Below are 45,734 nucleotides of genomic sequence, written 5' to 3'. Positions count from 1 at the left end.
ATCCTGTTAGATGGAGCGGAGCTTTGTCAGGAAGGGCGTAGCCAATCCTGTTAGATGGAGCGGAGCTTTGTCAGGAAAGGCGTAGTAAGTCTCATCCGCCTGTGAAGTGTGACGTTATACGAAGTAAGACGTTGTTTTCAATTTTTTCAAAACCGCTATCAAACTTGTCTAAATAAAATTAAAACCTATATTTGCAGAGATTTCAAAAACAAATGAAAACAACTAGAGTACATATAATTGCTTTAAACGGTGCTATCAGAACTGTGTTTTTTGGTAGGATAAATTCTGCATTCTAAAAATTAAATCTTCTATATATAGTAAGGCTTTCTTTTTAGAAAGCCTTTTTTTATTCTACCTATTCTAGAATCCAAAACAGATAATAACAAACCTTAAACATGTTGACATTAAAATTCATAGTATCATTAAATGTATTCCGAAATTTTCGGGAGAGGTAACCTATTGTCTAAAAAAACGTAGAGCTTCTCAGAAATGAGAGGCTTTTTTTATTTAAACAATTAAATTTATAATAATGAAAAAGCATAGAAGATTAAGAAATATAGGAATTATAGCACACGTAGATGCAGGAAAAACAACGACCACAGAGCGTATTTTATATTACACAGGGAACATCCATACATTAGGAAATATTGATGATGGAAATACAGTTACAGATAGCGATCATCAAGAAGCTAGTCGTGGTATTACAATTTCGTCGTCATCAGTTTCTGCTAATTGGAATTATAATGAAAAGACCTATCAAATTAATATTATTGATACGCCTGGACACATTGATTTCTCAATTGAAGTTGAGCGCTCATTACGTGTTTTAGATGGAGCAGTTGCATTATTTTGCGCGTCTTCAGGAGTAGAACCTCAATCTGAAACGGTTTGGAGCCAGTCTGATAAATATAACATTCCTAAGATTTGTTTTATTAATAAAATGGATCGTATTGGAGCCGATTATTTTAAGGTAGTGAGTGACATTGAAGTCGAATTTAATGTGTCAACTTTACCTTTGCAGATACCTATTGGTGAAGGGGATGATTTTGAAGGTGTTATTGATTTATTAAAAGAAAAAGCCCTGTATTGGAATTCAGATAATCATGGAAATACTTGGGAAACTAAAGATATACCTGATCATTTGAAACCTTTAGCAGACAAATGGCGAACCATTTTAATTGAAACGATTTCCAATTTTGATGAAACTATAATGCTTAAATATTTAAGTAACGACATCATAAGTACTGATATTCTTAATGAGGCTATTCGAGAGATTACGTCACAGCAGAAAGCAGTTCCTATATTATGTGGTTCGGCTTATAAGAATATTGGTGTACAACCCGTATTGGATGCTGTTATTAATTATTTGCCTTCACCTGAAGATATCGCATATATTGAAGGAATAAATAGATTATCTAATGAAAAAGTGCGCATACGTTGTACAAGAGAAGCACAGCTTACAGCTTTTGTATTTAAGGTAATAACAGATAAGTATTTTGGGAAATTAGCTATGGTACGGTTGTATTCTGGTCATGTTAATGTTGGATCAACAATCTTAAATTCTAGGACAAATCTAAAAAATAGAGTGAGTCGGATTTTAAAGATTCATGCCGATAAGCATACTGAATTAAATGAAGCACAATCAGGAGATATCGTAGCTCTCATAGGATTGAAAGATGTAAAAACAGGAGATGCCTTATCTCAGGTTAATATGCCTTTTTCATTAGAGAATATAGAGGTTTTAGATCCTGTGATTAGTTTGGCTATAGAACCAAAATCTAAAAATGATGAAAAACATTTTGGAGAAGCTTTAGCCAAAATTTTGGCAGAAGACCCTTCTTTACAAGTGGCTTTTGATAAGCAAACAGGCCAGACCTTACTTCAAGGGATGGGAGAATTGCATTTAGAAGTTCGCCTAGAGCGTTTGCGTTCAGATTTTGGAATTCAACTCAATAAAGGCAACCCTAAAGTGTCTTATCGAGAACTTTTAACACAAGATGTAGAACATACAGAAGTGTTTAAAAAGCAAACTGGAGGCACTGGGCACTTTGCTCAGATTTCATTTATTCTTGGCCCTAGACGAGATCAAGAAAAAGGATTGGAGTTTGTTAGTGAAATTAAGGGAGGTGTTATTCCAAAGGAATTTATTCCTAATGTGAAAAAAGGATTTTTGGAAGCGATGTCCTCTGGTGTTTTGGCAGGTTATCCTTTAGAAAGTATGCGAGTCATTCTTATAGATGGAAAAATTCATGATGAGGATTCTAGCGCTTTGGATTTTGAAACTGTGGCTCGAAACGGATTTAAAAAAGCCGCCGTTTTGGCAAAACCAGAATTGTTAGAACCTGTTATGAATGCCGAAATTAGCTGCCCGGAGGATTATTTAGGTAATGTAACTTCAGATGTAAGCAAACGTCGAGGTGTGATTACAGCAATTAAGGAAAACGGTATAAAACGAATTGTTAGTGCTGAAGTTCCTTTAATAGAGACTTTCGGATATATTTCCGCTTTAAGAACTTTAACTAGTGGTCGTGGTTCTGTTACTTTACAGCTATTAAAATATAGGAAAGTACCTGAACGTATATTAGACCAGATAGGGTGTTAATAACGAAGCGTCACAATGTTGTGGCGCTTTTTTATGTTCTTACCCCAAAGCTCGCTTGGTCACGTAAACTCGCCATCCAATAATGGCTAACTGGAGTTTTGTTGCTTTGCTGAGGTCTAACTGTTGTTTGGAATAACTTGGTAAGAGTAATCTATTAAGTTTGGCAAGTCCCTTAAAGAAATTCTGCTTCATATACGTTGGGTTTAAAGATTAAACCTAACCGTAAATTTAAGAGATTTGAAATGGATGCCAAAGAACTTCTTTTTAATTTTTAAATGTTGTAAAACTTATTCTAGACTAAGTTTTACAATCTTGTGGTTGATTTAGCTAATCGAAAAAAGAATATCGATTATTAGTTTTGCAAGTGTCATCATAATGTTTTGGTTTTAAGGTTAATAATTATCTCATTTTCTTGATTGAGTTTTCAATATATAATTTTGGCAATCCATTTTCCAAACATTTATAGCTAAATCTATGAAATTGCATATAGAATTATAACTAAAAAGACGGTATTTGTTTCGGTATTTATGTGACTCTCTTGTATGATATTTCATTTTGTAATATTAAATAATAGTTTTTGTTTTAATTTGTAATAATTCAAGGGGGTTTTTGAGCTTGTTTTTTTTTACCAAGGGGCATTTCGTCATAAAAACACGAAAAAATAAAGATTTCGTCTTTTTCGTTTTTCAATTTTTTGAAAAATGAGTTACAATCAATACTTAGGAAAAAGTAATCTTTTGTTAAATTTTATCATTTATTGAATGGATAATTCAAAATAGCCTTAGGAGATGATTACATTTGTAAAAAACATACAATGAAAACACCGCTATTATTTTTCATATCCATATGTTTTATGCAGCTTTCATTTTCACAAGTGGTTATTAACGAACTCGATTGTGATACACCTGGAGTTGATAATATGGAATTCCTAGAACTTTTAAGTGACACCCCAAACTTTCCTTTAGATGGTTATGTTGTCGTATTTTTTAATGGGTCCACTTCGGGAATGAACTCTAGCTATTTTACAGTAGATTTAGACGGTTACGTTACCGATATAAATGGATTGTTGCTTATTGGTAGTAATTCGGTGAGCCCTGTACCTCAAGTACTAATTTCAGAAAATGTATTTCAAAATGGAGCAGATGCCGTTGCTATTTATCAGGCAAATGCTACAGATTTCCCAGAAGAAACTGTTGCCACTATTGATAATTTAGTCGATGTTTTAATTTATGGAACAGCCGATGCTGACGATGTCGATATGATAAATATTTTTAATCAAGATCCTAGATTTGCTGATATTCAACAAATTAATGAAGGTCCTGGGAACAATACCAATTCCATTCAGAGATTTGTTGATATGGATGATAATGTAACTTATACCGCTACAGATCCTACACCAAGGCAGCTTAATGATGGTAGTGGGGTTGTACTTAACGGAATTAGTATGAGTGTTGCCCAAACACAATATAATGAAGACGAAGCGTTTGATATTACCTTTACTTCGGAAACACCTGTGACCGAAACTTTAAATTTTAATATTCTACTTGATAATTTTGGATTTGATTCATCAGATTTTACTGGAAATACAGCGATTACAATTCCTATGAATCAGAGTACAGCTTCAACAACAATTACCTTAATTGATGATTCTGATGATGAAGGCGACGAGGTTACTCGAATTCGATTTGAGAGTTTACCAGTTGCTTACCTCGCCCTTAATAATAATCTACAAATTAGAATTGTAGACAATGATTTTACAGTGGCTAATTTTGGAACACCGTTAAATCCTACCTTCGGAAATGTAACTAGTGCACAACCTGCAGGTTATTACAACACACTCGATGGGCTTGCTGATGACGATTTACGTCAGGCGTTACAAAATATTATTGCAGATCCAAGTGTCGTAAGAGCTCAAACTTATGCTGATGTTTTAGACATTCTTATGGATGCCGATCAAAACCCTTTAAATAGTAACCAAGTCTGGTTGTTATATACTGAACAAGGAAGAGCTAAATTAGATTTACAAACAGGTTCTGATAATAATGGGAAATGGAATAGGGAACATACGTATCCGAGGTCGAGAGGCGGTTTTAATGATATTGAGGCAGATGAAATTGCAGATGGGGTAGATGTGTTTTGGACGACAAAAGCAGATTCTTTACGTCACGGAAATTCTGATGCTCATGCGCTTCGCGCTGCAGACGGACCGCAAAATAGCACAAGAGGTAGTCAACATTATGGACAATATACTGGGCCTGTAGCAACACAAGGTAGTTTCTATGGTGATGTTGCGAGAAGCGTTTTGTATATGGAAATTAGATATAATGGCTTACAAGTCGTTAATGGCTTTCCTGAAAACGGACCAGGAGAGTTAGGAGATTTAGCAACTTTACTAGATTGGCATAGAAATGATCCTCCTGATGATTTCGAAATGAATAGGAATAATATCGTTTATACTTGGCAGTTTAATCGAAACCCTTTTATCGATCAGCCAGATTTGGTAGAATATATTTGGGGAACTAATGTTGGAGATACTTGGGATCAAGAACTCAATGTAACCGAGTTTGATGTTAATACGGTTAAAGTGTATCCTAACCCTTCTAACGGTAGGATTTCTATCCAAGGTTTAAACACCGATGCAGTGGTTAATGTATTGTCTGTAGAGGGCAGACAGATTAAGGCCATAAAAGGGAGTGCCAATAATGTGATAGATTTTAACTTGGCAAGCGGAATGTATGTACTTCATATAATTTCAGAAGAAAAAACAGTTGTCAAAAAGTTATTAGTTAGATAACTTCGTATTGAATCCATAAAAAAAGCGTCTCAAAAATATTGAAACGCTTTTTTTATAGACGATTGTAATTAATGACCTATTGCTCGAATGAATAGATTGTTGCCTTTAGATTTTCCCATGATGATATCTGGAATCGCCTGATCTTTTTCTTTCCAACTCGATGTTGATTTGTTTCCGTTTTTATCATTTAAGGTAATTTTTATTCCCGTAATCTCTCCTGCCTTATTGCGACGTACTTTTGTGAATTTTGCATCAATGCCAAGTTTTTTTAATTGGCTTTTTTGTCTTTTTAAGTTGTCATCACTAGCGTCTTTAGTTATTATAAATTCCGCTAAGCTATGATCGTCACTTACAAAAGCATAAGATGCGTTAGTTGTAAATACATTAGGGCTGCCTTCTACAACTTCTACTACTGTTGGACTATATTGACTACCAGTAACAACTGTTCCTGTTCTATAACCCCTCACAACTTTAGGGGACTTCGTTCTAACAACGACTGCGCCATTTTTCGCTTTTTCTCCATATACCTTAACGGCTGTTTTATCTTTTATTATATCTATAGTGTTTATACTATTTGGGTCTATATCACTTACTTTTCCGTTAGCAATAACTTTTCCATCAACAATATAAAGTGGTTGTTTACCGTCGGTTTCAATAAATTCGTATAAGACTCCTGTTTTGTACTTTTCGTCAGATTTAACAAAGATGTTTTTTGATCCTTTTTTGGTCATTATGATAACACCATTTTTTCCTTTTTCGCCATAAAGCTCATAGGCAGAGGTGCCTTTTAAAACATTAATAGTGCTTATTTTTTCAGAATCAATATTTTCAAAAACAGATTTGTCTACCTGTTTCCCGTCAATTATAAATAAGGGATTATCAGATTCCGAAATAAAAATATTGGTCTTATTTCCATTTTGAGAGGCGTTAATATTTGTCTTTGTGCCATCATCACTAATCCAGAAATTTCGCCCTGTAGCTTGGACATGGATTTCAGATTCATCGCCATTAGAGGTGTGAACCTTAATTTTAGTGGCTTTGGCTTTTTTGTCACCATCATCTTTTTTCCAGGAGTTATATACTTTTACTTTCTTATCATCGTCACTTTCCCAAACTGTAAATGCTTTATCTATAGTTCCAATATTGAATGACTTCTCAGTGCTTTTAAAGCGAAATGCAGCAATACCGTCTTCATCATTTATACTGTAGTTTGATGAACGTTCGGCACTTTTAAAATCTGTTTTAATACTTGTGATTTCTCCTTTTGCATTTCGTTTAAGGTCTGTATAAGTAAAAGTTATTCCTTTTTCTTTGAGGCGCTCCTGAAGTTTCTCAAGTTGTTTGTCGGTAGTATCTTTGGAAATAACTACTTCAATATCTCCAGTTTGAAGAGCAGGAGAACTAGATGTTGAAATGTCTTCTGAAGGCGCTTCAATATATATAGTTTCTGTGTTGAAACTCATCATAAATAAGGCTATTACCGGAAGTACTAGTCCAAATTTAAGTTGGTTAATTTTGTGTGATTTTGATTTGTGTAACATAACAATTCGTTTTTTAATTAATGATGTATAAAAATTATTAGTAAATATCAGCCTATGATTTTTCACGCTCGCTTTTAATAAAACCGTTTGATAACTTTTATCGCATTCTGAAATGTACTGAGCTTTTTGATCCGCAATAAATTCTAAATTTTGTTGTAACGCTTTTTTGTACAACCAGATAATCGGGTTAAACCAGAATAGAATACATGACAACTGGGCAAGGATGGTATCTACAGAGTGTAATTCTGAGGTGTGAACTTTTTCATGATTAATAACGTGTGCTAGTTCATCATCTTTGAACTGATTTGGATTGTAAACAATACGATTAAAAAATGAAAAAGGAGGAACCTCTGCTTTAGTTTCAAGGAGTTTATGTGAATGGGACGCTACCACTTGACTTGTCTTTAAAATTTTCCTTAGAGACAAGAACTCTATGGCTAATTTTCCTAAGAAAAATAGGAGTCCAGCTAAATAAGCCCACAGTATCAATTGAGAGTAATTAAAAGGTGTCTCTTGTTCAATCCCTTGATTATTAACATATATAGAAGTATCTGTGGCAAAGGTGAAACCTGTAGTTTGAGTTGGCGTATATTCAATATAAGTGGGAATAACAATCAATGGAATACAGCAGGCGAATACCAGACCCGACAGTAAAAACCACCTATTTGCTTGAAAGAAAGTTTCTCGTTGCAAAAACAACTGATAACATAGATAGAATATTAAAAGTATGGCAGAAGCCTTAAGTAAATAGTCCATAATTATTTCTTTTTTTCAATTAAAGCAATGATTTCTTTAAGTTCGTCAACACTAATTTTTTCTTCTTTAGCAAAGAAAGACACCACGTTTTTATACGAACTATTAAAATAATTTTCGATAGCAGTATTCATAAAACGTTTTTTGTAGGCCTCTTTACTCACAATAGGGAAGTATTGATGTGTCTTACCATATGCGTTGTAACTTACATATCCTTTTTCTTCCAAATTTCTTATGATGGTTGATAAGGTGTTATAGTGAGGTTTGTCTTCGGTGATTTCTGCAAGTACATCTTTAACAAAACCTTTTTCAAGGTTCCATAAGATGTGCATAATTTCTTCTTCTTTATTAGTTAACTTTTGCACGATTGATAGGTTTTGATTGTGTGACAAATCTATAACTATTTTTATAGTTATACAACTATTTATTTAGTTATTTAACTAAAATTTAAGTTTTTGCAATTATGAAATAGGGGGATTTTAACTATTTGTCACTATGCAAATTATGCTATCTTCGCAAAAATTTAGAATACATGAGTTTAGTCTGGATAATCTTAGGATTAATGTTGTTGGTTGTTGGTGGTGAGTTTTTAGTGCGTTCATCGGTTGCGCTATCATTTAAATTGAGCATTTCTAAGATGGTCATAGGTATGACCGTTGTTAGTTTTGCAACATCGGCTCCAGAGCTATTAGTGAGTTTAAATGCCGCATTAAATGAGTCTCCTGCGATTGCTATAAACAATGTTATTGGTTCAAACATTGCTAATATTGGGCTGGTCTTAGGTATTACGGCATTGGTAAGTTCTATTGCGGTAGACAAGTCGTTTTACAGGCTTAACTGGCCAGTCATGATGTTATTTTCAATGGCGCTTTATTATTTCCTGTCTAATGACAATCAACTAACCTCTGTGGAAGGTCTTATTTTATTTTCAGGTCTAATTGTTTTTTTAGTCGTCCTTATACGATCTGCAAAAAAAGATGAGACAACCGAAGTTGTTGATGATAATCTTGCGATAGTATCTAATTTTAAAATTGGGATTTGGTTACTTATTGGTGCGGCAGCACTGTATTATGGATCAGAATGGTTAGTAGAAGGAGCAAAAGATTTGGCAACAGATGTTGGTGTAAGTGAAGCCGTAATTGCGGCAACAGTAATCGCCATTGGTACTAGCGTACCAGAATTAGCGGCTTCTGTTATTGCGGCTGTTAAGAAAGAAAAAGCATTGTCTTTGGGGAATTTAATAGGCTCAAATATTTTTAATATTGGTTCTGTACTTGGTTTAACATCTATCGTAAAGACGATTCCTGTAACAAATGCTTCTATTTTGGATCATGATATTTTTTGGATGTTAGGATTTGCTGGAGTGTTGATTCTATTGATTCTTATACCTAAAAGGTTTCAGATTTCGCGATACAAAGGCCTCCTGTTGGTTGCGGCCTATGGCGCCTTTATATTTTTAGCATTTAAATCTCAATCATAAAAAACGCCTTCTTAGAAGAAGGCGCCTTTATGAACAATATATCAATGGTATCTAACCAATATTGGCAGATTTTACTGTTTTTATAATACGACCGGCAATTTTGTATGGATCACCATTTGACGCAGGGCGCCTATCTTCTAACCAGCCTTTCCATCCTTTTTCTACTGTAATAATAGGAATACGAATAGAGGCTCCTCTATCTGAGACACCATAACTAAAATCATCAATAGAAGCTGTTTCATGCAAACCAGTAAGGCGTTGGTCATTAAACTCTCCGTAGACCGCAATATGTTCTTTTGTTACTGGTCTAAAGGCTTCACAAATTTTTTCATAAACCTCTTTACTTCCGCAAGTTCTTAATGTAGTATTTGAAAAATTGGCGTGCATTCCAGAACCATTCCAATCACCTTTTACTGGTTTTGGGTGGTACTCAATATAATAACCATATTTTTCTGTTAAACGATCTAAAAGATAACGCGCAATCCAAATTTCGTCACCAGCTATTTTTGCTCCTTTTGCAAACAACTGAAATTCCCACTGCCCAGATGCTACTTCTTGGTTAATACCTTCGAAGTTTAATCCTGCCGCAATGCATAAGTCTGCATGCTCTTCAACAAAATCACGTCCATGTGTGTTTCTTCCACCTACAGAGCAATAATACATACCTTGTGGTCCAGGATATCCTCCAATAGGGAAACCTAGTGGTAATTGCGTATGTGTATCCATGATAAAGTATTCTTGCTCAAACCCAAACCAAAAGTCATTATCTTCATCTTCTATTGTAGCTCTGGCATTAGATTCGTGTGCTGTTCCGTCTGCGTTTAAAACTTCTGTCATTACCAAGTAACCATTTTCTCTAGCTGGGTCTGGATAAATAGCAACAGGCTTTAATAAACAATCTGAAGATCCTCCTTCAGCTTGTCGGGTAGAACTGCCATCAAAAGACCAGATTGGACAGTCTTCTAGTTTTCCGCTAAAGTTATCTTCAACCTTAGTTTTGCTTCTCATGTTTTGAGTTGGCTTATAGCCATCTAACCAAATGTATTCTAACTTAGATTTGCTCATGCTTATTAATTTTTTTAAAAATTGAAAGCACAAATATTGTAATTTTTATGTTTTGGTCAAAAAAAAGAGGGTTATTTTAGATAAAATGTTATTAACAACTGTTGATACCCTATTTTTTTTAGGGGTATATTGTATATGTTTTCAAATATTAGTTATTTTTGCCCTAATAAAATTAATAAACAGTAATAATATGTCTACTTTAAGATTTCATGCATTAAAGGAAGTATTTAATCATCGACCAATTCAAATTAAGGAACAGGCAAGACGATCTGAAATTTTTGGGTCTAATGTGTTTAACGAGTCTACGATGCGTCAATATTTAACTAGAGAAGCATTTGAAAGTGTTATGGATGCTGTTAGTAACGGTTCTAAAATCGATAGAAGAATTGCCGATCATATTTCAACAGGTATGAAAGAATGGGCGATTTCCAAAGGTGCTACACATTATACACATTGGTTTCAGCCCTTAACTGGTGCCACTGCAGAAAAGCATGATGCATTTTTTGAAACAATTGGTAATGGCCTTTCAATCGAGAAATTTGAGGGCGGGCAACTTGTACAGCAAGAACCAGATGCTTCGAGTTTTCCTAATGGAGGTATTAGGAATACATTCGAAGCTCGAGGTTATACGGCTTGGGATCCTACGTCTCCGGCATTTATTTATGGAACGACATTATGTATACCAACCGTTTTTGTGTCCTATACAGGAGAGGCTCTGGATTATAAAACACCATTATTAAGAGCATTGCAGGCAGTAGATTCGGCTGCGGTTGCTGTTTGTAAATATTTTGATAAAAATGTAAAAAAAGTAAATGCTTCTTTAGGATGGGAACAGGAGTATTTCTTGATAGATAGTGGTTTAGCTATGTCTCGACCTGATATTGTGCTCACTGGTAGAACCTTATTAGGACACTCTCCAGCTAAGGGACAGCAACTAGATGATCACTACTTTGGTACAATACCAAATAGAGCGATGGCCTATATGCGTGATTTAGAAACCGAATGTATGTTACTTGGTATTCCTGTAAAGACAAGGCATAACGAAGTGGCTCCTAACCAGTTTGAATTAGCACCAATTTACGATGAAGCTAACTTGGCTGTTGATCATAATTCTTTATTAATGGATGTTATGGAGAAGATTGCTGAACGACATAATTTTAAAGTGCTTTTTCATGAAAAACCATTTGCTGGAGTTAATGGCTCTGGTAAACATAATAATTGGAGTTTAGGAACAAATACAGGTGTGAACTTGCTAAGTCCAGGAAAGACCCCAATGAGTAATCTTCAATTTTTGACATTTTTTATTAATACAATTAAAGCGGTTCACGACAATGAAGAATTATTAAGAGCGGCAATTGCTTCGGCAAGTAACGATCATCGTTTAGGGGCTAATGAGGCACCGCCAGCGATTATGTCTGTATTTATTGGAGCACAGTTAACAAAGGTGCTTGACGAGTTAGAAAATGTAACCAATGGGAAACTTTCTCCTGAAGAAAAGACCGATTTAAAATTAAATGTTGTTGGAAAGATTCCAGATGTGTTGCTAGACAATACAGATAGGAACCGAACCTCTCCTTTTGCATTTACTGGTAATAAATTCGAATTTAGAGCTGTAGGTTCTACAGCTAACTGTGCTAATCCGATGACCGTTTTAAATACTATTGTTGCCAGACAGTTAATTAATTTTAAAGATGAGGTCGATGCACTTATTTCTAAGAAGGACATGAAGAAAGATGACGCTATTTTTAATGTGCTGAGAGAGTATATTAAAACATCGAAACCAATTCTATTTGAAGGCAATGGCTATGGTGAGGCATGGGAGAAAGAGGCTAAAAAACGAGGACTTAGCAATAACAAAACGACTCCAGAAGCTTTAAAGGCGAAAGTATCGCAAAAGGCCATTCGCCTTTTTGAAGAATTAGGCGTAATGAATAGTGTAGAGACGGAAGCACGCTATGAAATTGAAATGGAAGAATATGTGCTTCGAATTCAAATTGAAGGAAGGATATTGGGCGATATTGCCAGAAATCATGTGGTGCCAACAGCCGTTCGTTACCAAAACATTTTGATTGATAATGTAAAAGGACTTAAGGAGATTTATGGTGCGTCTTTTAAAAAGTTGGCAAAAGAACAACTGAATTTAATTGAAGATATATCTAGTCATATAGAAGGTATTAACTCTAAAGTCACAAAAATGACAGAGGAAAGGAGGAAAGCCAATGCTATCGAAAACTTAGAAAATAAGGCTCATGCTTATTGCAATAAAGTGAAACCTCTTTTTGATGATATTAGATATCATTGCGATAAGTTAGAATTGCTTGTTGATGACGAACTTTGGCCGTTGACGAAGTATAGAGAGTTGTTATTTACAAAATAAAAGTGTTTCTAAAAGCCCTGTTTATTGAGGTTTTTAGCGCTAAATGGATGAAATTTAGGCTTATCTGTACGTAGTCTTACGTATATACAATCCCTAATTAATGTATTTCACCCCATAATTTTATCAACTAGTCGAAAATATAGTTAAAGCTATATAAACACTAACATAATTGGTTAAGTTTGTAATGCTATTAATCAATTTTTTGTAAAAATGAAAAAGTTACTACTAAGCGTAGCTGCACTCATGTTTGCTACCTTGTTGTTTTCTCAGGACGACTCTAACGACGTTAAAGATGACCTAACTCAGGACAGCGTTGTAAAGACCGAAGCGAGATTTCAAGCAGAATCGTAAATGATTTCTGATGCTTACAAAAATTAGTTGGCATAGTTTTCATTGCCAGTTAAAAAGACAAATGAATTTTATAAATCCATTTGTCTTTTTTTATATAGGACAGTTAATTTTCTTAAAAATGTAAGTCATTGATAATTAATTTTTTATATTGCCAGCCGCCTTACCAAATCTTTTGAACCTAAAATCACTTTGTTATTGGTTTAGTTTAACCAAAACAAAATTTGATGATAGCACAACAAATTCGTTTCAATTTACTAATCTTAGTAGTTTGTTTAATTGGATGTCAGTCGGTAGCTCAGGAGTTATCCGAAACACCAAAGGAACCCAAAACCAAATTTTACGAAATAAGAGGAACTAATGCCTTCGATGTGGCTTTAGGAACTTCTGTAATCAATGGAGATTTCATTGATCCTATGTTCGAGATTTATAGTCATTTTGGTTACAAGCGACATCTAACCCCACATTTAGCAATAGATTTTGGGTATCATAAGTTTAATTTGGCATATATCGATCTTTTTAATGAAGGTTTTATGTCTTTTGATCTTAATCTAGAACTATTGTTAATACCACATGAGCGATTTTCACCATTTATTTTCGCAGGTGCAGGTTATAATGCGTCCAATCATTTTAAGCAAACAGCTCCAAAAGTTCAAGGAGGAATAGGCTTGGAGTGCATTGTATCTAATCAATTTGCACTTAAATTATACACAGATTATAATTATGTGTCTAGCGATACACTCGATGGTTTAGAAGCTGGAGCATCTGATGATACGTACTTTAGAATTGCCTTTGGTATGAACTTCTATTTTGGTGGTGCGGAAAAGAAAGCTAAAATCTTGGAAGATTATTCAACCGAAATTGAATCAAATTCAATAACTGATGATAAAAATAGACCCAAATTGTAATTAACAATTCTTATTTTTGTGGCTCAAAATAATTAGATGAGCCAAGATATTAGTAAACGTTACGCGCAAAGAGGTGTTTCTGCCTCTAAAGAGGATGTGCATAATGCAATCAAGAATATAGATAAAGGATTGTTTCCTAAGGCATTTTGCAAAATTGTACCAGATTATTTGACGAATGACAATGACTATTGTCTAATCATGCATGCAGATGGAGCAGGAACTAAAAGTTCTTTAGCTTATATGTACTGGAAAGAAACAGGAGATTTATCGGTTTGGAAAGGTATTGCTCAAGATGCACTTATTATGAACATAGATGATTTGTTATGTGTTGGAGCTACAGATAATATAATGCTCTCTTCTACCATTGGTCGTAATAAAAACCGTATCCCTGGAGATGTTATTTCGGCAATTATTAATGGCACAGAAGAGCTTATTAAAGATTTAAAGACCTTTGGTGTAACTATACATTCTACGGGAGGTGAGACTGCCGATGTTGGTGATCTCGTAAGAACTATTATCGTCGACTCGACTGTTACGGCCCGAATGAAACGAAGCGAGGTTATCGACAATGCAAACATAAAGGAAGGTGATGTTATTGTTGGTTTAGAAAGTTTCGGTCAAGCTACTTATGAAAGTGAATATAATGGAGGTATGGGAAGTAATGGATTAACTTCTGCGCGACATGATGTGTTTCATAAGTATTTGGCAGAAAAATACCCCGAAAGTTTTGATGCGTCTGTTCCTGAAGATCTAGTGTATTCGGGACAAACAAAGCTAACTGATTCTGTTGAAAATTCGCCATTAGATGCAGGTAAGTTAGTGCTGTCACCAACACGTACATATGCTCCAATTATAAAAGCTATACTTTCAAAGTTTTCTTCGGAAACGTTACATGGTATGGTGCACTGCTCTGGAGGAGCGCAAACTAAGATTCTCCATTTTGTTGAGAATTTGCATATCATTAAGGATAATATGTTCGAGATACCTCCATTGTTTAAACTTATTCAAGAACAATCCAAAACAGATTGGAAGGAGATGTATCAAGTGTTTAATTGTGGTCATCGCATGGAGTTATACGTTACACCGGAAATAGCAGAAGATATAATTGCTATTTCAAAATCGTTTAATGTTAATGCTCAAATTATCGGTCACGTGGAATCTTCTGCAGAAAAGAAACTTACAATAAAAAGCTCTTATGGTGTTTTTGAATACTAAATAAAGCCCTTTATTAAAAGTAGAAAAGAAACCGTTAAGAAGCCGTCAAACAAAAAGATAACAGTAAAAAATTTCATATTAGAAACACCACGTATTCTATAAAAACGTAAACGTTGTCTTACCTTTCTATCGCTAATTAGAAACCATAGCACGAAAACCAAAAATAGTTTTGTTGATAGCGCTAAGATAAGCTCAGGGTTAATTATAGTAATTCCAAGCGTTACGATAAATGACCATAATGCCATTGATTTGTAATAGTTTAATATAGATTTGACTTGCTTTTGCATGTTGATATAACGTCAAAACATATGAGATTATTTTTCATTTGAGTAACAAGTTTTTCACTATGATGAATTCATAAATTATCGTATTTTTGAAACACAATTTTAGAAGATAAATGTTAGAGAAATTACAAATAGTAAAACAGCGTTTTGATGAGGTGAGTGATTTAATCATTCAGCCCGATATAATTACAGATCAAAAGCGTTATGTTCAGCTTAATAAGGAGTATAAAGATTTGCGCGTTCTTATGGATAAGCGCGAGTTGTATATAGAATTGACCAATAATTTAAACGAAGCAGAAGAAATTATTGCGGATGGTAGTGATGCCGAAATGGTTGAAATGGCTAAAATGCAATACGATGAAGCTAAGGAAGGTATTCCTAAGCTCGAAGAAGATATTCGATTTTTGCTTATACCAAAAGATCCAGATGACATGAAAAATGTTGTTGTTGAGGTAAGGGCAGGAACTGGAGGAGATGAGGCGAGTATCTTTGCAGGAGATTTATTTAGAATGTATACCAAGTACTGTGAAGGTAAGGGGTGGAATGTTAGTGTTGTAGACTTAAATGAAGGTACTGCTGGAGGTTATAAAGAAATTATTTTTGAAGTTTCTGGTGAAGATGTTTATGGAACTTTGAAATTTGAAGCTGGTGTACATCGTGTGCAGCGGGTTCCGCAAACTGAAACGCAAGGGCGTGTGCATACTAGTGCTGCCACTGTAATGGTGTTGCCTGAGGCTGAAGAATTCGATGTAGAACTCGATATGACTGAAGTTAGAATTGAACGTACAACTTCAACTGGACCAGGAGGTCAATCTGTAAATACAACATATTCGGCAATTAAGTTGCACCATGAACCTACAGGAATGATTGTAAGTTGTCAAGATCAAAAGTCATCTCACAAAAACTTGGAAAAGGCTTTAAAAGTACTACGTTCACGCTTATATGAGAAAGAATTGGCTAAGAAACAAGCAGCCGATTCTGAAAAACGTAAAAGTATGGTAAGCTCTGGTGATAGAAGTGCAAAGATTAGAACATACAATTACCCGCAAGGACGAGTTACCGATCACAGAATTGGATTAACGCTATATGACCTACAGAATATAATTAATGGCGATATTCAGAAATTAATTGATGAATTAATGCTGGCGGATAATACAGAAAAGTTAAAAGCTAGTGATGAACATATATAAACTTTAAGCCTCTATTTTGGAGGCTTTTTTAATGAGTAAATGAACATATTAATTATTATGGGGCCTCCTTATTCGGGAAAAGGGACCCAGTGTGAATTTTTAAAAGACATTTTAAATTACAAGCATATTTCTACTGGAGATGTTTGTAGAAAAGAAACATCAAATAAAACCGAAATAGGTCTCTTGTTGTCTAAGTACGAAGAAAATGGCGATTTAGTTCCGGATAGTACAATGAAAACATTATTTGGTATGACGCTTGATGAAAATTTGAATGAAAAAGGTATTATTTTGGATGGATATCCAAGAACAATTCCTCAAGTAGATGACCTTTTAGAGCTAATAAAAGAAAGAAATCTAAATGTTGAAAAGGTGCTTCATATTGAAGTTCCTAAGGAAGAGTTGCTTGTTAGAGCAAAAAAAAGGGCAGCTACTTCTAATCGTAAAGATGACAAAGATGAGCATACACATGTGAAGCGAATTGAAGTTTTTGAAAACGAAACCAAACCTGCAATAAACTATCTGGCCACTTTAATGAGTGTTGATACATTTGATGGTTTAGGGACAATAGCGTCTATTACGAATAATATAAAGTCTAGTTTAATAAATTAATAAAAATTGACAACAGAACAACTTACAAACCAAATCAAAAAAAAGAACTCTTTTCTATGTATTGGATTAGATGTAGACTTAGATAAAATTCCGAAACATTTGTTGGCAGAAGATGACCCTATTTTTGCATTTAATAAAGCCATTATAGATGCAACACATCACTTGTGTGTAGCCTACAAACCAAATACTGCGTTTTATGAGGCTTACGGACTTAAAGGATGGAGGGCTCTTGAAAAAACAATAGAATATCTCAATGAGAATTATTCTGAAATTTTCACAATAGCCGATGCTAAACGAGGCGATATAGGGAATACTAGTACAATGTACGCTAAAGCATTTTTTGAGGATTTAGCGTTCGATAGTGTTACTGTGGCACCTTATATGGGAAAGGATTCTGTAGAACCTTTTTTGGCATTTGATAATAAGCACACCATTCTTTTAGCATTAACCTCTAATAAAGGAGCATTTGATTTTCAAACGAAAACCATTGAAGGGAAAGAACTCTATAAAGAGGTTCTGGAGACATCTAAAACTTGGAGTAATTCGGAAAATCTAATGTATGTTGTTGGTGCTACTAAGGCAGAGTTTTTGGCAGATATTCGACAGATTATCCCTAATAACTTCTTGTTGGTTCCAGGTGTTGGGGCTCAAGGCGGAAATTTGCAAGAGGTATGTAAATACGGGATGAATGACTCTGTAGGTTTACTGATCAATTCGTCACGCGGTATTATATATGCATCACAAAGTGATGATTTTGCTCAAGCTGCTGCTCAAAAAGCGAAAGCGTTACAGCTGCAAATGGAGGTCATAATTAACCATTAATCATCTCTCGTAGTAAGTATTGAAGTTGTTATTGTAATATGAAATACCTCGACCAACTACAACGTACTATAGAGCTTAAAAAGACGCCTAAGCGTATAGTCTCTTTAGTGCCTTCTCAAACCGAATTATTGGTAGATTTAGGTTTGGAATCTTTTATTGTGGGTGTAACTAAATTTTGTGTACATCCTTCCGATCTGAGACAAAAAACAAATGTCGTTGGAGGTACAAAAAAAGTGAATTACGATAAAATCATAGCATTACATCCCGATATCATTCTTTGTAATAAAGAAGAAAATACGAAAGATATGATATCAGAACTCAAAAGTATTGCACCAGTTCATATTAGCGATATATATAATATAGAAGATGCATTAGAACTTATTAATATGTATGGCAAATTGTTCTCAGTAGAGGAGAAATCGGCGATTATAACTCAAAACATTGTAAGCGCTAAAAATGATTTTTCAAAATATACTGAAAACAGACCTAAGTTAAAAGTAGCCTATTTTATTTGGAAAGATCCGTGGATGGTTGCGGCGCAAGAGACCTTTATTGATGAGATGATTTCTCTAAATGGTTTCGAAAATTATTTTGAAAATTTAAAACGTTATCCTGAGATCGATATAGAAGCTCTTGATGATAGCTTAGACGCCGTTTTATTGTCTAGTGAGCCTTTTCCTTTCAATGAAAGTCATGTGGCATCATTGGCTCAAAAGCTTAAGAATACCAAAATTATAGTAGTTGATGGAGAATATTTTTCTTGGTATGGTTCAAGGTTGCAAAATGCATTTGACTATTTTAAAAAGCTACATCAAGATCTTTAGTGTTTGCTTTTTTCAAATTGAGAATGCGTTGTTTTAATTTATGTGCTTCGTATAATAAGATATCACTTAGGCTCATATCAGTATATTCTAAGTTGTAGGCTTCTTCCATAAAACGAACATATTTCTCCTCTAATTCTTTTAAGCTAAATACCTTATTTATCTCTGGTCTTATTTTTCCAACTTTGCAAAATTGTGAATTCATGATAACGTGTTTTTAATCTATATACGAGTAAAAAACTGCATTTAGATGAAAGTTGAGCGTTAAGAAAATGTGAAATTAATTTTGAAGCGCTAATGATAAATCTCTATTCAAATACTTGAGTTTGTTTATCTTGTGTAGGAGTTTGATTGCTTTAAATTCTGAAATATCACTCAAGGCAGAATCTGTTTGACGAAAATTATAGGCTTGCTCAATAAGCGACTTGTAACGAGCTAGCAGCAAGTTATGGTTGTCTATAATTTTTTGCGTGTACTCCATCACGAGGGAATTTGTAATTAAATTTAGATAAAATATTGTAATTCAACACTATAATTTTTGAAAATGTTAATAAAAAAAATCGACCTGAAGTTTAATGGTCGATTTTTAACTAATATTCTAATTCGTAATGAATAAGGAAATGTAATCTTACTAACTGATACAAATATGGTCCATATTTTTTATTTTTATGTTATGTTAATATTAGCTTTATATTAAAACTGATTTAATAGATTTATAATAAACACATCATAATGAGACATATTCTACTTTCGTTTGCGTTGCTTTTTTCTTCTTTAGTTTTTGCTCAAAAAGACACCTGTAATTGTTGTACTGAAAATCATGAGGCTTTCGACTTTTGGATAGGAGAGTGGACGGTTACTAATCCAGATGGTAGTCCTGCCGGCGAAAATTCTATTCAGAAAATTCAAGACAATTGTATTTTGTTAGAACGATGGACTAGCGCCAAAGGAGGCTATACAGGAACAAGCCAGAATTTTTACAACCTTAAAACCAAACAATGGGAACAGTTGTGGATAGATAATCAGGGCGGTCACCTAAAACTGAAAGGTAACAGAAAAGGAAATCAAATGATCATGCGTACAGATGACCAGATCAATAAAGAAGGTAAATCCTTCTACCATCAGATTACCTGGACAAAAAATGATGATGGATCCGTTCGACAACTATGGGAAACATACACCGAAGGTAAAACTGTTACTATTGCCTTTGACGGGCTCTATAAAATGAAAAGTAAAAAGTAATGTATCGCTTAATCTTGAAGTGCAAATACTTTTTTCAATAGGTCTGTAGTTCGAGAGGATACCTTGTTTCTAATCTCTTTTTCCTCTACAGCAATCATAGTATATACACCTTTTAAAGCTTCTCCTGTTACATAATCTGTAAGGTCGGGGTTAACGTTATTTGTAAACGGTATAGCGTTGTATTTGTTGATGAGGTTCTCCCAAATTTGATCTGCTCCAACCTTAGAAAATGAGTTGTTGATAACAGGTTTGAATTTGTTGTAAAGTGCTGTTTGAGTTTTTGAAGTTAAATATTGTGTTGCAGCATCATCGTTTCCTAGCAAAATATTTTTCGCATCATTAAATGTAATGCCTTTTACAGCATCTATAAATATTGGTGTAGCTTCACTTACCGCATCTTCTGCTGCTCTGTTGAGAACTTTTAAGCCCTCGTCGGCTAAATTTCCTAAGCCAATATCGCGTAAACCTTTGTCGACTTTTTGCAATTCTTCAGGTAATAAAATCTTTACTAATTCATTTCTAAAGAAACCATCCTTTTGAGTTAGTTTGCTCACTTGCTTGTCAATACCTAAGTCAAGTGCTTGCCGTAATCCTGAAGCAATATCAGCATTACTTAACACACCTCCACCTTGAGGAAGACTATTAACAACATCTTGAAGTTCAGCACAAGCTGTAAGATTAAACACTAAAACAAAAGCTAAAAATTTACGAATCATGGGTTTGGGATTTTATATATTTAACAAATATAGATATTTTACTTATGAGAAGCTTTCAAATTTTATGCCTAATAACAACGTTTTTGTTTTTTAATTGTAAAAAGAAAGAGGTTGAAACTATAGGCGCCAGAGATTTTAAGCAATATATTACGGTTTTGGGAATTGCGCAAGATGCAGGTTTTCCACAAATTGATTGTGAAAAGGCGTGTTGCATGTCCTTTTATGAGGAGAAAGAATCTAAGAAAATGGTGTCTTGCTTGGGTCTAGTTGATTTAGAAGCTAAAAAGAAGTGGTTATTCGATGCCACTCCAGATATGCCAGAGCAAATTCAAATTTTAAAAACAAAACACCTTGATAATAATAATGTTATTGATGGTGTTTTTTTAACACATGCTCATATAGGACATTATACAGGGTTAATGCATTTTGGTTTTGAGGCTTTAGGTGGAGATGATATTCCTATTTATGCTATGCCTAGGATGAAAACATTTTTAGAAACAAATGGCCCTTGGAGTCAATTAGTTAGTTTTAATAATATCAAATTGAATGGGCTTCAAAAAGACTCTACAGTTAATATTAGTAGTTCGTTAAAGATTACACCATTGCAAGTGCCACATCGTGATGAATTTTCTGAAACAGTTGGATACAAGGTTAAAGGACCTCATAAATCGGCATTGTTTATTCCAGATATTGATAAATGGCATCTTTGGGAAAGAGATATTATTGAAGAGGTTAAGCGCGTCGATTATGCTTTTATTGATGCCTCTTTCTTTCGAGATGGAGAGTTGAAACGAGATATGAGTAAAATTCCACATCCGTTTACGACAGAAACTACCACCTTGTTTCAGAACGAATCTTTAGAAACCAAGCGAAAAATCTATTTTATTCATTTTAATCACACAAATCCTACGCTAAAAGATACGCATCCACTAAAAGACAGTATTCAAAATTTAGGATTTAATTTTGCTAAAGAGGGAGCGGAATTCGAATTGTAATTAGAAAAGTTCGAATAATTCGTATAAAATACTATTTTAGCACAATAGTTGTTAATATAAAGGGAGTTATAAAAGCAAATGAATGAATTTTAATAAATTTCTTTTACTATTATTTTGTGTCGGATTGTCGTTTTCTGGTTATAGTCAAATTCGTTTTTCTGAAACAATACAAGTATCTAAATCTGCAACAGATACAAAGGCATCACTTTTTTTTATAGACTTTTGGGCAACATGGTGTGGTCCCTGTGTCTATGCGTCTGAATATTTGGGAGTATTGCAGAAACAGTATCCGGATCGCTTTTATGTCATCTCACTAAGCGAAGAAAACCCAGAGGTTGTTAAGCGATTTTTAAAAAGAAAGCCAACAGATCTGGCTATATCAATAGATTATAAAGGAGAAACTTTTAGAGATAATAACATTAGAATATTGCCATATGGGCTTCTTATTGATGCTAATGGAAAAATCTTGTGGAAAGGAAGTCCTACCGATTTTAAAAAATCCGATTTAGAACGTTTTTTAAGACAAAATGTAAAGCAAAAATCAATAGATAAGGTTTTTAAAGTACAAGAAATAAAAGAGCAGACAGCAAAAGCAGATTATATCCCAACATCTGATTTTGAAATTAAATCACTTAAAAACGAAACCTACGAAACTCTGGTTAGACGTGTTAAAGGGGAGTACGTTCATTACAAAGGAGATTTGAAAAGCATCATAGCTAGAGAATATAAAATCTTAAATAGCCAGATTAACTTGACTCCAGAATTGAATAGAACCTATGAGGTTTATATTAAAAAAGGAACAAATGCTACATTCCAAATTTTGGAAGAATTGAAATTAGATTTATTTCATACGGAGGCTACAGGAGATGTACTAATGCTAGATTTGTCTAATATTAAATATTGGGATGTTCATCAAATTGATTGGGGGAAACATACAGCGAAGTACTTAATAGACGATACGCAAATCCAGGCCGATAATGTAACGTTTAATGATGTGATGTTTCAGTTGGCTTCAGTGCTCGATCTGCCTATTGTAACCAAAGGAGCAAATGCAGACGAGTTGAACCATGATTGGCAAATACATCATAGGTTTTATAATCTTATGCAGAGTGATATGGAAGATACCTATGGTATTAAAGTCAATAAAGAGAAAGGTAATTATAAAGTTTATACCATAAGAAAAAAGACACCTTAAAGGTGTCTTTTTTTTATATTATCCAATATTATAAAATAACGATTAGTTATTTAGAACTCTAAATTCTGTACGTCTGTTTCTCTGGTGTTCAGAATCAGAACAATCAACATCATTAGAACAACGGTTTGTTAATCTAGATTCACCATATCCCTTTGCAGATAAACGGCTTCTAGAGATGCCTTTAGATACTAAATAGTTTACAACAGAGTTAGCACGTTGTTGCGATAAAGACATATTGTAATCATCATTACCTCTAGCATCTGTATGAGCCATAATTTCAATACTTACTGGCTTATCATTTAAGATAGGTAATAAAGTTTCATCAATAGTTCTTTTAGATGCAGGTGTTAAACGAGCACTCGCTGTTTCATAAAAAATAGGAATAACAGTTGGGTTTAATAATTCACATTCAACTTCTTCCCATGTAGTAATTCCTCCTTTTTGATCAAGAATAGTTCTTGTTACAGTTTCTGTTCTTGCAGGAATAGTGTTACTTCTAGTGCTAGCAGGAACATCAACAACTTGACGTGTAATAGTTTTGTACTCAGCAGGAATTTCTATTTTGTCCATTCTTGCTGGCGTTTTGATAACACGTTTTTTGTAAGACGTCATTTGCTCAGATACTGGTACAGCATTAGTGCTTGCATCTGTTGCCAATGTTGTGAATGGAACATCTCTGTTAGTTGCAGGATACTCTACAAAACATGCAGCCACACAGTCATCTTTGTTTACTGAAGGACAATCTTCAAGAATTTTGTACTCCCATCCTGAAGTTGCAGGATAAGTTTCAAAAGTTCTAGAATCTCTACCAAATGAAGCAGGTACAACTTTTAAATCTGTACGTCCTTCTTTTCTTACGTAAGAAACATCTACGGTTTCATATGTTGCCGGAGTGTAAACATATTTTTCTGTAGCTTCTTTAACTAATACTGTTTCTTCTACAGTTTTATATGTTGCAGGAACAACTTCTAAAGTTGTGTATGCAGGATAAACTTGTAAAGTTTCAGTAACTTCTTTGAATGTATCTTTAGTAATACATTTAACATAACATTTACCAGGTTCTGGATTTGACGGAAGCCCTTGAGCTTGCACATAACCTACACTTGCAATCAAGCATAGGAATAAAAATAATTTTTGTTTCATAAAATTAAAATTAGTTAATGGTTATAGATAATATTTTGAATCAATACAGTTTGTTTGACCATTTGTTAGACACCTAATTTTTCGATAGGTCACTTTGTAGTAGTTTTTAGTGAACATGAGGTTTTCTTAAAATTTTGCGAATACATATTGATTTTAAGATAGTTAATTGTAAAATTAATAAAAATTTAACATTATATTAAAAAATATCATAATTTTTTAATATAAAAAATCTTACAAATATTTTTAATAGTGATACTAAGGAGTTGCTTTTTTTTCTATTAAAGAATTCTAATTAATAAGGCGCTTCTTTTGAAAATTCCGTAAATTTGTGTCTTTAAAACATCATAATTTTACGAATGAAGCAAGTCGCACCATATAATCCAAAGTATAAAGTAAGAATTGTAACTGCAGCCTCTCTTTTTGATGGTCATGATGCATCTATTAATATCATGCGTCGAATTATCCAGTCAACAGGTGTTGAGGTTATTCACTTAGGACATGACCGAAGCGTTGAAGAGGTTGTAAATACGGCAATACAAGAAGATGTTAATGCTATATGCTTAACGTCATATCAAGGTGGTCATAATGAGTACTTCAAATACATGTATGACCTATTAAAGGAAAAAGGTGCTGGTCATATTAAAATCTTCGGCGGCGGTGGCGGCGTTATTTTGCCTTCTGAAATTAAAGATCTTATGGACTATGGTATTGCGAGAATTTATTCTCCTGATGATGGCCGTGAGATGGGCTTACAAGGAATGATTAACGACTTAGTAGAGCAATCTGATTTTGCCATTGGAGATGCGCTTAATGGGGAATTGGAAAGCCTTCCAAACAAAAACCCTAAAGCTATTGCTCGCGTTATTTCGTCGGCAGAGAATTTCCCAGACGTTGCCAAAACGACTTTGGATGAAATTCATACAAAAAATAAAAATTCAAAAACACCTGTACTAGGTATTACAGGAACAGGAGGTGCAGGAAAATCAAGTTTGGTTGATGAACTTGTAAGACGTTTTCTAATAGATTTTCCTAAAAAAACGATTGGTATCGTTTCTGTAGATCCTTCAAAACGTAAGACAGGAGGTGCACTTTTAGGTGATAGAATTCGAATGAATGCCATTAACTCTCCTAGAGTATATATGCGTAGTTTAGCGACACGCCAATCTAATTTGGCACTATCCAAATATGTTAATGAGGCTGTTGAAGTATTAAAGGCAGCAGAATTTGACTTAATTATTTTAGAAACATCTGGTATTGGACAATCTGATACCGAAATTATCGAACATAGTGACGTTTCTTTATATGTGATGACACCCGAATTTGGAGCGGCTACACAGCTAGAGAAAATTGATATGCTAGATTTTGCCGATTTGGTTGCTATCAATAAATTTGACAAGCGAGGCTCTTTGGATGCTTTGCGAGATGTTAAAAAACAATACATGCGTAATAACAATCTTTGGGATACGCCGCAAGATGAATTGCCTGTGTTTGGAACTATTGCATCACAATTTAACGATCCAGGAATGAATACGCTTTACAAAGCGATAATGGATAAAATTGTAGAAAAAACAGATACCGACTTAAAATCAACTTTTCATATTTCAAACGAAATGAGTGAAAAGATTTTTGTGATCCCTCCGTCTCGAACACGCTACTTGTCTGAAATAGCCGAAAATAATCGTGCTTATGATAAAACAGCTAACGAACAGGTGGAAGTGGCTCAAAAGCTCTATGGAATCTATAAAACCTTAGAGTCGGTTATTGGAGAGAAACCAGAATTAGACAAGGCAGGTATTGATTCAGCGTCTTTAACGTCTAACGAGAATAAAGATTTTATAAAGTTGCTTGTTGGAGAATTTGATAGAGTAAAACTTAATTTAGATCCTTATAATTGGGAAGTAATTACAGGTTGGGATGAGAAAGTTAATAAGTACAAAAACCCAATATATTCATTTAAAGTTCGTGATAAGGAAATAAAAATTGAAACGCATACAGAGTCTTTGTCGCATACGCAAATTCCTAAAGTGGCTTTGCCTAAATATCAGGCTTGGGGCGATATTTTGCGATGGACATTGCAAGAAAATGTTCCTGGTGAGTTTCCATATACATCTGGATTATATCCTTTTAAAAGAACTGGCGAAGACCCTGCACGTATGTTTGCAGGAGAAGGTGGACCAGAACGAACAAACCGTCGTTTTCATTACGTAAGTATGGGATTACCTGCTAAACGTTTATCTACCGCCTTTGATAGTGTAACATTATATGGAAATGACCCAGATCACAGACCAGATATCTATGGGAAAATAGGGAATGCAGGTGTGTCTATTTGCTGTTTGGATGATGCTAAGAAATTATATTCTGGTTTTAATCTAGCTGATGTTATGACATCGGTTAGTATGACAATTAATGGGCCAGCGCCTATGTTGCTTGGATTCTTTATGAACGCAGCTATCGATCAACAGTGCGAAATTTATATTAAAGAAAATGGTTTAGAAAAAGAAGTTCAAGGGAAAATAGCTAAACTTTATAAAGACAAAGAACGCCCAAAGTACAATGGTGAGTTGCCAGAAGGGAATGATGGTCTTGGATTAATGCTTCTTGGCGTTACAGGAGATCAGGTGTTGCCAGTTGATATTTATCAGGATATCAAGACAAAAACTATTGCCCAAGTAAGAGGGACTGTTCAAGCCGATATTTTAAAAGAAGATCAAGCACAAAATACTTGTATTTTTTCTACTGAATTTGCCTTGCGTTTAATGGGTGATGTTCAAGAGTATTTTATTGAGAACAATGTGCGTAATTTCTATTCGGTGTCTATTTCAGGATATCATATTGCTGAAGCTGGTGCTAATCCAATATCGCAATTGGCATTTACATTGGCTAACGGATTTACCTATGTTGAGTATTATTTATCGAGAGGAATGGATATCAATAAATTCGGACCCAATTTGTCCTTTTTCTTCTCAAACGGTATTGATCCAGAATATGCCGTTATTGGTCGCGTGGCTAGAAAAATATGGTCTAAAGCCATGAAACATAAGTATGGCGCTAACGCAAGAGCGCAAATGCTGAAATATCATATTCAAACATCTGGACGAAGTTTGCATGCTCAAGAAATTGATTTTAACGATATTCGTACAACGCTTCAAGCCTTATATGCCATTTATGATAATTGTAATTCATTACATACCAATGCTTATGATGAGGCGATTACAACACCTACAGAAGAATCGGTTAGACGAGCGATGGCAATTCAATTGATTATAAATAAGGAGTTAGGTTTGGCTAAAAATGAAAATCCAATTCAAGGGTCATTTATTATTGAAGAGTTGACAGATCTTGTTGAAGAAGCAGTGCTTCTTGAATTTGATCGTATTACAGAACGAGGAGGCGTGCTTGGTGCCATGGAAACAATGTATCAACGAAGCAAAATTCAAGAAGAGAGTTTGTATTATGAAACATTGAAACACAATGGACAGTTCCCAATTATTGGTGTTAATACTTTCTTGAGTTCTAAAGGTTCTCCAACGGTTATTCCTGCTGAGGTAATTAGGGCAACTGAGGAAGAAAAGCAATTTCAAATTAATACATTAGAACATCTTCATAGTGCTAACGATACCAAGACGTTGTTAAAAGACTTACAGCATAAAGCTATTAATAACGAAAATATTTTTGAAGCTTTAATGGACGTGTGTAAGGTGTGTTCATTAGGGGAAATTACTGCTTCTTTGTTTGAAGTAGGAGGACAATATAGAAGAAATATGTAATTAGAAATCTATCAAATATTAAAAAAGTCTCGAAGTTATTTCGGGATTTTTTTATATAAATAATTGATTTTAAATAGTGAAATCAGAGCTATATTTTCGTGTTGAACCTCATGTCGTTCTAAAATCTTTACTGCAAAATTCTAGAAGTTGATATCATAACATTCAAGAGTTTCAAAAATTTAAGGCAAAGAGAAAGTTCATTAAATTATTAAAGGCCGATTAAGTTTTAATATATTTAGTATTCCAAATAAAGATTAATGCTTTCAATAATAGAATATACTGTAACATCGATTGTTTGTATTATTACGGCAATAATTATTCAGAGAATATTTATAAAAGAACAGAAACGAGGCACCAGCAAAGAAGCTATTAATGGTATTAAGTGGTTTGGACTAGCGATTTTTGTATGGGGTTTAGGCGCAGTATTTAATAGCGTCTTTACTAGTGTTTTAGGTTGGTCTGCTAGTCATAAATTAATTATTTATTTTGGAGTTGTTATCTCGTTAGCTAATTCACTGTTTATCTTACTGTCTTTACCATCTATTGAACACAATGCTAAAAGAGGGATTATTGTGAGATTGATTGAGCGTTTTTCAACTAAAGAATTCATCTTACTTTATTCTGGTGTTCTAGGTATGATTACCTTTGTCTTTGTTGCGACATCTTATAATAATGAAACCATAAGTAATAATTTTATTTGGCTCATAGATATACCGATTTCAATTTTTGTAGCATTGTCATTGCTCTATGAATTGAATAAAGCGTTTAAGAGTAGGCAGATGAAGTTTATGTATTTACCAACATTCGCATTGTTTCTTCTTATTATAGTTGCAGTATCACATCGTATTATCCCTCAAGATCAAGTTGTACAAGTAATCGATCAACAGTTTTGGAGCGTTGTTGGGAGTATTACAGCCATTTCGTTTAAATTTCTCTTTATTTTATTGTTTTCAATTTTACTTTATAGTTGGAAATTTCTTTCTGAAAAAGAACAGCAGCAATCGATAGTTAACGAATTAACAGAACACAATAAGTCGTTACAACTTGACATAGAAAAGATCACATTAGCAAATGAAAGCCATTTAGATACCATTAAAAGCATGAAAAAAGAGTTGATTGGTCTGAGGGAATTGCATAAAATTGAGCTTTCTGATAGACAAAAGGAGGTCTTAGCTAATTTGGCTCTTGTAGGTCATCATAAATCTTATACAGAGATTGCTGAAGAGATGCATATTAGTGCAGATGGGTTTCAAACGCACATTCATCAAATAAAAAAGATGCTCAATATAAAGGGCAGTGAGGGTAAAGAGCAATTAATAGCTTATGCAAAAGAGCATAATTTTCTTCAGTTTGCTACCATAAAGTTTAATGAGTAAGTACATGGTTAACTAGTGCTAGACTAAAATTTCAGCACTACGTAACCATTCACTTTTTGAAGTTTCAATGCAATTTGCCAAAAACTTCATTCATGATACTTCTAGTTCAAAATCAATCATTAGACGAACAGATTAATACTCAATTTAGCAACGGAACACAATGGTTCGTTGATGCTATTCTTGCCGAAATACCAATTACTGAAACCGTTGGTATTCCGTGGGTGCTCATCATACTCATTTTAGGAGCAGGCTATTTTACATTGTACTATAGGTTTATAAATTTTAGAGCCTTCTTTACGGCCATTAAAGTTGTAAGAGGTAATTATGATGATTTAGAGGAGTCTGGGATCATTTCGGTTTCAGACTCAGTACGAACAGCAGATGGCGATCAACCAGATACAATTAGGGTTGAAGGGCATGGAGAAGGAGAAGTAAGTCATTTTCAGGCTTTAACTGCCGCAGTATCTGCAACTGTAGGTTTAGGGAATATCGCAGGAGTAGCCATTGCATTATCAATTGGTGGAGCTGGAGCGACGTTATGGATGGTTTTAGCAGGCTTGTTGGGCATGTCGTCTAAATTTGTAGAGTGCACACTTGGTGTCAAATACAGAGAAGTCGATAGCAACGGAACTGTTTATGGCGGCCCTATGTATTATCTTAAAAAAGGACTATCTGAAAAAGGACTTGCGAAATTGGGTAAATTCCTTGCGGTTGTTTTTGCCATTATGTGTATTGGTGGTTCCTTCGGCGGAGGAAATATGTTTCAAGTGAATCAGGCTTTTAAATTATTTGAATATGTAACAGGAGGAGAAACCAGTTTTTTATCTGGGAATGGTTGGGTTTTCGGACTCGTAATGGCCATATTTGTTGGTATAGTTATTATTGGAGGTATTAAAAAAATTGCGAAGGTTACAGATAAGGTTGTACCAGTAATGGTTGTGGTTTATATACTAGCCGTTTTAGTAATTCTAGGTATAAATTTTTCTAAGATCCCAGACGCATTTGTCGCAATTTGGGATGGAGCATTTAGTCCACAAGGTATTGGAGGCGGCTTTGTAGGTGTACTTATTCAAGGGTTTAAACGTGCAGCGTTTAGTAATGAAGCTGGTATTGGTAGTAGCTCTATTGCTCATAGTGCTGTAAAGACTAAACATCCGGCTAGCGAAGGATTAGTGGCTTTACTAGAACCTTTTATTGATACGGTTTTGGTATGCACAATGACCGCTCTTGTTTTGATAATTACAGGACAGGTCGATACCAGTGCAGAAATAAGTTTTGAGCAAGGTGTTATTTTAACAGCAACTGCTTTAGAAAGTGGTATTTCTTGGTTTCCCTACGTGCTAACTGTTGCAGTTATTTTATTTGCTTTTTCGTCTATGATATCTTGGTCTTATTATGGGTATCAATCGTGGAGCTTTCTCTTTGGAAGAGGAAAAAAAACAGAATATACATATAAGTTGTTGTTTTGCGTATTTACCGTAATTGGTGCAGCAGCAACATTAACCGCTGTCATAGATTTTAGCGATGCAATGGTATTTGCCATGCTAGTGCCAAATATGATAGGTCTATTTTTACTTCGCAAAAAGGTTGCAGCAGAATTATCAAAATATAAATCACTAATACAAGACAAATTAAAGAAAAGCGCTTAAAGTGTCATCATCCAACTGCGCTGCAAACGTTTAAACTTTTTAAGTTCACTTTGAAGTATTGGTAAATAGTCCCTACCATTACTATTACAGTGCTGTAGACGATTACAGTTGAGATGTAAACGGTGTGTTAGCCGCTCTATAGAAGCTAGATGCTTATGTTTTTTATCTGAGAAGCGCTCTGCTTGTGCCTTTTCTATTTCAGGAGCTAAAGATTCAGACTGCTGAATGATGTCTCCTGAGAAATAGATATCGGTATCTTCTGAACCATCTGGTCTCAAATATGATAAATCTTGATTAATGTACGTGGAAATGTTTCTTGATAATACAAGAATATCCATAGCCTTTTGATATATAGGCAGTTCTGATAAGTTCGATGGTAGGTTATAATTCATTTTTTCAATAGCAATGGTAACAAAATTAGTAACAAGTCATGACAATTCACTTTAATATTTAAAGTAAAATCGTATATTTGATTTAATTATTAACGTATATTTTTTAATTACTTTAAATGTATATAGACTCCTTAAATTGGAAGATTTTAAAATGCCTTCAACAAAATGCGAGGCAATCGAACACTCAAATTGGGAGGCAAGTTGGGATTAGCTCTCCTGCAGTGTCCGAGCGTATAAAAAAAATGGAAGATGCCGGGATTATTGAAAATTACAACGCCTTAGTTTCTCCTTTTGAAGTAGGTTATCAACTTAAGGCTTTGATTACATTACGAGCATTTATGGGTATGCTAAAGCCGTTTTTAGAGAAGGTTAAAACATATCAAGAAGTGATTAATTGTTATCGCATAACTGGTAATGAAAATATCGTAATGGAAGTTGTTTTAAAAAACCAAAAGCATCTCGAATCCTTTATTGATCAACTCATCGTTTATGGTGAAACCAAAACTCAAATTGTACTGTCTCATGTGGTAAAACACAATGAGGTAAAACCATTAAAATAAAAATATATATTTGTAATCATCTTAAAAAAAAAGCCCTTTTATGAAATTAATATGCAGCACATTATTTTGTTTGTTTTTATTTACTTTTTCTATTAATGCTCAAGTTACTATAGAACCACCTACTGAAGGAAAGAGCGTCATTTATTTCATGAGGACAAGCGGTGTTGGAGGACTATTAAATTTTAGATTTTTTGATAATACGACGTATTTAGGAAAGTTTAAAGGCGTAAATTATATGCGTTATGAGTGTGAGCCAGGAGAACATATGTTTTGGGTGAAAGCAGAAAACACAGATTATCTAGAAGCAAATCTTGAAGCTGGAAAAATTTACTTTGTTGAAGCAAATGGAGTTCCTGGATTAATGACTGTTGGTGTTAAGTATAAATTGGTAGATTACAGTCATAAAAGACAGTTTAAACGTATCCAAAAATTAATGGCAAAAAAAGAGCCTAAAGTGTTTACAGAAGAAGAATTGAAAACAGATCAAGAGAAGTTTAAATTAATCATTAAAGATGGTTTAGCCACTCTTGAAAGAAAACGAAACCGAGGTAAAAAACTAAAGCGCCTTGAAAAAGATAATAATTATAAAAACTAAATTCAGTTTTTAATTATCAAGTGCGGAACTTTATCAAGTTCCCAATCAATTACAAGACCTCCTGCTAGACTTTTAGCAATGTCTTTTCCATAGAGGTGTTCGCATAAATATAGTGCAGCTTCGAAAGATTTCGCACCTCCTGCCGATGTGATGTATTTGCCATCATGAACAAATAGTACATCTTTTCTTATATCTAATTCAGGAAAACGTTCGCGCATTGTATCTATATCGCTAGGGAATGTTGTTGATACAGCATTATCTAATAGTCCGGCCTGAGCCAAAACAAAAGCACCATCGCAATGCGACGTGATAAACTGTGCATCTTTGTCAATACGTTTCACAAAATCAATCATTACAGTATCCTCTAAATCACTATCTAAATGATGCTCAGCGCTTGGCACTACAAGAATATCTATTTTTGGTAAATCATCCTTGGTATAGTTGAAATCGGGTAAAATACGCATGCCTTCAAAAGTTACAATAGGCGCATTTGTATTTGCTACTGTGAATACATTCATAGGTTTAATACGATCTCTAAAAATAGTGTGTTGAAAAATATCAAAAGGCGCGGTTAATTCGGTATTATAAACACCATCCATTATTAAAAAAGCAACATTGTATCGGTTGGGTTCTAGCACAGGAACGTACTTTTCCGAATCTAAATCTTTGACTTTTGTTTGCTCATTTTTTACGTTTTTCTTGTCTTCGGAAATATTACAACTCACAAAAAAGAGCAATATCAAAATATAAATAGTGTGTTTCATAATTTAGAATTTGTACTTGTCAAAATATAACTAGTTAATACGCCACGGCGGATTTTTTCTATTGTCGCCTGCCTTGAATAGAATAATATGATTTCCATCTAAATCGTACAAATGGGCTTCACGCCATAGCCAATCTTTATCTTCAGGTTCAGAGGTAAATATAATTCCTTTTTGTTGAAGATGACTTGCTATGTCATCGAGATTGTCTTCTTCAAAGTAAATGCTAATACGATTTCCAGATGGTAATACATCTACCTTATGAATTGAGAAGGTTGCATTTCCGTCAGGGCATTCAAATCGTACATAGTGAGGCAAAGCATCAACGATGAGGTTTAGCCCCAGAATTTTATAAAACTCTGAGGCTTTTTCTACATCTAAAGACGGTATTGTGATTTGGTTTAAATTCATGTCAGCTCTTTTTTAGTTGAAAGAATTTTTCTTAAGTATAATAGAAGTAAAACACCCAAAATTCCAAGACCTACCATGACATACCAAGTGTTATCGTACCCTAAGCTATCAACCAATCTAAGGCCAAGAGTATGACCAAAAACATGAGCAATTGAAAACGCCATAATATACATGGATAAATACTGACCCTGCTTTCCTTTTTTTGCTCTATTCATTGCAAAAGCATTTGAGAAAGGGAATGCAATCATTTCTCCAACTGTCATAAATAACATGCCTATAACAAGTATGCCAATCCAACTCGTTAAATTCAGAACATAAAAACTTAGTGCAGTAAGCAATAAGCCAAATAACATTAAGCCTACTTTTGTATAGCGGCTATCTTCTAACCATTTAATGAGCGGCATTTCTAATACGAAAATAAAGAATCCGTTAAGCCCTAAAAGCAAACCAATTTCAGGTTCTGTTAAACGGTGAATGTCTTTGTAATATAAGGGCATGGTAGAGAAATACTGTAAAAATATAATTCCGAAAATAAGCATAGCAACAAAAAATATCCAAAACGGTCCGTCTTTAAAAACTGAAACTGGGTTTTCTGTAATTTTATCATCAATAGGTTTTGCAACTCTCGGGTTGAGTACTCTTATTAGTAATAAAGTTGCTAGAATACAAGTAATACCGTCTACCCAAAATAATCCACTATAACCTATGGTCGCAATAATTAGACCTCCAAGAACTGGTCCTGCAGAAAAGCCTAAATTAATAGCAAGACGAATCAATGTAACTGATCGTGTTTTGTTTTCAGGTTTGCTATAAACACTCATGGCTACAAACATAGCTGGTCTAAAGGTGTCTGCGACTACCATGACTAAAAAGATTCCAAGGCAAACTTGAGAAAATGTAGTAAGAAACTGAAGTGCTATAAATAGAATTCCAGTACTTAATAAGCTTCGGACCATAACTTTATAATAGCCTATTTGATCAGTGAGTTTACCACCAATCCATGTTCCAACTACAGAGCCTAGACCAAAACAACTCATAACCCAGCTCACATCTGTAAGAGAAAACTCTAAATCGACGGTGAGATATATAGATAGAAACGGAATTACCATTGTTCCAGATCTATTGATAAATGTCATGAGTGCTAGCCACCAGACTTCTTTAGAGAGTCCTCTAAAAGTATTTATATAATTGTTAAAAAGCGTTTTCATTTTGGTTGTTGTATAAATGTAAAAAGTCCGACGATATCGTCGGACTTTTTATGATTGATTAGTTATATAATTATATTATCATAGCATATAGGAGGCCCGACTCTTTATAAAAGAGGTCTTTTGTCTCTGAGAATATGTTACGATATAGTTTCGCATTTTTATTAATTATTGTGCACCAAAGCTATGAAAAAATTGTTTAAGTTGTATTTTTGATATGAAAAATATAATTATGAAACATAATTTACTACTCTTAGTGATGTTTGTATCAACATTAGGTTGCTCACAGGATAAGAGACCCATTAAAGGTGAAACCGAATTTCAGAAAGAAATAAACGCAGAGTACAAAGATGCTACAACGTCGCCTCTAAAGGAAAAGGATAGAAAGAACTTTAAGGGCTTAGATTTTTTTAAGTTCGACTCTACGTTTGTGGTCAAAGCTAATTTTAAAAGAACGCCTAATGAAAACGTGTTTAAAATGAAAACGACAACAAGTCGTTTACCAGAATATGTAAAATATGGTGTGGTTTCTTTTGAGCTTCATGATAAAAGCTATCAGCTGAACATTTACCAGAACCAAGATTTAATTAAAGAAGAAGGTTACGAGGATTACTTGTTTCTACCGTTTTTAGATAATACCAATGGAGGTGAAAGCTATGGAGGTGGACGTTATATAGATTTGAAGATTCCAGATGGCAATAGCATACTTATAGACTTCAATAAGGCTTATAACCCATATTGTGCTTATAACGAACGCTATTCTTGCCCTATAGTGCCAAGAGAAAATTATTTAGATTTAGAAATAAAGGCAGGTGTTAAGACCTTCGACAAACATTAAGATTTAACTAAAAACATTCCAAAGAATACGGCTAGAAAACCTATAGCAAAACTTGCAATAGTATAGATAGCAAAGGAAGTGAAATCTCCAGATTTTAACATAAGGTGATTTTCATAAGCGAATGTAGAAAAAGTTGTAAAACCACCACAGAAACCTGTAGCTAAAAATAAAGTTTGATTTGAACTTAGGGCATCATTTTTTGCAGCCAATCCTAGTATGATTCCAATAAGTAGACTCCCTAGAATGTTGGCAGCAAATGTTCCATAAGGGATACCGTTTTCAGAATCATTGAGAAATTTTCCAATAAGATATCGAAGAACACTCCCAAATCCACCACCAATAAATACCAATAGAAGTTGCTTCATAGGTTATTCAACTTCTAAATAAATTTCGGTTGTCCATTCAGCTGGATTAGGCGTAGATATTGGGTCTGTTGTGTAGGTTTCAATAGCCATCCCATTTTCAGGTTGAACTAAGTTGTTTTCGGCAATATAAGCCATCGCTTTTTCCCAAGCCTCTTTCAGATTATCATAATCTCCATGTAGTACCGTTTTAACAGCTTTAAAAGGCTCTATTTGACCTGTGAGTATGTCTGGATCGTTAGTTACAATTTTTGAGGTTGTTGGTACACAACAAGAAAACATTACTGCATTATTTTCTACATCCCATTTATGATAAATAACAAATGGTTTTCCTGCCATTGTAATATTATTGGCTATAGCATAACCTCCAACTTTTGGTAACATGTCTTGCATTTTTTGTTTAAAATCTTCCATTTTACAAGAGGTCGTATTATACAGATAAAAACCACCACCATGTTGGGTGATTCCTTCTACATTAACACTGTATTTTGACATATCTGCAACTAAAACACTATCTAGTTTTTCAAGACTTCTTTCATAATGTGGTCCTATTTGTTTTTCCATTCCACCCATAAATGCTGAAAACGCTTTAAAACCAAATGGTAAATCTTTACCTGAAATAGACCATGTCACATCCGTAGTACCATTGGTATTGTCTTTTAAATTCCATGTGATAGCAGATTTTGGGAAGTCGGCAAATTGCATTTCTTGAACAATTACTTCATTGGCCTTTGTGTCTATGGTTTTCATCGTTCCGATGCCATCAGCATCTTCCCATTTATAAGACCCATCAATTCCTCTAGTTTTTTCAGGAAGTGTAAGTACCATGTCTGGATCTGCTTCGACCCAAGAGGACCAAGATTCCCAATTTTTAAAGTCTATAATGTTATTGTAAACCACACTGCTTGGCGCGTTAATCGTTTTTGTACGTGTGACCTCAAATGAATTTGGCTGAACGGCTACATAAATTGACAAGCCAATAAAAAGGATGAGCAATAAAAAGAGAATATACTTAAGTGCTTTCATTTTTTGATTTTTGATGTGACATTAATTAGGTACTCAAAGATAATCAATTTTAGGAGATGTTAATAAATGTTTACATTTGCGAGACAACAATTAAATATTTAACAATGAAATTAAAATTTATACTAGTGTGTGCTGTTATGGCTGGTATTATGTTCTCATGTGGAGAAGATAAAAAAGGCGAAAACACAGACACGACTGATGTAGAAAAAACAAAAGAATTTAGCTTTAATGTTGAGCAATTTGCGGATATTAAAATCTTACGTTACCAAATCCCTGGTTGGGAAAACCTGACCTTAAAAGAGCAGAAATTAGTATATTATTTAACGCAAGCTGGTTTAGCAGGTCGGGATATTATGTGGGATCAAAACTACAGACATAACTTGAAAATAAGACATGCTCTAGAAAATGTATACGCTAATTACGGAGGTGATAAAACATCTAATGATTGGAAAGCCTTTGAGACTTATTTGAAGCGCTTGTGGTTTTCAAATGGGATACATCATCATTATTCTAATGATAAAATAAAACCAGAATTTTCTTCTGATTATCTGCAAAGTCTATTAGCAGATACGAACACCACACTTGAAGGTGAGGCTTTTGATGTCATTTTTAATGATAAAGACTCTAAAAAAGTAAATCAGGCAAAAGATGTTGACAATGTATTACTATCAGCGGTTAATTTTTATGGTCCAGATGTAACCAACGCCGATGTAGAGAGTTTTTATAAAAATAAAGTGTCTCCAAACTCAGAAAGACCTTTGTCTTATGGTTTAAATTCTCAATTGGTAAAAGAAGACGGTGTTCTGAAAGAGCGTGTATATAAATCGGGAGGCTTATATGGAGCAGCAATTGATGAAATTGTGAAATGGTTAGAATTTGCTCAAGGAGTTGCCGAAAATAAAGCTCAAGGTGATGCCATAGGATTACTAATTGAATATTACAAAACAGGTGATTTACAAACATGGGATGACTATAATGTTGCTTGGACAGCAGCTACTGCTGGTAATGTAGATTATATTAACAGTTTTATTGAAGTTTATAATGACCCATTAGGATATAGAGGTTCTTATGAGAATATCGTTCAAATTAATGACTTTGATATGTCTAAGAAGATGGCTGTACTTTCTGACAATGCACAATGGTTTGAGGATAACTCTCCATTGATGGACGAACATAAAAAGGATAGCGTGGTTGGAGTAACGTATAAAGTTGTAACAGTGGCTGGTGAAGCTGGAGATGCATCTCCAAGCACACCTATTGGTGTGAATTTACCTAATGCCAACTGGATAAGAAAGGAAGTTGGAAGTAAATCTGTATCATTGGGTAATATTATCCATGCTTACAATAATGCTGGTAGTACCGGAAGATTAAAGGAATTTGTTCATGACGAAGAAGAGTATGAACTTGAGAAAGCATACGGACAATTGGCAGATAAATTACACACTGCATTACATGAAGTAATTGGACATGCATCTGGACAATTAAACAAGGGTGTTGGTGAGACTAAAGAAACATTAAAAAACTATGCCTCTACATTAGAAGAAGGGCGTGCCGATTTAGTTGGACTATACTATTTATACAATCCAAAACTTCAAGAGCTAGGTTTAGTTGAAGATTGGAAGGCCGTAGGTAAAGCTGCATACGATGGCTACATAAGAAACGGACTTATGACTCAGTTAATTAGATTGAATCTTGGAGATGACGTAGAAGAAGCGCATATGCGAAATAGACAATGGGTATCTGCATGGGTATTTGAGAAAGGTCTTGAGGATAATGTTATAGAAAAAGTGACACGAGATGGTAAAACCTATTTCAATATTAACGATTATGAAAAACTACATGAGTTATTTGGTCAGCTTTTAAGAGAAACACAACGTATTAAATCTGAAGGTGATTTTGAAGCAGTTGAGGCTTTGGTAGAAGGCTATGGTGTAAAAGTAGATCAAGATATTCATGCTGAAGTTTTAGAGCGTAATAAGCAATTTACATCTGCACCTTATAGTGGTTTTGTAAACCCTGTTCTAGTTGCTGAAAAGAATGACGATGGAGACATTACATCAATTAAAGTGACACAACCGGATACATTTGAAGGACAGATGTTAGAGTATAGTAAAACATACGGTTTCCTTCCTGAAGAAAACTAAATACTATATTTTGAAAAATTTAAAGGATGCCTAATTAATGGCATCCTTTTTTTATTTCAAGGTGTATTGAACAGGGTCAACCTAAAACTTATATTTTTTTTCTAAAGCATAACGCATAAGTTCACCTTTACCTTGTAAACCTAGAATACGTACCATGTTTTTGCGATGCGTATCAACAGTATGGACACCAATAAAAAGCTCATCCGCAATTTCCCGAGACGTTTTACCTAAGGCAATTAATTCTAGAATTTCTATTTGCCGTTTGGTTAGTAAGCCCTTAGTTTTTGTTTTGTTTTCTGAAGACAGAATATTAGTGTTAATATTTGCATCGAAATATGTTTCGCCTTTAGCAACTGTGCGAATAGCATTTAAGACCTCATTAAGCGACGAGTTTTTTAAAATATAACCAGTTGCTCCAGCATCTAACATTTGTTGTATGGCATCAGTTTGATCAAACATTGAAAACGATAACACCTTTATCTCTGGGTTCGTTTTTTTAATACGTTTAGTGGCTTCAATACCATCTAATTTGGGCATTCTTATGTCTGTTAATACAACATTAGGCCGTTTCTTTTCGACGATTTTCAAAAGCGCTTCACCATCATTGGCAGTGCCAACAATAGAAATGTCATCCTCATATTCAAGAAGTAATTGTATGCCATCAATAAGCGATTGATGATCTTCGGCTATGGCTAATCGTATCATAATGGAATATCAATAATTATAGTAGTACCTTGTTTTTTTTCAGATTCTATAGTCATCGAGCCTTCTAAATGCTCTATGCGTTTATCAATACTACTAATCCCCATGCCTTTATTGGTTTTTGTGACCTGACTAGGGTTAAAACCAATACCATTATCTTCGACCATGATGTTTAAACTGTCCTCATGATTCGTAATATGTATGGTGGCTTCAGTAGCACTGGCATGTTTGATAATATTGGTGATGAGTTCTTGTATAATCCTAAAAATAGTCAATTCGAGACTATTCTCTAGACGGTTTTCCAATCCATGATCAATTACATCTATTTTTATTTTATTTGATGCAGAAATGTTCTCAGCCATATCATTTATGGCTTTTAATAGTCCTTGTTTGGCTATAACACCAGAGTTTTTCGCATGAGCCACAGTTCTTACCTTGTCATACGCTTCATCAATAAGCTGGTTCGTTTTATCGTAAAGTTCTGGCGTTTGTTTGTCTTTAAGTGCATTAAAATGGAGTTTAACTGTGGCCATGAGTCCACCTAAATCGTCATGCAAGTCATTAGCAATGCGTTGACGTTCTTTTTCTTGACCTTCAATCATGGCATCAATAGATTTTAACTCTTGCTCTTTTAAAACCGTAGTTAATTTTTGGGTTTCTAATTCTTTGTCTTGCTCGGCAAGTTTTTGTTTGCGTTTGGTGTTTTTAAAGAGGAGGAAGGCGATGATGCTACCTAGGGCTAGTATGCCCAATAGACCATAAACGAGGTTCTGTTTTTTCTTTGCATTGGCTTCGCTTTCTAAATTATTGGCTCTTAACTTTTCGTTATTTAATTGCTCTATGGCAACATTCTGATCAAATTCGTTAATGCTATCTTTCAGTTTAATCAACTTATCAAAATATAAGGAGGCATTTTTGTAATCATTGCACTCCAGATATAAACTCGACATGTTTTCATAAAAGATAATTTTACTTTTTGCAATATTATCTTTAAAAGAAATGGAGTCTGCTTTTAGGAAATACTTGCTGGCCAAATCGCAATCGTTCAATTGCTTGTGTATATCTGCTAGGTTGTTGTAGTTGTAAGCTAAACTTTGATGATCGTTAAAGTGCTCCAAAATAGATTTTGCTTTTTCATTGTAATATAGGGCAGAGTCTAGGTTATTGTTAATAGTATTGTGTACTATAGCAATATTGGCATAGGCATGTCCTTCTCTTACCGAATCTTTTAAACTTAAAGCTAGAGGGATGGTTTTTCTAAAATAAGAAATAGCCTCCTCCGCTCTGTCTATATCCATAAAACTAATAGCAATGTTTGTAAATGTTGCTCTTATGGCATTCGTGTCTTTCTTTTGTAATGCTAAATCTTCCAGTTTTTTAATTGTTTCTCGGGGATCATATTTTAGGTTATTTTGATGACTCAGAATCGCAAGTTCTAGTATGTAACAATCAATAAGATCATCAAACTCTTTTAATGTATTGAATATACTATTGGATTTCATTATTGCTTCGTAAGCTAAATGATGATTGTCTCTGGAAAATTCAAAATCAGCATAATGATAAAGCCATGTTGCTTTATCATAAGGTTTGATTAAACTGGTATCAATAGATTGTAGCTCTTGTTGAATTTTATCGCTATTGCCATTTTCAATGGCCATATATAAATCATCAAAAAGAGTGTCTTGAGAATAGCAAATGCCAGTAAGAAACGTACTTACTGACATGCAAAAAATAAAAATATATTTTCTAAAATGTTCTTTCATTTATGGATTGCCTACAATTATATTTCCTTTTTTGTGCTTTGGATTGATGTCATAATCAAATATGTTTATTTTAGAACATAAATCAATCTCATCGCTCTGACTGTCATATTCGTATGAATCTACAAAAATAATATCACCTTTAACCATTTTTATACTACTTGGATATCCTTGATCACCTGGTTTTAAGGTTATATTTCTTTTATGAGTCCCTCGTTCCATATTCACAAGTAAATAATAAAAAGTATTATTTCCATCAATGGTGTTTTGGCAAATCAAGGCACTCTTTATTTCATGTTTATGCCTATTCAAATCGTCCATGCTTATGGTCAAACTCGTTATGTTTTTATTCGAGTCTAAATCAAAACTACAATTTAAATCATAGGGGTTAGAATTAAAAATACGTAAGTTTTGAGTTCCTGTTTTTGTTGTGTCTAGTTTAATAAATTCCATAAAATTTGTTTTTGTTAGTAAAATGAATCAAAATGTATTGTTGGATGGTTTCTACCTTCATTGTCGACATAGCCTTTTATTTCGCCATTAAATAGATCATAAAGATTATTTGAGATGTCTAGTTCATAATCTCCTGCGAAGTGTAATCCAACGACATCTTTCGTGCGCTCTCCCGTACTTGTTATTAGGGTGCCAGATTCGCCTGGAACTAGGTGTAAATCCTTAATTAAGATCTGGTTTTTATACACTTTGTTTTTTACTTTAATAATAGCTTTAGAAGAATAGATTATACCACTCCCAGGGCCTTCTGGTCCATATTTTGAAACAGAATCATTTATTTTCACTTCTTTGATTTCTCCGAAAAAAAAGTCGGGAGCACCACTTTTAAAATTAGAATGGTGTAATTTTGCAATAGCTATATCATAACTTTCATTATATAGTCCCCAATATGTTTGAGCTATACAGGTGTCATTTGAATAAACACATTCATTTAAAGGTTGCTTCCCTTTAATTATCACATGGTAATTGGTTAATAAGTATAGATTGTTATTTTTTTTTATTTTCAACAAAGCCCCAAGTGCACCAGGTTTTTCTCCCTTAATATTAATTCTTGAACCTACCACATGGTTTCGAATATTTACATCTTCAGAATTGACTGTTGTATTTTTATGATGATATTCGAATCTTGAGGCGGACTTCTCTATTTTTATAGGTAATGTATCAATGACTTTTTCAAACCTTTTAAAGTCCATTATTTTTGGAGTTACAAATATGCTTAATTGATTTAGTAAATTAGCTTTAATAAACGCAACCATTTGAGCTATGTTTTCTTTACAATTTGGTTCGTCATCATAATAAGATAATTCTAACCCAAAAAGATCATTTGGTTTTTTTATTACAGCGAGATATTTAAAACAACTTACATTTCCAAAAGTTTCTATGAAAGCATCTTGGATTGAAATCAACAAACTATTCGCAATAATCTCTTCGTTACTGGCTGGATTACCATTAATGAAGTTTAGTAAAATTTCGCCTTCTTGTTTAGTCATAACTTTATACTAACGAGTTAAAGAAAAATGCTGTTACATTAATGTGTGCTCGTATTGAAGAATAATCATGTTTAATTTGAGAGTAGGGTGGCAAAAAACAAGAGGGAATAGTCTTCATAATAGTTGGATTAATTAGTTAACACCACAAATATGCAACGCAGTAGCATATTAAAACATACCTGATGATGGGTATTTTAATCCATTAAGTTACAAAAAAAACAAGATTTAGGAAGAAATTTCCGACGCTAGCATCAAATCGAGAACGTTATGCCTTAAACAAACACAAATTTAATGGCTGCAATTAATAGGATAAACGCAATAAAGGCAATCAACACCCAAACACTTCCTTTGTAGTATTTTCTATGGAGTTTTACATCTTTTCGATAAGCAGCAAAAATGATGATAGCAAAAACTACTGCGAATAAAATTCCAAAAATCAATTGACCATTAGTAAACATATAGCTATTTTTATGGCAAAATTAAGACAATTAAAATGAAAGATAAAATAGAAGCTGTTAAAGCATTTCATACCGCATTTAAAATAGGTCATAGAGAAACACCAAAAGCAAATTTAGGTGCCGATAAGAATAAGTTACGCTATAAATTAATGCGTGAAGAAAATGAAGAATACCTAGAAGCGGCTGATGCTAATGATTTGGTTGAAGTGGCTGATGCGCTTGGGGATATGTTGTATATTCTTTGTGGTACAATTATAGAACACGGGCTCCAATATAAAATTGAAGAAGTGTTTAACGAAATCCAACGTAGTAATATGAGTAAGCTCGGCGAAGATGGAGAGCCTATTTATAGAGACGACGGAAAAGTGTTAAAGGGACCAAACTATTTTAAACCTCATATAAAAGAAATTTTAGAAGCATAAAAAAAGAGCCGTTAGGCTCTTTTTTTTTATTTTATTTGATATCTCCAGTTATGTTTGTCCTCAGACAGATTATGCTGGATATGTAACATTTGCTTTTTAAGTTTAGCAGCAAAACCCTGATCACCCAAATCTTCAATTTCATGAACTTTTTCTCGGAATTCAAATGCAGAAATTTCACTTATAACTGCAGCAGTTCCAGCACCAAAAATTTCTTTTAATGAGCCATTTTCAGAAGCCTCAACAATTTCATGCACCTTAATTGGTCGTACTTCAACATCAATGCCACTATCCTTAGCCAACTGAATGACACTTTTTCTTGTGACACCATCTAGGATACGGTCACTTGTAGGTGCTGTGATAAGCGTATCATTAATTCTAAAGAATACATTCATTGTACCAGCCTCTTCTAATAATGTATGCGTATTAGAGTCTGTCCATATAACTTGCTGATAACCTTTGTCTTGTGCTAATTTTGTTGGGTAAAACTGTGCGGCATAATTTCCGGCTGCTTTAGCATAACCAACACCACCATCTGCAGATCTACTAAAATGTTCTGCTATTAAAACTCTAACTTTCCCTTTGTAATAAGGAGAAACAGGTGAGCAGATAACCATAAAACGATAACTTTGAGAAGGTGCTGCCGCAATAACAGGTTCTATGGCAATGGCAAAAGGTCTAATATATAATGAGTTACCAACGCCTGTCTGAATCCAATCTTTATCTAAATTGATAAGTGTTTCTAGTCCTTCAAAGAAAAACTCTCTAGGGAATTCTGGCATTGCCAAACGAGAACAAGACTTGTTAATACGTTCAAAATTTTCTTCAGGCCTAAATAAAAAGACATCACCATTATCATCTTTATATGCCTTCATACCTTCAAAAACAGCCTGTCCATAATGAAATACACGAGCAGAAGGTTCCATAGGCATTGGACCATAAGGAACTATCTTTGGTTGTTGCCACTCTCCATCAATGAAATCACACATAAACATATGATCTGTGAAGGTCTTTCCAAAGGCTAAATTTTCAAAATTAACATCTTTAAGCTTTGAAGAAATTGCTTTTTCTACGTGTAAATTACTAGTATATATATTTGACATTTTTGGTTGTTTTGTGTTTTGCAAAAATAGTCATTTTTGATGGGTTATAAAACATAATATTTTCACAAAAAAAGCGTAACTTTGGTGCTTATAAATTTTAAGTAAATACAATAAAAATGAAACATATTTTTTCAATAGTATTAGTGGTTTTAGTTCTTGTGTCTTGTAAAGAAGAGGCTAAACAAGCTGAGAATGTGGCTCATGCAGAAGAAAAAGCAGAGCTTCAAGATATTGCCTATACTTCTTTTGGCAAAGAAATTACAGCGTCAGATGCTCTTCCAGCAAAACGTATGGCGGTACATTATGAAAATATGACTGTAGGTGATTCGATTGATGCAAAGATGATTGCTAAGGTGGATGAGGTTTGTCAGGCAAAAGGGTGTTGGATGAAATTAGATTTACCTAATGGAGAACAAGTTATGGTTAAGTTTAAGGACTATGGCTTTTTTATGCCTAAGGATATTTCAGGTAAAGAAGTGGTTATTAATGGAAAAGCCTTTGTAAATGAAGTTCCTGTTGATGAACAACGTCATTATGCTGAGGATGGAGGTGCTACCCCAGAAGAGATAGCAAAAATTACCGAACCAAAAAAAACGTATTCATT

At 34.1% G+C, this 45,734-nt stretch carries 43 protein-coding genes (1 of these 43 running past the window's edge); 23 read left to right on the top strand and 20 right to left on the bottom strand.

Annotated features, from left to right (window positions below; genetic code table 11):
* The first annotated feature begins 529 nt into the window (after positions 1 to 529).
* Positions 530 to 2,602 (top strand): elongation factor G, encoded by a 2,073-nt coding sequence (gene fusA, locus Q0893_RS16275; RefSeq protein WP_299277631.1) that lies wholly within the window; start codon positions 530 to 532, stop codon positions 2,600 to 2,602.
* A 39-nt stretch (positions 2,603 to 2,641) separates the two neighbouring features.
* Here fusA and Q0893_RS16270 read toward each other — a convergent pair whose 3' ends face one another.
* On the bottom strand, positions 2,642 to 2,794 hold the full coding sequence (locus Q0893_RS16270; protein ID WP_298903760.1) for an SsrA-binding protein: 153 nt from the start codon (positions 2,792 to 2,794) through the stop codon (positions 2,642 to 2,644).
* 622 nt (positions 2,795 to 3,416) lie between these two features.
* On the opposite strand from Q0893_RS16270, the gene Q0893_RS16265 reads away from it, so the two are divergent.
* Positions 3,417 to 5,396 (top strand): endonuclease, encoded by a 1,980-nt coding sequence (locus Q0893_RS16265; RefSeq protein WP_299277627.1) that lies wholly within the window; start codon positions 3,417 to 3,419, stop codon positions 5,394 to 5,396.
* Positions 5,397 to 5,464: 68 nt separating this feature from the next.
* On the opposite strand, the gene Q0893_RS16260 is transcribed toward Q0893_RS16265, so the two are convergent.
* Both Q0893_RS16260 and Q0893_RS16255 read right to left on the bottom strand, forming a co-directional pair.
* Positions 5,465 to 7,693 carry a M56 family metallopeptidase gene (locus Q0893_RS16260; RefSeq protein ID WP_299277624.1) on the bottom strand — a complete coding sequence of 743 codons (2,229 nt, stop codon included), beginning with the start codon at positions 7,691 to 7,693 and terminating at the stop codon, positions 5,465 to 5,467.
* 2 nt (positions 7,694 to 7,695) lie between these two features.
* Positions 7,696 to 8,055: a BlaI/MecI/CopY family transcriptional regulator gene (locus Q0893_RS16255; protein ID WP_298903757.1), complete on the bottom strand. Its 360-nt coding sequence runs from the start codon at positions 8,053 to 8,055 to the stop codon at positions 7,696 to 7,698.
* A gap of 167 nt (positions 8,056 to 8,222) precedes the next feature.
* Here Q0893_RS16255 and Q0893_RS16250 point away from each other — a divergent pair, with 167 nt between their 5' ends.
* Positions 8,223 to 9,170, top strand: a complete 948-nt coding sequence (locus Q0893_RS16250; RefSeq protein WP_299277621.1) for a calcium/sodium antiporter — start codon at positions 8,223 to 8,225, stop codon at positions 9,168 to 9,170.
* Positions 9,171 to 9,221: 51 nt separating this feature from the next.
* Here Q0893_RS16250 and Q0893_RS16245 read toward each other — a convergent pair whose 3' ends face one another.
* Positions 9,222 to 10,235 carry a glutamine synthetase beta-grasp domain-containing protein gene (locus tag Q0893_RS16245; RefSeq protein ID WP_299277618.1) on the bottom strand — a complete coding sequence of 338 codons (1,014 nt, stop codon included), beginning with the start codon at positions 10,233 to 10,235 and terminating at the stop codon, positions 9,222 to 9,224.
* 190 nt (positions 10,236 to 10,425) lie between these two features.
* Between Q0893_RS16245 and Q0893_RS16240 the strand changes: the two genes are divergently transcribed.
* From Q0893_RS16240 to Q0893_RS16205, 8 genes are all read left to right on the top strand, one after another.
* Positions 10,426 to 12,612 (top strand): glutamine synthetase III, encoded by a 2,187-nt coding sequence (locus Q0893_RS16240; RefSeq protein ID WP_299277614.1) that lies wholly within the window; start codon positions 10,426 to 10,428, stop codon positions 12,610 to 12,612.
* A gap of 210 nt (positions 12,613 to 12,822) precedes the next feature.
* On the top strand, positions 12,823 to 12,963 hold the full coding sequence (locus Q0893_RS16235; RefSeq protein WP_298903753.1) for a hypothetical protein: 141 nt from the start codon (positions 12,823 to 12,825) through the stop codon (positions 12,961 to 12,963).
* A 224-nt stretch (positions 12,964 to 13,187) separates the two neighbouring features.
* On the top strand, positions 13,188 to 13,868 hold the full coding sequence (locus Q0893_RS16230) for a Curli production assembly/transport component CsgG (RefSeq protein WP_299277611.1): 681 nt from the start codon (positions 13,188 to 13,190) through the stop codon (positions 13,866 to 13,868).
* A gap of 36 nt (positions 13,869 to 13,904) precedes the next feature.
* Positions 13,905 to 15,083 carry an AIR synthase related protein gene (locus Q0893_RS16225; protein ID WP_299277608.1) on the top strand — a complete coding sequence of 393 codons (1,179 nt, stop codon included), beginning with the start codon at positions 13,905 to 13,907 and terminating at the stop codon, positions 15,081 to 15,083.
* A 397-nt stretch (positions 15,084 to 15,480) separates the two neighbouring features.
* Entirely contained in the window at positions 15,481 to 16,557 is a 1,077-nt protein-coding gene (prfA, locus tag Q0893_RS16220; RefSeq protein WP_298903750.1) for a peptide chain release factor 1, read from the top strand.
* A 39-nt stretch (positions 16,558 to 16,596) separates the two neighbouring features.
* Positions 16,597 to 17,166, top strand: coding sequence for a nucleoside monophosphate kinase (locus tag Q0893_RS16215; protein ID WP_299277603.1), 570 nt, complete (start codon positions 16,597 to 16,599; stop codon positions 17,164 to 17,166).
* Positions 17,167 to 17,172: 6 nt separating this feature from the next.
* Complete coding sequence (pyrF, locus tag Q0893_RS16210) at positions 17,173 to 17,988, top strand: orotidine-5'-phosphate decarboxylase (RefSeq protein WP_298903748.1); 816 nt, start codon at positions 17,173 to 17,175, stop codon at positions 17,986 to 17,988.
* Between the two features lie 38 nt (positions 17,989 to 18,026).
* A complete protein-coding gene (locus Q0893_RS16205; RefSeq protein ID WP_299277598.1) occupies positions 18,027 to 18,812 on the top strand; it encodes an ABC transporter substrate-binding protein in 786 nt (261 codons plus the stop codon).
* Here Q0893_RS16205 and Q0893_RS16200 read toward each other — a convergent pair.
* Both Q0893_RS16200 and Q0893_RS16195 read right to left on the bottom strand, forming a co-directional pair.
* Positions 18,787 to 19,014 (bottom strand): Lacal_2735 family protein, encoded by a 228-nt coding sequence (locus Q0893_RS16200; protein WP_298903746.1) that lies wholly within the window; start codon positions 19,012 to 19,014, stop codon positions 18,787 to 18,789. The two genes, Q0893_RS16205 and Q0893_RS16200, sit on opposite strands and share 26 nt — an antisense overlap.
* A gap of 75 nt (positions 19,015 to 19,089) precedes the next feature.
* Positions 19,090 to 19,290 carry a Lacal_2735 family protein gene (locus Q0893_RS16195; RefSeq protein ID WP_298903745.1) on the bottom strand — a complete coding sequence of 67 codons (201 nt, stop codon included), beginning with the start codon at positions 19,288 to 19,290 and terminating at the stop codon, positions 19,090 to 19,092.
* 251 nt (positions 19,291 to 19,541) lie between these two features.
* On the opposite strand from Q0893_RS16195, the gene Q0893_RS16190 reads away from it, so the two are divergent.
* A complete protein-coding gene (locus tag Q0893_RS16190) occupies positions 19,542 to 20,051 on the top strand; it encodes a hypothetical protein (protein WP_299277595.1) in 510 nt (169 codons plus the stop codon).
* An 8-nt stretch (positions 20,052 to 20,059) separates the two neighbouring features.
* Here Q0893_RS16190 and Q0893_RS16185 read toward each other — a convergent pair whose 3' ends face one another.
* A complete protein-coding gene (locus Q0893_RS16185) occupies positions 20,060 to 20,767 on the bottom strand; it encodes a DUF4197 domain-containing protein (RefSeq protein WP_298903743.1) in 708 nt (235 codons plus the stop codon).
* 44 nt (positions 20,768 to 20,811) lie between these two features.
* Between Q0893_RS16185 and Q0893_RS16180 the strand changes: the two genes are divergently transcribed.
* Positions 20,812 to 21,762: an MBL fold metallo-hydrolase gene (locus Q0893_RS16180; protein ID WP_298903742.1), complete on the top strand. Its 951-nt coding sequence runs from the start codon at positions 20,812 to 20,814 to the stop codon at positions 21,760 to 21,762.
* Between the two features lie 82 nt (positions 21,763 to 21,844).
* On the top strand, positions 21,845 to 22,957 hold the full coding sequence (locus tag Q0893_RS16175) for a TlpA disulfide reductase family protein (RefSeq protein ID WP_298903741.1): 1,113 nt from the start codon (positions 21,845 to 21,847) through the stop codon (positions 22,955 to 22,957).
* Between the two features lie 42 nt (positions 22,958 to 22,999).
* On the opposite strand, the gene Q0893_RS16170 is transcribed toward Q0893_RS16175, so the two are convergent.
* On the bottom strand, positions 23,000 to 24,100 hold the full coding sequence (locus Q0893_RS16170; RefSeq protein WP_298903740.1) for an OmpA family protein: 1,101 nt from the start codon (positions 24,098 to 24,100) through the stop codon (positions 23,000 to 23,002).
* Between the two features lie 356 nt (positions 24,101 to 24,456).
* On the opposite strand from Q0893_RS16170, the gene Q0893_RS16165 reads away from it, so the two are divergent.
* The 3 genes from Q0893_RS16165 (at position 24,457) to Q0893_RS16155 (ending at position 30,892) form a co-directional block, all read left to right on the top strand.
* Positions 24,457 to 27,867: a methylmalonyl-CoA mutase family protein gene (locus Q0893_RS16165; RefSeq protein ID WP_298903739.1), complete on the top strand. Its 3,411-nt coding sequence runs from the start codon at positions 24,457 to 24,459 to the stop codon at positions 27,865 to 27,867.
* A gap of 257 nt (positions 27,868 to 28,124) precedes the next feature.
* Positions 28,125 to 29,243 (top strand): hypothetical protein, encoded by a 1,119-nt coding sequence (locus Q0893_RS16160; protein WP_299277588.1) that lies wholly within the window; start codon positions 28,125 to 28,127, stop codon positions 29,241 to 29,243.
* A gap of 92 nt (positions 29,244 to 29,335) precedes the next feature.
* Positions 29,336 to 30,892 (top strand): sodium:alanine symporter family protein, encoded by a 1,557-nt coding sequence (locus Q0893_RS16155; RefSeq protein ID WP_298903737.1) that lies wholly within the window; start codon positions 29,336 to 29,338, stop codon positions 30,890 to 30,892.
* On the opposite strand, the gene Q0893_RS16150 is transcribed toward Q0893_RS16155, so the two are convergent.
* Positions 30,889 to 31,284: a hypothetical protein gene (locus tag Q0893_RS16150; protein ID WP_298903736.1), complete on the bottom strand. Its 396-nt coding sequence runs from the start codon at positions 31,282 to 31,284 to the stop codon at positions 30,889 to 30,891. The two genes, Q0893_RS16155 and Q0893_RS16150, sit on opposite strands and share 4 nt — an antisense overlap.
* 116 nt (positions 31,285 to 31,400) lie before the next feature.
* Between Q0893_RS16150 and Q0893_RS16145 the strand changes: the two genes are divergently transcribed.
* Positions 31,401 to 31,844, top strand: coding sequence for an Lrp/AsnC family transcriptional regulator (locus Q0893_RS16145; RefSeq protein ID WP_298903735.1), 444 nt, complete (start codon positions 31,401 to 31,403; stop codon positions 31,842 to 31,844).
* 40 nt (positions 31,845 to 31,884) lie between these two features.
* On the top strand, positions 31,885 to 32,439 hold the full coding sequence (locus tag Q0893_RS16140; RefSeq protein WP_298903734.1) for a hypothetical protein: 555 nt from the start codon (positions 31,885 to 31,887) through the stop codon (positions 32,437 to 32,439).
* Positions 32,440 to 32,441: 2 nt separating this feature from the next.
* Here Q0893_RS16140 and Q0893_RS16135 read toward each other — a convergent pair whose 3' ends face one another.
* Genes Q0893_RS16135 through Q0893_RS16125 form a run of 3 tightly spaced genes read right to left on the bottom strand, consistent with a single transcriptional unit; the run spans position 32,442 to position 34,819 of the window.
* Positions 32,442 to 33,203, bottom strand: a complete 762-nt coding sequence (locus Q0893_RS16135; protein WP_299277582.1) for a DJ-1/PfpI family protein — start codon at positions 33,201 to 33,203, stop codon at positions 32,442 to 32,444.
* Positions 33,204 to 33,233: 30 nt separating this feature from the next.
* Complete coding sequence (locus Q0893_RS16130) at positions 33,234 to 33,611, bottom strand: VOC family protein (RefSeq protein ID WP_299277579.1); 378 nt, start codon at positions 33,609 to 33,611, stop codon at positions 33,234 to 33,236.
* Entirely contained in the window at positions 33,608 to 34,819 is a 1,212-nt protein-coding gene (locus tag Q0893_RS16125) for an MFS transporter (protein ID WP_298903731.1), read from the bottom strand. Before Q0893_RS16125 ends, Q0893_RS16130 begins: the two co-directional genes overlap by 4 nt.
* A gap of 229 nt (positions 34,820 to 35,048) precedes the next feature.
* Here Q0893_RS16125 and Q0893_RS16120 point away from each other — a divergent pair, with 229 nt between their 5' ends.
* Positions 35,049 to 35,654, top strand: coding sequence for a DUF1684 domain-containing protein (locus Q0893_RS16120; RefSeq protein WP_299277575.1), 606 nt, complete (start codon positions 35,049 to 35,051; stop codon positions 35,652 to 35,654).
* Here Q0893_RS16120 and crcB read toward each other — a convergent pair.
* Positions 35,651 to 36,019: a fluoride efflux transporter CrcB gene (gene crcB, locus Q0893_RS16115; RefSeq protein ID WP_299277572.1), complete on the bottom strand. Its 369-nt coding sequence runs from the start codon at positions 36,017 to 36,019 to the stop codon at positions 35,651 to 35,653. The two genes, Q0893_RS16120 and crcB, sit on opposite strands and share 4 nt — an antisense overlap.
* A gap of 3 nt (positions 36,020 to 36,022) precedes the next feature.
* Entirely contained in the window at positions 36,023 to 37,042 is a 1,020-nt protein-coding gene (locus Q0893_RS16110; protein ID WP_299277569.1) for an SRPBCC family protein, read from the bottom strand.
* Between the two features lie 104 nt (positions 37,043 to 37,146).
* On the opposite strand from Q0893_RS16110, the gene Q0893_RS16105 reads away from it, so the two are divergent.
* On the top strand, positions 37,147 to 39,186 hold the full coding sequence (locus Q0893_RS16105) for a dihydrofolate reductase (RefSeq protein WP_299277566.1): 2,040 nt from the start codon (positions 37,147 to 37,149) through the stop codon (positions 39,184 to 39,186).
* Between the two features lie 81 nt (positions 39,187 to 39,267).
* On the opposite strand, the gene Q0893_RS16100 is transcribed toward Q0893_RS16105, so the two are convergent.
* The 5 genes from Q0893_RS16100 to Q0893_RS16080 form a co-directional block, all read right to left on the bottom strand.
* Positions 39,268 to 39,891, bottom strand: a complete 624-nt coding sequence (locus tag Q0893_RS16100; protein WP_298903725.1) for a response regulator transcription factor — start codon at positions 39,889 to 39,891, stop codon at positions 39,268 to 39,270.
* Positions 39,888 to 41,612: a sensor histidine kinase gene (locus Q0893_RS16095; RefSeq protein ID WP_299277563.1), complete on the bottom strand. Its 1,725-nt coding sequence runs from the start codon at positions 41,610 to 41,612 to the stop codon at positions 39,888 to 39,890. Before Q0893_RS16095 ends, Q0893_RS16100 begins: the two co-directional genes overlap by 4 nt.
* Before the next feature lie 39 nt (positions 41,613 to 41,651).
* Positions 41,652 to 42,101 carry a hypothetical protein gene (locus Q0893_RS16090; protein WP_299277560.1) on the bottom strand — a complete coding sequence of 150 codons (450 nt, stop codon included), beginning with the start codon at positions 42,099 to 42,101 and terminating at the stop codon, positions 41,652 to 41,654.
* A 14-nt stretch (positions 42,102 to 42,115) separates the two neighbouring features.
* The gene (locus Q0893_RS16085; RefSeq protein ID WP_299277557.1) at positions 42,116 to 43,150 is read right to left on the bottom strand and encodes a hypothetical protein; all 1,035 of its coding nucleotides are present in this window, start codon (positions 43,148 to 43,150) and stop codon (positions 42,116 to 42,118) included.
* A 272-nt stretch (positions 43,151 to 43,422) separates the two neighbouring features.
* On the bottom strand, positions 43,423 to 43,608 hold the full coding sequence (locus Q0893_RS16080; RefSeq protein WP_298903721.1) for a hypothetical protein: 186 nt from the start codon (positions 43,606 to 43,608) through the stop codon (positions 43,423 to 43,425).
* Positions 43,609 to 43,643: 35 nt separating this feature from the next.
* On the opposite strand from Q0893_RS16080, the gene Q0893_RS16075 reads away from it, so the two are divergent.
* The gene (locus Q0893_RS16075; protein WP_298903720.1) at positions 43,644 to 44,030 is read left to right on the top strand and encodes a nucleoside triphosphate pyrophosphohydrolase family protein; all 387 of its coding nucleotides are present in this window, start codon (positions 43,644 to 43,646) and stop codon (positions 44,028 to 44,030) included.
* Positions 44,031 to 44,056: 26 nt separating this feature from the next.
* On the opposite strand, the gene Q0893_RS16070 is transcribed toward Q0893_RS16075, so the two are convergent.
* The gene (locus tag Q0893_RS16070; protein WP_299277552.1) at positions 44,057 to 45,130 is read right to left on the bottom strand and encodes a branched-chain amino acid aminotransferase; all 1,074 of its coding nucleotides are present in this window, start codon (positions 45,128 to 45,130) and stop codon (positions 44,057 to 44,059) included.
* A 143-nt stretch (positions 45,131 to 45,273) separates the two neighbouring features.
* On the opposite strand from Q0893_RS16070, the gene Q0893_RS16065 reads away from it, so the two are divergent.
* Positions 45,274 to 45,734 carry the 5' portion of a DUF4920 domain-containing protein gene (locus Q0893_RS16065; protein ID WP_367180681.1) on the top strand. It continues 34 nt past the right edge of the window, so the window shows 461 of its 495 coding nt (coding positions 1-461); the start codon lies at positions 45,274 to 45,276; the stop codon falls past the right edge of the window.

Origin of the sequence: uncultured Psychroserpens sp. (assembly GCF_947494225.1) — a bacterium.
GTDB lineage: Bacteria > Bacteroidota > Bacteroidia > Flavobacteriales > Flavobacteriaceae > Psychroserpens.
Note: the sequence above shows the minus strand (reverse complement) of the source record. Positions and strands in the feature narration are given on the sequence as shown.

Bases quoted from the DNA above. Each gene is read 5' to 3' on its own strand.
- fusA (WP_299277631.1), top strand. From the start codon at position 530: ATGAAAAAGCATAGAAGATTAAGAAATATAGGAATTATAGCACACGTA.
- Q0893_RS16270 (WP_298903760.1), bottom strand. From the start codon at position 2,794: ATGAAGCAGAATTTCTTTAAGGGACTTGCCAAACTTAATAGATTACTC.
- Q0893_RS16265 (WP_299277627.1), top strand. From the start codon at position 3,417: ATGAAAACACCGCTATTATTTTTCATATCCATATGTTTTATGCAGCTT.
- Q0893_RS16260 (WP_299277624.1), bottom strand. From the start codon at position 7,693: ATGGACTATTTACTTAAGGCTTCTGCCATACTTTTAATATTCTATCTA.
- Q0893_RS16250 (WP_299277621.1), top strand. From the start codon at position 8,223: ATGAGTTTAGTCTGGATAATCTTAGGATTAATGTTGTTGGTTGTTGGT.
- Q0893_RS16245 (WP_299277618.1), bottom strand. From the start codon at position 10,235: ATGAGCAAATCTAAGTTAGAATACATTTGGTTAGATGGCTATAAGCCA.
- Q0893_RS16240 (WP_299277614.1), top strand. From the start codon at position 10,426: ATGTCTACTTTAAGATTTCATGCATTAAAGGAAGTATTTAATCATCGA.
- Q0893_RS16235 (WP_298903753.1), top strand. From the start codon at position 12,823: ATGAAAAAGTTACTACTAAGCGTAGCTGCACTCATGTTTGCTACCTTG.
- Q0893_RS16230 (WP_299277611.1), top strand. From the start codon at position 13,188: ATGATAGCACAACAAATTCGTTTCAATTTACTAATCTTAGTAGTTTGT.
- Q0893_RS16225 (WP_299277608.1), top strand. From the start codon at position 13,905: ATGAGCCAAGATATTAGTAAACGTTACGCGCAAAGAGGTGTTTCTGCC.
- prfA (WP_298903750.1), top strand. From the start codon at position 15,481: ATGTTAGAGAAATTACAAATAGTAAAACAGCGTTTTGATGAGGTGAGT.
- Q0893_RS16215 (WP_299277603.1), top strand. From the start codon at position 16,597: ATGAACATATTAATTATTATGGGGCCTCCTTATTCGGGAAAAGGGACC.
- Q0893_RS16205 (WP_299277598.1), top strand. From the start codon at position 18,027: ATGAAATACCTCGACCAACTACAACGTACTATAGAGCTTAAAAAGACG.
- Q0893_RS16200 (WP_298903746.1), bottom strand. From the start codon at position 19,014: ATGAATTCACAATTTTGCAAAGTTGGAAAAATAAGACCAGAGATAAAT.
- Q0893_RS16195 (WP_298903745.1), bottom strand. From the start codon at position 19,290: ATGGAGTACACGCAAAAAATTATAGACAACCATAACTTGCTGCTAGCT.
- Q0893_RS16190 (WP_299277595.1), top strand. From the start codon at position 19,542: ATGAGACATATTCTACTTTCGTTTGCGTTGCTTTTTTCTTCTTTAGTT.
- Q0893_RS16185 (WP_298903743.1), bottom strand. From the start codon at position 20,767: ATGATTCGTAAATTTTTAGCTTTTGTTTTAGTGTTTAATCTTACAGCT.
- Q0893_RS16180 (WP_298903742.1), top strand. From the start codon at position 20,812: ATGAGAAGCTTTCAAATTTTATGCCTAATAACAACGTTTTTGTTTTTT.
- Q0893_RS16175 (WP_298903741.1), top strand. From the start codon at position 21,845: ATGAATTTTAATAAATTTCTTTTACTATTATTTTGTGTCGGATTGTCG.
- Q0893_RS16170 (WP_298903740.1), bottom strand. From the start codon at position 24,100: ATGAAACAAAAATTATTTTTATTCCTATGCTTGATTGCAAGTGTAGGT.
- Q0893_RS16165 (WP_298903739.1), top strand. From the start codon at position 24,457: ATGAAGCAAGTCGCACCATATAATCCAAAGTATAAAGTAAGAATTGTA.
- Q0893_RS16160 (WP_299277588.1), top strand. From the start codon at position 28,125: ATGCTTTCAATAATAGAATATACTGTAACATCGATTGTTTGTATTATT.
- Q0893_RS16155 (WP_298903737.1), top strand. From the start codon at position 29,336: ATGATACTTCTAGTTCAAAATCAATCATTAGACGAACAGATTAATACT.
- Q0893_RS16150 (WP_298903736.1), bottom strand. From the start codon at position 31,284: ATGAATTATAACCTACCATCGAACTTATCAGAACTGCCTATATATCAA.
- Q0893_RS16145 (WP_298903735.1), top strand. From the start codon at position 31,401: ATGTATATAGACTCCTTAAATTGGAAGATTTTAAAATGCCTTCAACAA.
- Q0893_RS16140 (WP_298903734.1), top strand. From the start codon at position 31,885: ATGAAATTAATATGCAGCACATTATTTTGTTTGTTTTTATTTACTTTT.
- Q0893_RS16135 (WP_299277582.1), bottom strand. From the start codon at position 33,203: ATGAAACACACTATTTATATTTTGATATTGCTCTTTTTTGTGAGTTGT.
- Q0893_RS16130 (WP_299277579.1), bottom strand. From the start codon at position 33,611: ATGAATTTAAACCAAATCACAATACCGTCTTTAGATGTAGAAAAAGCC.
- Q0893_RS16125 (WP_298903731.1), bottom strand. From the start codon at position 34,819: ATGAAAACGCTTTTTAACAATTATATAAATACTTTTAGAGGACTCTCT.
- Q0893_RS16120 (WP_299277575.1), top strand. From the start codon at position 35,049: ATGAAACATAATTTACTACTCTTAGTGATGTTTGTATCAACATTAGGT.
- crcB (WP_299277572.1), bottom strand. From the start codon at position 36,019: ATGAAGCAACTTCTATTGGTATTTATTGGTGGTGGATTTGGGAGTGTT.
- Q0893_RS16110 (WP_299277569.1), bottom strand. From the start codon at position 37,042: ATGAAAGCACTTAAGTATATTCTCTTTTTATTGCTCATCCTTTTTATT.
- Q0893_RS16105 (WP_299277566.1), top strand. From the start codon at position 37,147: ATGAAATTAAAATTTATACTAGTGTGTGCTGTTATGGCTGGTATTATG.
- Q0893_RS16100 (WP_298903725.1), bottom strand. From the start codon at position 39,891: ATGATACGATTAGCCATAGCCGAAGATCATCAATCGCTTATTGATGGC.
- Q0893_RS16095 (WP_299277563.1), bottom strand. From the start codon at position 41,612: ATGTCAGTAAGTACGTTTCTTACTGGCATTTGCTATTCTCAAGACACT.
- Q0893_RS16090 (WP_299277560.1), bottom strand. From the start codon at position 42,101: ATGGAATTTATTAAACTAGACACAACAAAAACAGGAACTCAAAACTTA.
- Q0893_RS16085 (WP_299277557.1), bottom strand. From the start codon at position 43,150: ATGACTAAACAAGAAGGCGAAATTTTACTAAACTTCATTAATGGTAAT.
- Q0893_RS16080 (WP_298903721.1), bottom strand. From the start codon at position 43,608: ATGTTTACTAATGGTCAATTGATTTTTGGAATTTTATTCGCAGTAGTT.
- Q0893_RS16075 (WP_298903720.1), top strand. From the start codon at position 43,644: ATGAAAGATAAAATAGAAGCTGTTAAAGCATTTCATACCGCATTTAAA.
- Q0893_RS16070 (WP_299277552.1), bottom strand. From the start codon at position 45,130: ATGTCAAATATATATACTAGTAATTTACACGTAGAAAAAGCAATTTCT.